The following is a 54,932-nucleotide window of genomic DNA, read 5'->3' as shown; positions in this document are numbered from 1 at the left end:
CCTGCTGCCGGCCTGACGGGCGGCGGGTCCCCCAGAAAGTGCGGCCTGGTGGGACGACGGGTCAGGGCCGCGGCGGCGGGTCCGCCGGGAGCCGGTCGGCGCCCAGCGGGGAGTGGTGGGCGAGGACCTTGCGGTGGGTGATGCGCCAGTCGTCCGGCGTACGGGCGACGGTGTCGTCGTAGGTGACGGTGCCGCTGGCTCCCGCCGTGGTGACGCCGATGCCCTTGGACAGGGCGCGGACGCGGCCGTCAGCGAGTTCGGTGAGGACGATGTTGGTGACGTGGTGGCCGAGCGGGTTGCGCTCGCCGAGCGCCAAGGCGGCGTCGCGGGTCGCGGCGAGGCCGTGCAGGGGCGGCTGGCCGAAGTCGCTGATGTCGTAGGTGACATCGGCGGTGAACAGTTCGCCCATGCGGTCGAAGCGGCCGCTGTCGACCAGGTGGCCGTGCATCGAGATCAGGTCGGTGACCGCGGTCCGGTCCTCGTAGGTCAGTGCCATCGGATCCCTCTCGCCGGACGTGATACGGGGAGGTCCCCGTTTGCCCTCGCTAGAGTAGTGGGGACATCCCCACTTCACAACGGCCGGAGAAACCAGTGGCACATGGCAGCGGACCGGCGCCCGTACCGCAGCGGGCACGAAGGGCGGATGCCGCGCGCAACGCGGAACTCCTGCTCTCGGCCGCGAAGGAGCTCTTCGAACGGGACGGCCCCGACGCCGCGCTCGACGAGGTGGCCCGGCGGGCGGGCCTCGGCAATGCGACGCTCTACCGGCACTTCCCCACCCGGGGTGACCTGCTGGTGGCCGTCTACGCCGACGAGGTCGCCGAGTTGTGCCGGGGAGGCGGCGCCCTGGCGGAACGGCACGAGCCCGGCGACGCCCTCTTCGGCTGGCTGGACGACTTCGTCGTGCACGTGGCGACCAAGCGCGCGCTGGCGCTCGCGGTCACGGAGGGCCCGGACGAGCGGCGTACGGAACTGTTCGCGCGCTGGCACGAGTCGATGAGGTCGACCGCCGAAGGGCTGCTCGTGCGGGCACGCGCGGCCGGGGCGGTACGCGGCGACCTCGCGGTCGGCGACCTGCTGGCGCTGGTCAGCGGTGCCGCCATGACCGCGGCCGACGTTGGGCACGCGCGGCGGCTGCTGGGAATCATGCGGCACGGCTTCGAGTCGTCGGCCTGACGGCCGGTGCGGTGCCGGCTGCGCGGCCCTCGCCGCGGAGCCGGCCCACCGGCGGTGTCAGGCGAGTTGCGCGACCGCGGTGGCGATGTCGGTGTCCCCGGAGACCAGCTCCAGGGTCAGGCCCGCGGTCGCCGGGGCGTCCAGCAGGGCGACCAGCACAGCGGCGACATCGTCACGCGGGATGCTGCCGCGGTCCACGTGGCCCGCCGAGAGCCGCACCCGGCCGGTACCCGGGTCGTTCGTCAGGCCGCCCGGGCGCAGGACCGTCCAGTCCAGCGACGTACGCGCCCGGATCGCGTCGTCGGCCGCGCCCTTGGCGCGCAGATACGCGGCGAAGCCCGGCTCCTTGAACGTCGAATGTGCGTCCGCGCCCATGGACGAGACGATCAGATAGCGCCGTACGCCGGCCCGTTCCGCGGCGTCCGCGAGCAGTACGGCCGCGTCGCGGTCGACGGTCTGCTTGCGGTCAGGACCGCTGCCCGCGCCCGCACCCGCGGCGAAGACGGCCGCGTCCGCGCCGGCCAGGACGGCGGCGACGTCGTCGACGGTCGCCGACTCCAGGTCGAGCACGACCGGTTCCGCGCCGGCTCCGCGTAGGTCGTCGGCCTGCGCCGGATTCCTGATCAGGCCCGCGACCGAGTCGCCCCGGGCGGAGAGGAGGCGCTCCAGGCGCAGGGCGATCTGGCCGTGGCCGCCGGCAATGACAGTGCGCATGCTCCGACGTTACGTCGTCACGGCCGGGCGCGCGCGGGGGCGCGCCGCGTCCGAACAGGGCGCCGCCCCGCGGGCTGGGCCGACGACCGGCAAGGCTGGGCGTACCTCCCGCCGAAGGCAGCGGGAGAGCGGGCGTACCAGGCGCCGCGGCCCAGGCGGGATTTGTCAGACGCGGCCTACGCCTCGCGGTGCGCCTGGCGCGGCAGGTCGAGGGCGGGGTCGGCGGAGGTGTCGCAGTATTCGCGGACCGCGCTGGTGCGGGAGACGACGCGGCCGTTGTGGATGACGATGCGGCTGTAGGCCAGGGCGAGGACGCCCTCGATGGTGTCGCCGCGTACCGCGAGGAGTTCGGCCGGGAAGCCGGCCTCGACGCGCACCTCGGGCAGGCCCAGGACGGCACGGGCCTGAGTGCTGATCAGCTCGTAGGACCGCAGGGGCTCGCACTCGCCGTAGGAGGCGAGCAGGAAGGCGGCCTCCAGGGGGTCGCCGCGGCCCACCGGGTTGGCGAGGTCGGCGAGGGCGCCGCTGCCGGCCGCGACCGGCACCCCGGCGCGGCGCAGCAGGCGTACCGGGGTGTGCAGGCCCGCGGCCCCGCGGCGGACCGACTCCAGGCCGCCGCAGCCGCCCTGCGGGAGGGTGACGACGGAGATCCCGGCGGCGGCGAGCCGTTCCGCGGCGTAGATCGCCGCGTCCGGCGGCAACGTGCCGAGCCCGTGGCAGGGGCCGAGGGTGACCCCGGGGCGCAGGCCGCCGGCCATGGCGGCGAGCCGGGACAGCCGGGCGGGGTCGTCGGCGGCGGTGTGCAGGTCGACGGGAACGCCGAACTCGGCGGCGAGCGAGATGACGGCCTCGGCGTGCCCGCTGGGGTCGGGGTCCAGGTCGGGGCAGCCGCCGACCGCGGAGGCGCCCATCTTGAGTGCGTCCCGCAGCACGTCGAGCCCGTCGGCGCCCGCGGCGCCGGTCAGCAGCCGCGGTACGGCCACGGCGTGGACGTCGACCAGGCCGCGCAGCGCCCGCCGGGCCTGGAGCACCGCTTCGAGGGCGCGCAGCCCGTGGACGTCGCCGACCCGTACGTGGCTGCGTACGGCCGTCGCGCCGTGGCCGAGCTGGAGCAGGGCGGCCTCGGTGGCCCGGCGCTGGACGTCGGCGATGTCGCCGGCCGGCGGCCCGTCGGCGGCCGCGGTCAGGGCGAGGTCGAGGTGCGCGTGCGGCTCGGCGGGCGCGGGCAGCAGCAGATAGCCGCGCAGGTCGATCCGCGCCCCGGCGCCCGGCCGGCTCGCGGCCCCCGTCGCGGTGAGGCTGCCCCCGGTGCCGACCGCCTCGATCCGCGGTCCGCTCAGCCGGACGTCGACGGTCCGCCCGTCGGTGAGGCGGGCGCCGCACAGCAGCAGCGTGGCGGTCTCGGCGGCGGTGCCGCGCGGGCTGTCGGTCATCGCGCTCCTCCGGTGCTGGGGTGCCTCCCGCCCGGGGACGGGAGCGGGACGGGCGTGGAGGCAGTGGAGGGTGGGGCTGGCGGGCGGGAAAGGCTGGAACGGGAAGGCGGGGCTCAGGGGGGAGTGACGGGGGGCGGGACGGCCCGGGAATCACGGGACGGTCACGCATGGTCGAGCCTAGGGGTCGGCCGCGCGCAGGTCCGGTAGGCGGCCGCAGGACACCCGGGACGAGTGCATTAGTCGTACTGATGTACCGGTCGCTGAGGTGTCCGCTGAGCCCGATGTGCCCTGCCGGATACGGATTTCACGTATCGCAGCGGACCGTGTAATGTCTTCCTCGCTCGCCCCAATAGCTCAGTCGGTAGAGCGTCTCCATGGTAAGGAGAAGGTCTACGGTTCGATTCCGTATTGGGGCTCTGATGGATCGGGTCCCCGCCTTGTCGGCGGGGTTCGGTTCGTCGCAGCGGCGTAGCTCAGTCGGTAGAGCAAGCGGCTCATAATCGCTGTGTCACCGGTTCAAGTCCGGTCGCCGCTACTCTGCGTAGCCGATTGCGGGATCGGTCCCTCGATCGGCTACTCTTTCTGTGTTCATCTACCCGTTCGTCAAGGAGCACTCACGTGGCCGCCACCGACGTCCGCCCGAAGATCACGCTGGCCTGCGTGGAGTGCAAGGAGCGGAACTACATCACCAAGAAGAACCGGCGTAACGACCCGGACCGCCTTGAGATGAAGAAGCACTGCCCGCGTTGCAACGCGCACACCGCGCACCGCGAGACGCGCTGACGCCCCTTCGCAACAACAGCAGCAGCACCAGGCCGTAACCGCGAGGCCGTCCCCGTCGCACACTGGGGGCGGCCTCGCGGTGCTTTTCCCGTCCGGTGCCGGGTGATCATCACCCGATGTCACTTTCCCACCCGCCGCACATCCGAGGTGCCGATGGCTCTGGACCAGTCCTTCGTCGGGCGGAGTTATCCGCCCACCCCTGCCTACGAGGTGGGCCGGGAGAAGATCCGCGAGTTCGCCGAGGCGATCGGCGATCCGAATCCGGCATACAGGGATCCGGAGGCGGCGAAGGCCCTCGGCCACCCCGATGTGATCGCGCCGCCGACTTTCGCGTTCGCGATCACCTACAAGGCGGCGGGGATCGTGATCTCCGATCCCGAACTCGGACTCGATTACAGCCGGGTGGTGCACGGCGACCAGAAGTTCGCCTATACGCGCCCCGTGCGGGCCGGCGACCGGCTCACGGTCACCTCCACGATCGAGACGGTCAAGTCGCTGGCCGGCAACGACATCCTCGACATCCGCGGCGAGGTCAACGACGAGTCGGGCGAGCACGTGGTGACCGCCTGGACCAAGCTGGTGGCCCGCGCGGCCGACCCGGCGCAGGACGGAGACGCGCGATGACGGCGACCGTGGCGTACGACGAGGTCGAGGTCGGCACCGAGCTGCCCGCGCAGAGCTTCCCGGTCACCCGGGCGACGCTGGTGCAGTACGCGGGCGCGTCCGGCGACTTCAACCCGATCCACTGGAACGAGAAGTTCGCCCGCGCGGTCGGGCTGCCCGACGTGATCGCGCACGGCATGTTCACCATGGCGTCCGCGGCCCGGGTGGTCACCGACTGGGCCGGCGACCCGGGTGCGGTCGTCGACTACGGCGTGCGCTTCACCAAGCCGGTCGTGGTGCCGAACGACGACGAGGGCGCCCTGGTCGAGGTCACCGCCAAGGTCGCGGCCAAGCTGGAGGACAACCAGGTCCGCGTGGACCTGGTCGCGATGTCCGCCGGCCAGAAGGTGCTCGGGATGTCCCGCGCGGTGGTCCGGCTCGCCTGAGCGGTCACCGCCACCGGTAAGGACCGCGCACCCCTGTGGGCGGTCCTTACCGCTTCCCACCTGCGCGGTTGACAAGGTAGTGATTGGCCACTAACTTACTGCCCATGGTCAGGATGAGCGCAGACGAGAGACGCGAGAGCGTCGTCCGTGCGGCGATGAGCGAGTTCGCCCACGGGGGGTACGAGGGGACGTCCACCGAGGCGATCGCCCGCCGGGTGGGTGTCTCGCAGCCGTATCTCTTCCGGCTCTTCCCGAACAAGCAGGCGATGTTCCTCGCCGCGGCGGTGTACTGCATCGACGGCACCCGCGAGCTCTTCACCGAGGCCGCCGCCGGTGTGGCGCAGGACGAGAAGCTCAAGGCGATGGCGGCCGCGTATCAGCGGATGATCCACGACGACCCCGAGCGGCTGCTGATGCAGATGCAGACGTACGTCGCCGTGGCCGCCGCGCAGGCGGCCGGGGACGACGCCTTCGGTGCGGCGGTGCGGGCGACCTGGCAGGAGCTGTGGGACTCCATCCACGTCGAGCTGGGTGCGGACGTCAACGAGACCACGACCTTCCTGGCCTACGGGATGCTCGTCAACACCCTGGTGTCGCTGGGTTTCCCCGCAGGCCACCGGATCTGGGAGGGCTTCTACGAAGCCGGCCGGCCGGAGTGAACGAGTGCCGGCCGTTCCTGGTGGCCGGCCGTTTTTTTGCCCGGAGAAGTTAGTCATCAATAACTAACCCGAAGGTACCCGACAGGGGAGTAAGGAGAGCTTGGCAATGGACAAGACCACCGCAGACAAGGCCACCGCGGGTCGCAGGCCTGCCACCGCCGCCTGGGCGCTGGTGATCACCAGCGTCGCCGGATTCATGGCGGCCCTGGACAACCTCGTCGTCACCACCGCGTTGCCGTCCATCAGGAAGGACCTCGGCGGCGCGCTGAGCGACCTGGAATGGACGGTGAACGCCTACACGCTCACCTTCGCCGTGCTCCTGATGTTCGGCGCCTCGCTCGGCGACCGCTTCGGGCGGCGCAAGCTCTTCATCACCGGGCTGTCGATCTTCACCGGGGCCTCCGCGGCCGCGGCCCTCGCGCCCGGCATCAACGAACTCATCGCCTTCCGGGCCGTCCAGGGCGTCGGCGCGGCCATCATGATGCCGCTCACCCTCACCCTGCTCAGCGCGGCCGTGCCGCCGGAACGCCGCGGTGCCGCCTTCGGCATCTGGGGCGCGGTCAACGGCCTGGCCGTCGCGTCCGGCCCGCTCATCGGCGGCAGCCTCACCGAGCACATCTCCTGGCAGTGGATCTTCTGGCTGAACGTCCCGCTCGGCCTGGCATTGATCCCCCTCGCCCGCCTCCGGCTCGCCGAGTCCACCGCGCCCAACGCCCGCATCGACGGTCGCGGCACCGCACTGATCAGCCTCGGGCTCTTCGGGATCGTCTTCGCCCTGGTCAACGCGACCTCCCACGGCTGGACCAGCGCCCGCGTCCTCGGCGGGCTGATCGGCGGCGCCATCCTCGTCATGGCCTTCGTCCGGCACGGCATGACCGCCCGCAACCCGATACTCCCGATGCGGCTCTTCCGCGGCCGGGCCTTCACCGCCATCAACGTCTCCAGCGCGCTGATGTTCGCCGGGATGTTCGGCTCGATCTTCCTGCTCAGCCAGTTCCTGCAGACCGTGCTCGGCTACACCCCGACCCAGGCGGGGCTGCGCATGCTGCCCTGGACGGGCATGCCGATGATCGTCGCGCCGATCGCCGGCTTCCTCTCCGACCGCATCGGCGGCCGGCCCGTGGTCGCCGCCGGGCTCGCCCTCCAGGCCATCGGGTTGGGCTGGTTCGCGATGATCCTCTCGCCCGACGTCTCCTACGCCGCGCAGCTGCCCGCGCTCATCATCTCCGGGGCCGGCATGGCACTCTTCATCGCTCCCGCGACCAGCCTGGTCATGTCCAGCGTCGTCCCCGCCGAGCAGGGGATCGCCTCCGGGGCGAACAACGCGCTGCGCGAGGTGGGTGGGGCGCTCGGGATCGCCGTCCTCGGCTCCATCTTCGCGGCGCAGGGCGGTTACGGATCCGGCTCGCAGTTCGTCTCCGGGCTGACCCCGGCGCTGTGGGTCGGGGCGGCGGTGCTCGCCGTCGCCCTTGCGGTCGCCCTTCTCCTGCCGGGCCGGCGGTCCGGCGGTCGGCCCGCCGACCAGGCCACGACGGACGCGCCGTCCCTCCAGCCGGTGGCCTGAACCTCGCCCCTCCGGGGCGGGTGGCCGGGGTTCTTCCCCCGCCCGCCCGCCCCTTTTCCTCGCCCGCGCCTGCGGCGCGGGGTGTTTCCCACCCGCATCACCCGTGCAGGTAGTTGTTCGGCGAACGGTTTCCCCGTGGGCCTGCACCACCATCGGCGGATAACAGGCCCGTGGACCCAGGGCGGCAGGCAGGACCGCCCCACCGGCACGGGACAGGCAGGACGGCCCCACCGCCAGGCGACGGGCAGGACGGCCCCACCGCCAGGCGACAGGCGGGATGGAGACACCGGCAGGGGACGGGCGGGAAGACACCGGCAGGCGACAGGCGGGATGGAGACACCGGCAGGGGACAGGCAGGACGGCCCCACCGACAGGGGACAGGCGGGATGGAGACACCGACAGGCGACAGGCAGGATGGGGCGCCCTGACGGAGGGGGGTGGGGGTGGAGGGGGAGGGGGGTGAAATTGTTCGTATATTTGTGGCGCTGGGAAGTGGGTGCCGTTGACGCAGGAGGGTGCCGCGCCGTAAATATGCTAATTTCGCCCCCCTCCACCGGAGCCCCCGCCCCCCGGCCCCCGAATAAGCTGGCCCCGTGCACCCTCTCGCCCCGTACACCACCTTCCGCCTCGGCGGCCCCGCCACCCGCCTGGTCACAGCCCGCACGGACGACGAGATCGTCGCCGCCGTCCGCGCCGCCGACTCCCGCGGCGAGCCCGTCCTCCTCATCGGCGGCGGCAGCAACCTCCTCATCGCCGACAAGGGCTTCGACGGCACCGCCGTCCGCATCGTCACCCAGGGCGTCACCCTGCACGGCACCACCCTCGAACTCGCCGCCGGCGAGCCCTGGAGCGACGCCGTCGCCGCGACCGTCCGCGCCGGCCTGGCCGGCATCGAGTGCCTGGCCGGCATCCCCGGCTCCGCCGGCGCCACCCCGATCCAGAACGTCGGCGCCTACGGCCAGGAGGTCTCCAGCACCATCACCGACGTCGTCGCCTACGACCGGCGGACCGCCGAGACGGTCACCCTCCCCAACGAGGCCTGCGCCTTCTCCTACCGCAGCAGCCGCTTCAAGGAGGACCCGGCCCGCTACGTCGTCCTGCGCGTCCGCTTCGCCCTGGAGGACGCCGGGGGCCTGTCCGCGCCGCTCAAATACGCCGAGACCGCCCGCGCCCTCGGCGTCGAGGCCGGCGAGCGGGTGCCGCTGGAGAAGGCCAGCGCGACGGTGCTGGGGCTGCGCGCGAGCAAGGGCATGGTGCTGGACGAGGCCGACCACGACACCTGGTCGGCCGGCTCCTTCTTCACCAACCCCGTGCTGACCGCCGACGAGTTCACCGCCTTCCTGGCCCGCGTCCACGACCGCCTGGGTCCCGACGTGGCACCGCCGGCGTTCGAGGCGGACGGCGAGCGGACGAAGACGTCCGCGGCCTGGCTGATCGACAAGGCAGGCTTCACCAAGGGCTACGGCACGGGCCCGGCCCGGATCTCCGGCAAGCACACGCTCGCGCTGACCAACCGGGGCGCCGCCACCACCGAGGACCTGCTGGCTCTGGCCCGCGAGGTCCGCGACGGCGTCGAGGCGGCCTTCGGAGTGACGCTGGTCAACGAGCCGGTGATGGTCGGCGTGCGGCTCTGAGGGTGAATCCGGAGCTTGTCGCCGGGGTTTTCCTGATGTACTCGGCGCGACGACTCCCCGGCCTCAGACGGAAGACCCCGTGCTCACCCTCGACACGCTGATCAGCTCGGCGCCCGACCGGCTCCGCCGCACCGGCCAGGTGGCGGGCGAGGGCGACCGGCCGGTCGCGGGTGTCTGGCCGGCGGACCCGTCGAGCGTCCCGTCCCGCGAGCGCGGCTGGCGCGACGTGCTGGCCGTGGTGACGACGCCGTCGCTGGGGGAGGCGGACATCCGCGCCCTCGCGCTGGCGGGGGCCGCGGCGCTCGCGGTGCGCGAACCGGCCCCGCCGGGGTTGGTCGAGGCGGCCGGACGGCACCGGCTGCCGGTGGTGCTGGCGGACCCGGAGAGCTGTACGGTGCCGCGGCTCGCCCAGCTCCTCGCCGACCAGGCGGCGGCGGGCGCCCGCCGCCTGCAGGAGCTGCTGGAGTGCGCGAAGCAGCTGTCGTCGGCGCCCAGCACCGCGGCCGGGGTGTTGCGCTGGCTGGCGCGGATGGCCGGCGGCCAGGCCGTCCTGCTGGCACCGCACCGCCCGCCGCCCGCGCTCGCCGGCGGCCTGACGCTGCCGGCCGAACGGGTCGCGGCGCTGGCCGAGGGCACGACGCAGGCGGCGGCCGTGGACGTGGGGGAGTGGAACGTACGGCTGTACGCGCTCGGCCCGGTGCCGCCGTACGACGTGCTGGCGGTGGCCCGGGCGCGTACGGCCGGCTGGCCGCAGCCGGTGACCGAGGCGGTGAGCAGGGCGGAGGCGCTGCTGTCCGGGTGGCTGCGGATGCGGGCCGCCGCGGACGGCGAGCGGGCGCCGATACGGAGCTCGGTGCTGCAGATGCTGATGGCGGGCCAGGTGCTGGCCGCCAGGCGGGCCGCGCACCCGCTGGCGATGAGCCCCGGGGTGCTCACGGCCGACGAGGCGCGGGTGTACGTGATCGGCGGCCGGGCCGCGTACCGCGAGACGCTGGTGTCGGCGTGCCACTACCACCTGGGGGACGCGGGGCTCGTCGTCGGATGCCCGGTCGACGAGCGCCAGGTGATCATCGTGGCGACGCCCGACGCGCCCACCGAGGAGCTGCTGCGCGGGCTGGTGACCCGGCGGGAGGGCTTCAGGCTGGGCGCGAGCCGGGTGGTGCCGCTCGACGGGGTCGCCGTCGCGCACGGCGAGGCGACCAGGGCGCTGGCGGCGGCGACCTCCAGCCCCGACCGCTACGCGGTCTTCACGCCGGACATCGAGCTCGTACGGCTGCTGCCCGCGGAGGGGGCGCGGCGGTGGGCGGCCGGGGTGCTGGCCCCGCTGGAGGACTGGCCGCCGGGGCGCCGGGCGGAATGGCTCGACGGGATGCGGCTGTGGCTGGCCTACGGCCCGATCGGCGCGGCGCGGCTGGCGGGCTTCCACCGCAACACGGTGCGGCAGCGGGCGGAGACGGTGGGTGCGGTGCTCGGGCTCGACCTGGGCCGGCTGGCCGACCGGATCCGGCTGGATCTGGCGCTGCGGATCGAGGAGCTGGCGCGCGGGCTCGGGCCCGCGCACGGACCCGCGCACGGTGCCGCGCCGCGGCTGGAAGAGCTGCTGGCGGACGCAGGGGTGCGGCGGTGGGCCGCGGAGTATCTCGGCAGGCTCGACAAGGAGCTGGTGCCGACGGTGATCGCGTGGATCGAGTCGGGTCTGCGGACGCCGGGGGCCGCGCTCCGTCTCGGGGTGCACCCCAAGACGGTGGCGGCCCGGCTGCGCCGGGCGGAGGGGCAGGTGCGGCAGCCGCTGGTCTCGCACCCGGCGGAGTCGGCCAACGGCCTGTGCGGGGTGCACGATCTCGCGCTGGCGGCGCACATAGGTCAGGCGCTCAGCCTGGAATGAGGGCGCGCCTTCTCTGCCCGCTGAGGGGGTGGGCGGTACCGCGCCGCGTGCCTCCCGCGCCCGCGGCCGGGTGTGCAGGGGGAGTGGGCGCGAGGGCCGGGGTGTGCAGGGGAGCAGGTGCGGGGGAGGGGCCGGGCGTGGTTGCTTGATGTGCGGAGGTCTCGCCCGGCCGACGGGGGGCGGGCGAGGCCCGGGGCTTGCGGCGTCACTCGGCCCAGTCGTCGATACCGCTGAGCATCCGTGCGCGTACGTCGTCCGGCGCCCGGGAGGCGCGGACCGACTGCCGGGCCAGTTCGGCCAGCTCCTGGTCGGTGAAGTTGTGGACGTCGCGGGCGAGTTCGTACTGGGCGGCGAGGCGGGAGCCGAAGAGCAGCGGGTCGTCGGCGCCCAGGGCCATCGGGACGCCGGCGTCGTGGAGGAGCCGCAGCGGTACGTCCTCGGGCTTGTCGTAGACGCCCAGGGCGACGTTGGACGCCGGGCAGACCTCGCAGGTGACGCCGGAGTCGGCGAGCCGGCGGACCAGGTGCGGGTCCTCGGCGGCGCGTACGCCGTGCCCGATGCGCTGCGCGTGCAGGTCGTCGAGGCAGTCGCGGACGCTGGCCGGGCCCGCGAGTTCGCCGCCGTGCGGGGCGGCGAGCAGGCCGCCCTCCCGGGCGATGGCGAAGGCGCGGTCGAAGTCCCTGGCCAGGCCCCGGCGTTCGTCGTTGGACAGGCCGAAGCCGACGACGCCCTGGTCGGCGTAGCGGACCGCGAGCCTGGCCAGCGTGCGGGCGTCCAGCGGGTGCTTCATGCGGTTGGCGGCGACCACCACGGCCATGCCGACGCCGGTGTCGCGGGAGGCGGTGTGGACGGCGTCGAGGATGATCTCCAGGGTGGGGATGAGCCCGCCGAGCCGGGGGGCGTACGAGGTCGGGTCGACCTGGATCTCCAGCCAGCCGGAGCCGTCCGCGGCGTCCTCCTGCGCGGCCTCGCGCACCAGCCGGTGGATGTCGTCCGCGGTGCGCAGGCACGAGCGGGCGGCGTCGTAGAGCCGCTGGAAGCGGAACCAGCCGCGTTCGTCGGTGGCCCGCAGCTTCGGGGGCTCGCCCGAGGTGAGGGCTTCCGGCAGGTGGACGCCGTGCTTGTCGGCCAGTTCCATGAGGGTGGACGGCCGCATGGAGCCGGTGAAGTGCAGATGCAGGTGTGCTTTGGGAAGGCGCCGGATGTCCCGGCCCGGCCCCGTACGTACTTCGCGTGCCATTCCAAGATCCTGCTATACGCGAGCCCCCGCCCGGAACCACTTTCTCCGAACGGGGGCTTGCCCGAATGCGTAATCGGCGTGAACACCCGGGCCGGCCGGCCGAGCCGGCGGACGCGGGGCCGAGTGCCGCGCGGATCGCGAGGTCAGTCCGTGGCCTCGCCCAGCAGCTTCTGCAGCCGCGAGACGCCCTCGACCAGGTCCTCGTCACCCAGCGCGTAGCTGAGCCGCAGGTAGCCGGGGGTGCCGAAGGCCTCGCCGGGGACGACCGCGACCTCGGCCTCGTCGAGGATGAGGGCGGCCAGCTCCACGGAGTCGGCCGGGCGCCTGCCGCGGATCTCCTTGCCGAGCAGCGCCTTCACCGACGGGTAGGCGTAGAAGGCGCCCTCGGGTGTCGGGCAGATCACACCGTCGATCTCGTTGAGCATCCGCACGATGGTCTGGCGGCGGCGGTCGAAGGCGGCGCGCATCTCGGCGACCGCCTCCAGGTCGCCGGTGACGGCGGCCAGCGCGGCGGCCTGGGCCACGTTGTTGACGTTCGAGGTGGCGTGCGACTGCAGGTTGGTCGCGGCCTTGACGACGTCCTTGGGGCCGACGATCCAGCCGACCCGCCAGCCGGTCATGGCGTAGGTCTTGGCCACCCCGTTGACGACGATGCACCGGTCGCGCAGCTCGGGGACGAGCGCGGGCAGCGAGCTGAAGGTGGCGTCGCCGTAGACCAGGTGCTCGTAGATCTCGTCGGTGAGCACCCACAGCCCGTGCTCGACGGCCCAGCGGCCGACGGCCTCGGTGTCCTCCCGGCTGTAGACGGCGCCGGTGGGGTTGGAGGGCGAGACGAAGAGCAGCACCTTCGTCCGCTCGGTGCGGGCCGCCTCCAGCTGCTCGACCGAGACGCGGTAGCCGGTGGTCTCGTCGGCGACCACCTCGACCGGGACGCCGCCCGCGAGCCTGATCGACTCCGGGTAGGTGGTCCAGTACGGAGCGGGCACGATGACCTCGTCGCCCGGGTCGAGCACCGCGGCGAAGGCCTCGTAGATGGCCTGCTTGCCGCCGTTGGTGACCAGCACCTGCGAGGCGTCTACCTCGTAGCCCGAGTCGCGGAGCGTCTTGGCGGCGATGGCCGCCTTGAGCTCCGGCAGCCCGCCGGCCGGGGTGTAGCGGTGGTACTTCGGGTTGCGGCAGGCCTCGACGGCGGCGTCGACGATGTAGTCGGGCGTCGGGAAGTCGGGCTCGCCGGCGCCGAAGCCGATCACCGGGCGCCCGGCGGCCTTGAGGGCCTTGGCCTTGGCGTCCACGGCGAGGGTGGCGGACTCGGAGATCGAGCCGATACGGGCCGACACCCGCCGGTCGCTTGCAGGTGGTACAGAGGGAGTGGCTGCGGTCATGCCTGCATGGTCCCAGACCGCGGGGCCGCACGGCACCGGGGTTTGACGCCGTACGGGAGTTCGGCGCCACGGCGGGGTTTGAAGCCGGCGGGGTGCCGACGGAGGGCTGGTCGGGTGCTGGTCGGCTGCTGGTCGGGCGCCAACAGCGCGCGGCAGGAACGTCTTCGGAGGCAACTCAGGTGCAAGGCGTTCGACGGGGAGCGTCAGAGCACGTACACTCAACCGTCGATGGCCCTCCCGGCGATGTCGCCTGCGGTACGTTGGGGGTGTCTGTCGAAGGGTCGTAGCTCAATTGGTAGAGCACTGGTCTCCAAAACCAGCGGTTGGGGGTTCAAGTCCCTCCGGCCCTGCTCCACACGTCCGACCTGGACGTGGGCAGGCAGATAAGCACTCGCCGTACCGCGCGACGGGCGCGGCACGGCCACGACCCGGAGTCAGGTGAGGACGAGTGACTGAGATCACGGACTCCATCGAGGTCCCGGAGCCTGACGCGACTCAGGACGACAAGGACACCGACCGGAAGCCCCGCCGCGGAGGCAAGCGCGGCAAGAAGGGCCCGCTGGGTCGCCTCGCGCTTTTCTACCGCCAGATCATTGCGGAGCTCCGCAAGGTCGTCTGGCCCAGCCGCAACGACCTCACCACGTACACCACTGTGGTGATTGTCTTCGTTGTGGTCGTCATCGGGTTCGTGGCCGTGGTTGACTGGGGCTTCGGGAAGCTTATTTCCGCCGTTTTCGGCTGAGTCGCGCTCCGACTGGGTCGTTTTCGGCTGGGTCCCGCCAGATCCGCGCGGAGGGCGCAGGCCGCTGGCCGCCCCGCCCGCAGCGCCACCTTTGAAGTCAGGAAGAAGCAGTCACCGTGTCTGACCCGAACGTGTACGACGCCGACGAGTCCGTCGAGAGCGCCGACCGCGCGCTCGACACCGTCGAGGCCGCCGACGGCGACGTCGACCAGGCGGTTGCCGCCGACCTGGCCGAGGGCGAAACCGCCGAGCAGGCCGCCGTCCACGCCGGGTCCGGCGACGCGGAGGAGTCCTCCGAGGACGCCGACGCCGAGGCGAAGTCCGAGGACGCGGACGAGGACGCCGAGGACAAGAACGACGACGGGGAAGAGGACGAGGACGCCCCCGCGGCGGCCCTCACCCCGGTCGACGCGGTGGCCGCCTTCCGCGAGGAGCTTCGTACCCTGCCCGGCGAGTGGTATGTGATCCACACGTACGCGGGCTACGAGAACCGGGTGAAGTCCAACCTGGAGCAGCGTGCCGTCTCGCTGAACGTCGAGGAATACATCTACCAGGCCGAGGTCCCGCAGGAGGAAGTCGTTCAGATCAAGAACGGCGACCGCAAGACCATCCGGCAGAACAAGCTCCCCGGCTACGTGCTGGTCCGCATGGACCTGACGAACGAGTCCTGGGGCGTCGTCCGCAACACCCCCGGTGTCACCGGCTTCGTCGGCAACGCGTACGACCCGTACCCGCTGACCCTCGACGAGATCGTCAAGATGCTGGCCCCCGAGGTCGAGGCCGCCGCCGAGGCGGCCGCCATCGCCGAGGGCACCGCCCAGCCCCGCAAGGTCGAGGTCCAGGTGCTGGACTTCGAGGTCGGCGACTCGGTCACCGTCACCGACGGCCCCTTCGCCACCCTGCAGGCGACGATCAACGAGATCAACCCGGACTCGAAGAAGGTCAAGGGCCTGGTCGAGATCTTCGGCCGGGAGACCCCGGTCGAGCTCAGCTTCGACCAGATCCAGAAGAACTAGCCGTCGGCTCACCGGCACACTGGCGCACAGCCGGGCCCCCGCTTCCGTCATGGGAGCGGGGGCCCGGCTTTTCGCGTCAGGCGTTGGCGTTCAGGACCGGGAGGTAGCCGGCCGAGTGGCCGGAAGCGGTGGGGTGGTAGGACTCCCAACTGGGGGAGATGACCAGGGAGTGCAGGTAGGCGTCGCCCGAGCAGAGTTCGTGGCCGTGGAAGGTGGGGCGGACGTCGCCGAAGACGAAGCCGTGGGCGGCCGCGACGGAGGCGGTGGTGGTGTCGAGTACGTCGGCGGCCTCGTCGATCTTCTGGTGCTTGGTGGAGCTGAGACCGACGCAGAACCAGGCCGACAGGTCGTACATGTCCGGGTAGCCGAGGACGACGACCCTGGCGTTGGGGGCCTTGGCGCGGATGGCGTTGTAGACGGTGTCGAGCCGGCCGGGCAGCGTGGTGCGGACGAAGGTCTCCGCCTGGCTGACCCGGTTGACGCACGTGCTGTCGGAGCCGGTCACGCAGGTGGTCATGACGTCGGAGAATCCCGCGTCATTGCCGCCGATGGTGACGGTGACCAGGCCGGTGGAGGAGTTGAGCCCGCCGAGCTGGCTGCCGGTCACGTCGCTGGTCACCGCGCCCGAGCAGGCGGCGAAGGTGAACGAGGACGGGCTGTGCGCGCCGGCCCACAGCGCCGGGTAGGCGCTGTTGCTGCGGTGGCAGTCGCCGCTGGAGCTGATGTAGTTGCCGGCACCGTTCCCGGCCGAGTACGAGTCCCCGAGGGCGACGTACGCCGGCCCTGCGGCGTGTGCGGGACCGGACAGCACCAGCGCGGCAAGCAGGGCGAGCGCGAGTGCGGCGAGAGCGGCTAATGGCCTGGTCAGTCTCACGGAACCTCCAAGTGGGGGAACGCTGCACCCACTTGGTACCAGCCGGTAGGCAGCCCCGGGAAGTGTCCATGCCAAGAATTCTTCCCGCGTAGACCGGAATTTCAGCTACCGCCGGGCGTGGTGCGGGTGCACTGGGTGAGATTTCCAACGACTCGTGGGGCCGAAAGCCACGCTTCCGCGGGGGCCGCGGGCCGGGGACGGGGCGCCAGGGGGGCGGTGAGGCCCGCGGATTTCAGGGCCGGGCGCCGTACCCGCTATCGTGGTGCGGTATGCCTGCTCGCAGGCACGGAAAAACTCTCAACAGGACCCGGAGAGAGCAATGCCTCCCAAGAAGAAGAAGATCACGGGGCTGATCAAGCTCCAGATCAACGCCGGTGCGGCCAACCCGGCACCGCCGGTCGGACCCGCGCTGGGTCAGCACGGCGTGAACATCATGGAATTCTGCAAGGCCTACAACGCGGCGACCGAGTCGCAGCGCGGCATGGTGATCCCGGTGGAGATCACGGTCTACGACGACCGTTCCTTCACCTTCATCACCAAGACGCCGCCGGCGGCCAAGCTGATCCTCAAGGCCGCGGGTGTCGACAAGGGATCCGGCGAGCCGCACGTCAAGAAGGTCGCCAAGCTCAGCCGCGCCCAGGTGCGGGAGATCGCCACGACGAAGCTCCCCGACCTGAACGCGAACGACCTCGACGCCGCCGAGAAGATCATCGCGGGTACGGCCCGCTCGATGGGCATCACCGTCGAGGGCTGACGCCCGAGCTCGCGCAGTGGCCGGCCGAGGAACGAGGCCGTCCGCGGAGCGAGTGAGCAGGAAGCCCGAGCGAAAAATCGAGGGCTGACGCCCGAGCTCGCGCAGTGGCCGGCCGAGGAACGAGGCCGTCCGCGGAGCGAGTGAGCAGGAAGCCCGAGTGAAAAGGCGAGGGCTGACGCCCGAGCGAAAAGGCGAGGCCTGAACAGCCCGCCAGGTACCGCACCCCCTTGTGGAAGGGCCGGCTCGGCCCGCACCACGACTCCGTCACGACAACAGGAGCACGCACGTGAGCAAGCGCAGCAAGTCTCTCCGCGCTGCGGACGCCAAGATCGACCAGGAGCGCCTGTACGCGCCCCTGGAGGCTGTCCGTCTCGCCCGGGAGACCGCGACCACCAAGTTCGACTCGACCGTCGAGGTCGCCTTCCGCCTGGGTGTGGACCCGCGCAAGGCCGACCAGATGGTCCGTGGCACCGTGAACCTTCCGCACGGCACCGGCAAGACCGCCCGGGTCCTGGTCTTCGCGACCGGTGACCGTGCTGCGGCCGCGGAAGCCGCGGGAGCCGACATCGTCGGCTCCGACGAACTCATCGACGAGGTGGCGAAGGGCCGGCTGGACTTCGACGCCGTCGTCGCCACCCCGGACCTCATGGGCAAGGTCGGCCGCCTCGGCCGCGTCCTCGGCCCGCGTGGTCTGATGCCGAACCCGAAGACCGGCACCGTGACGCCCGACGTGGCGAAGGCGGTCACCGAGATCAAGGGCGGCAAGATCGAGTTCCGCGTCGACAAGCACTCCAACCTGCACTTCATCATCGGCAAGGTCTCCTTCGATGAGACCCGCCTGGTGGAGAACTACGCGGCGGCGCTGGACGAGATCCTGCGGCTCAAGCCGTCCGCCGCCAAGGGGCGTTACGTCAAGAAGGCTGCCGTGTCCACCACCATGGGCCCCGGCATCCAGATCGACCCCAACCGCACCCGCAACCTGCTGGTCGAGGAGGACCCGGCGTCGGTCTGACGCCCGGGCGAACGTACGCCCCGCACCACCCGGTCCACCGGGTGGTGCGGGGCGTTTCGCGTTCCCCGGACCACCGTCCGCCTGCCCCCGGGGGGCCGGACGACCTGGCGCACGGGCTTGTCAGCGGCGTGCGTTAGTGTTCCGCTGGTTTCACGGGGACGACTGTTCCCCGCGAGGGGGGATGAAAGATGCGTGGGATCAAGGGTGCGGCGACCGGTGTCGTCGCCGCCACGTCGGTGCTGGCGCTCGCGGCCTGCGGGCCGCTGGGATCCTCGGCGTCCGGGGGCGACAAGGCGTCGACGCCGGCGGGGACCGCCACCACCACGGCGAAGTCGCCGCTGTCAGGGGTGGCGCACGCGGTCGACGCGCTGGACCTGGTGAAGAAGGCCGCCTCCGGCGTGCACTCGGCGAAGGTCGAGTCGACCATCTCGCTCGGCACGACGATGACGATGACCAGCAAGGGCGCGCTGGACTGGGGGCATGGCCTGACCGGCACCATGAAGCTCGCCTACAGCGGCGGCTCGGTGGCCGAGTCGCTGCGTCAGGCGGGGGCGCCGACCACCATGGACGCCCGCTACCTGCCGGACGCGTACTACGTGAACATGGGGCCCACCATGGCCACGCAGCTCGGCGGCAGGCACTGGATCAAGTACAGCTACGACGACCTGGCCAAGCTCACCGGTGGCGCGGGCTCGTACCTGAAGGACACGATCCAGAACAACAACCCGGTCAAGAGTGTCGACGCGGCCCTGGCCTCGCCGGACAGCAAGGCCGTCGGCACGCAGACGGTCAGGGGCGTGCAGACCACCCACTACACCAGCACCGTCGACGTCGAGGACTTCACCGGGAAGCAGGTGCCGAATCTGACCGCCGCCGAGCTGTCGGAGCTGCGGGACACCCTCGCCAAGGCCGGCGTCACCTCGGAGACGATCGACCTGTGGGTGTCGAAGGACAACCTGCCGGTGGAGGCACTCGTCACGGCGAACACCAAGTCCGGCACGATGAAGACGACGACCTACTACTCGGACTTCGGCACCTCGGTGACCACCGAGGCGCCGGCCGCGTCCGACTCCAAGGACTTCGGCGACCTGATGAAAGAGCAGCAGCAGGACAACTGAGGCCCAGCACGAGCCGCGGCCCCGCGGGCGATTTGCCCCGCGGGGCCGCGGTCCCGTACGCTTCCCGGGAAGCCAAAGACCGCTGGTCGTCGTCGTGCCCCGAAAAGGGCGGGACGACCGAAGGATCCGCTGGATGCGGACGGCCCGCGCAGGTGATTCGTGGATGGACTCCGAAGGTTGCTTCGTGGAGTCACGCCCCGTGCGCCTGCGCCGGGGCGTTTGTTTTTTGCCGGGTCACCTCCTTCAATTCCGTGCGGTCCGTAATCACCCCGGAAGGAGGCCGAGACTCATGGCGAGGCCTGACAAGGCTGCCGCGGTTGCCGAGTTGACGGATCAGTTCCGCTCCTCGAACGCCGCCGTGCTGACCGAGTACCGCGGTCTCACCGTGGCGCAGCTCAAGACGCTGCGCCGTTCGCTCGGTGAGAACGCCACGTACGCCGTGGTGAAGAACACGCTGACCAAGATCGCGGCCAACGAGGCCGGGATCAACCAGCTCGACGACCTGTTCGCGGGTCCGTCTGCTGTCGCCTTCGTGACCGGTGACCCGGTCGAGGCGGCGAAGGGTCTGCGCGACTTCGCCAAGGACAACCCCGCTCTCGTCATCAAGGGCGGTGTCCTTGACGGCAAGGCGCTGTCCGCCGACGAGATCAAGAAGCTTGCGGACCTCGAGTCCCGCGAGGTTCTGCTCGCCAAGCTGGCGGGTGCCATGAAGGGCAAGCAGTCGCAGGCTGCCGCGCTCTTCCAGGCGCTCCCCTCGAAGTTCGTCCGCACCGCGGAGGCGCTTCGTGCCAAGAAGGCCGAGGCCGAGCAGGGCGGTGCCGAGTAATTCGGCTCGCACGATGACCGGCGCCGCAAGGCACCGGTCGCAGGTCGGTGCCGCAGGGCACCGGCCGACGCGGGCCGACCGTACGCCCGCCGACTTGTACATCCGGCACCTGCCGAATTAGTGGAAGGACCGCCATCATGGCGACCAAGCTCAGCCAGGACGACCTGCTCGCGCAGTTCGAGAACCTCACCCTCATCGAGCTCGCCGAGTTCGTGAAGGCGTTCGAGGACAAGTTCGACGTCACCGCCGCCGCCCCCGTCGCGGCCGGCGTCGCGGGCCCGGGTGCCCCGGTGGCCGAGGCCGTCGAGGAGCAGGACGAGTTCGACGTCATCCTCACCGCCGCCGGTGACAAGAAGATCCAGGTCATCAAGGTCGTGCGTGAGCTGACCTCGCTCGGCCTGAAGGAAGCCAAGGACCTCGTGGACGGCGCCCCCAAGCCCGTCCTGGAGAAGGTCGCCAAGGAGGCCGCGGACAAGGGTGCCGAGGCGCTCAAGGCCGCCGGCGCCTCGGTCGAGGTCAAGTAACACCGCGTGACACCTCGTTGCCCGGTGTGGCCGTCGGCCGCACCGGGTGACACGGTATGACCGCGGAGCCTGTGCTCCACCCGCCGCAGGGCGGCCACCCGAAAGGGTGGCCGCCCTCGGTCGTTCGTGCCCTTCCGGCGGGCCGTGCCGGCGTTGTCGTACCCGCCGGGTAGGGTGATCCCTCCTGCTGAGAGCACGTCCTCGAACAGGTCCGCGGGGCTGGGGCCTTGACGTATGGCACGCGGCGCGCAATTCTCAGGACGCGCCGCGCGAGCGGTCGGCCATCGGCTCCGACTTCGGTCGAGGTCCGATGCATGGATCGGCGGCGATGCGGGAATGCATGGCTATGCAGCAGGACGCGGCACGACGGCAGCGTTGACGGATGCGGTTCCAGGTTCCGAGGCTGGGACCCGTAGACAGGCAGAGGGGGCGACGATTCGGTACTCCGAATCTCAGCTCTGGACATCAGTGTGCCAAGTGGCTACACTGACCCTTTGCGCTGCCTGTTAGCTGCTGCCTGGCCCGTCACCAGGAGCATGCCCACGTCTGAGAGCTGCTGAAGAGGCCCGTCATCAGGGTTTTCTTCTGGTCCTCAGGGGCGGACCGGTACGCGCGTAGTGAGTCCGAGCCCTCGGAAGGACCCCCTCTTGGCCGCCTCGCGCAACGCCTCGACCACCAATTCGAACAACGGCGCAAGCACCGCTCCGCTGCGCATCTCTTTCGCGAAGATCCGTGAACCGCTCGAAGTTCCGAACCTCCTCGCGCTCCAGACCGAGAGCTTTGACTGGCTGCTCGGCAATGCCGCGTGGAAGGCTCGGGTCGAGGCGGCCCTGGACAGTGGGCAGGACGTCCCCAGGAAGTCCGGTCTTGAGGAGATCTTCGAGGAGATCTCCCCGATCGAGGACTTCTCCGGGTCGATGTCGCTCACGTTCCGTGACCACCGGTTCGAGCCCCCGAAGAACTCGCTGGACGAGTGCAAGGAGCGCGACTTCACCTACGGTGCGCCGCTCTTCGTCACCGCCGAGTTCACCAACAACGAGACCGGCGAGATCAAGTCCCAGACGGTCTTCATGGGCGACTTCCCGCTGATGACCAACAAGGGCACCTTCTGCATCAACGGCACCGAGCGTGTCGTCGTCTCGCAGCTGGTCCGCTCGCCGGGCGTCTACTTCGACAGCTCGATCGACAAGACGTCCGACAAGGACATCTTCTCCGCCAAGATCATCCCCTCCCGGGGTGCCTGGCTGGAGATGGAGATCGACAAGCGCGACATGGTCGGTGTCCGCATCGACCGCAAGCGCAAGCAGTCGGTCACGGTGCTGCTCAAGGCGCTGGGCTGGAGCACCGAGCAGATCCTGGAGGAGTTCGGCGAGTACGAGTCGATGCGCGCCACCCTGGAGAAGGACCACACCCAGGGCCAGGACGACGCGCTGCTCGACATCTACCGCAAGCTGCGCCCGGGCGAGCCGCCGACCAAGGAGGCCGCCCAGACCCTGCTGGAGAACCTCTACTTCAACCCCAAGCGCTACGACCTGGCGAAGGTCGGCCGCTACAAGGTCAACAAGAAGCTCGGCGCCGACGAGCCGCTGGACGCCGGCGTGCTCACCACCGACGACATCCTCGCCACGATCAAGTACCTGGTGAAGCTGCACGCCGGTGAGACCGAGACGGTCGGCGAGTCCGGCCGCTCGATCATGGTCGAGACCGACGACATCGACCACTTCGGCAACCGCCGTATCCGCAACGTGGGCGAGCTGATCCAGAACCAGGTCCGTACGGGCCTGGCCCGGATGGAACGCGTTGTGCGCGAGCGCATGACCACTCAGGACGTCGAGGCCATCACGCCGCAGACCCTGATCAACATCCGGCCGGTCGTCGCCTCCATCAAGGAGTTCTTCGGCACCAGCCAGCTGTCCCAGTTCATGGACCAGACGAACCCGCTGTCGGGCCTGACGCACAAGCGCCGTCTCAACGCGCTCGGCCCCGGTGGTCTGTCCCGTGAGCGGGCCGGCTTCGAGGTCCGTGACGTGCACCCGTCCCACTACGGCCGGATGTGCCCGATCGAGACGCCGGAAGGCCCGAACATCGGCCTGATCGGCTCGCTGGCCTCCTACGGGCGGGTCAACGCGTTCGGCTTCATCGAGACGCCGTACCGCAAGGTCGTCGAGGGCGTCGTCACCGACGACGTGGACTACCTGACCGCCGACGAGGAGGACCGCTTCGTCATCGCGCAGGCCAACGCGCCGCTGACCGAGGACATGCGGTACGCCGAGTCCCGCGTGCTGGTCCGCCGCCGTGGCGGCGAGATCGACTACATCCCCGGTGACGACGTCGACTACATGGACGTCTCGCCGCGCCAGATGGTGTCGGTCGCGACCGCGATGATCCCGTTCCTTGAGCACGACGACGCCAACCGTGCCCTGATGGGCGCGAACATGATGCGCCAGGCCGTGCCGCTGATCAAGGCCGAGGCGCCGCTGGTCGGCACCGGCATGGAGTACCGCTGCGCGGTCGACGCCGGCGACGTGATCAAGGCCGACAAGGACGGTGTGGTCCAGGAGGTCTCCGCCGACTACGTCACGGTGACCAACGACGACGGCACGTACACCACCTACCGGGTGGCCAAGTTCTCCCGCTCCAACCAGGGCACCTCCTTCAACCAGAAGGTCGTCGTCAACGAGGGCGACCGGGTGGTCGTGGGCCAGGTGCTGGTCGACGGTCCGTCGACCGAGGCCGGCGAGATGGCGCTCGGCAAGAACCTGCTGGTCGCGTTCATGCCGTGGGAGGGCCACAACTACGAGGACGCGATCATCCTGTCGCAGCGCCTCGTGCAGGACGACGTCCTGTCCTCGATCCACATCGAGGAGCACGAGGTCGACGCCCGTGACACCAAGCTCGGCCCGGAGGAGATCACCCGGGACATCCCGAACGTCTCCGAGGAGGTCCTCGCGGACCTCGACGAGCGCGGCATCATCCGGATCGGCGCCGACGTGGTCGCCGGCGACATCCTGGTCGGCAAGGTCACGCCCAAGGGCGAGACCGAGCTGACCCCGGAGGAGCGGCTGCTGCGGGCGATCTTCGGCGAGAAGGCCCGTGAGGTCCGTGACACCTCGCTCAAGGTCCCGCACGGCGAGGTCGGCAAGATCATCGGCGTCCGGGTCTTCGACCGCGAGGAGGGCGACGAGCTGCCGCCCGGTGTGAACCAGCTGGTGCGCGTGTACGTGGCGCAGAAGCGCAAGATCACCGACGGCGACAAGCTGGCCGGACGCCACGGCAACAAGGGCGTCATCTCCAAGATCCTGCCGGTCGAGGACATGCCGTTCCTGGAGGACGGCTCGCCCGTCGACATCATCCTCAACCCGCTCGGCGTCCCGTCCCGGATGAACCCGGGACAGGTGCTGGAGATCCACCTCGGCTGGCTCGCCAAGCAGGGCTGGGACGTCTCCGGTGTGGCCGACGAATGGGCCCGCCGCCTGGAGGCGATCGACGCCCACCGGGTCGAGCCCGGCACCAACGTGGCGACGCCGGTCTTCGACGGCGCCCGGGAGGACGAGATCCGCGGACTCTTCGAGTCCACGGTGCCGAACCGCGACGGCGACCGCATGGTCCTGCCGTCCGGCAAGGCCCGGCTCTTCGACGGCCGCTCCGGCGAGCCGTTCCCGGAGCCGATCTCCATCGGCTACATGTACATCCTCAAGCTGCACCACCTGGTGGACGACAAGCTGCACGCCCGGTCCACCGGTCCGTACTCGATGATCACCCAGCAGCCGCTGGGCGGTAAGGCGCAGTTCGGCGGGCAGCGATTCGGCGAGATGGAGGTGTGGGCGCTGGAGGCGTACGGCGCCGCATACGCCCTCCAGGAGCTGCTGACCATCAAGTCCGACGACGTACTCGGCCGCGTGAAGGTCTACGAGGCCATCGTCAAGGGCGAGAACATCCCCGAGCCCGGCATTCCCGAGTCCTTCAAGGTGCTCATCAAGGAGATGCAGTCGCTCTGCCTCAACGTGGAGGTGCTGTCCTCGGACGGCATGTCCATCGAGATGCGCGACACCGACGAGGACGTGTTCCGCGCCGCGGAAGAGCTCGGAATCGACCTGTCCCGGCGCGAGCCGAGCAGCGTCGAAGAGGTCTGACGGGTTGCCGCCCGGGACCCCGTTGGAAGGGGAGCCCGGGCGGCCCCCACGACCCGTTCAGACCATTTGAGAATCAACCCTGAGAGGGATTGACGACACAGTGCTCGACGTCAACTTCTTCGACGAGCTGCGGATCGGCCTCGCCACCGCGGACGACATCCGGACCTGGTCGCACGGCGAAGTGAAGAAGCCGGAGACCATCAACTACCGCACCCTCAAGCCGGAAAAGGACGGGCTCTTCTGCGAGAAGATCTTCGGCCCCACCCGGGACTGGGAGTGCTACTGCGGCAAGTACAAGCGGGTTCGCTTCAAGGGCATCATCTGCGAGCGCTGCGGCGTCGAGGTCACTCGCGCCAAGGTGCGCCGTGAGCGGATGGGCCACATCGAGCTTGCCGCTCCCGTCACCCACATCTGGTACTTCAAGGGTGTCCCGTCCCGGCTGGGATACCTGCTCGACCTCGCCCCGAAGGACCTGGAGAAGGTCATCTACTTCGCGGCGTACATGATCACCTGGGTCGACGACGAGCGCCGCACCCGTGACCTGCCCTCCCTGGAGGCCCAGGTCTCGGTGGAGCGCCAGCAGGTCGAGCAGCGCAGGGACGCCGACGTCGAGGGCCGGCAGAAGAAGCTGGAAGCCGACCTCGGCGAGCTGGAGAACGAGGGCGCCAAGGCCGACGTCCGCCGCAAGGTCCGCGAGGGCGCCGAGCGCGAGATGAAGCAGCTGCGCGACCGTGCGCAGCGCGAGATCGACCGGCTCGACGAGGTGTGGGCCCGGTTCAAGAACCTCAAGGTCCAGGACCTGGAGGGCGACGAGCTGCTCTACCGTGAGCTGCGCGACCGCTTCGGCACGTACTTCCAGGGCTCGATGGGTGCCGCGGCGCTGCAGAAGCGCCTGGAGTCCTTCGACCTGGAGCAGGAGGCCGAGCGCCTCCGCGAGATCATCCGCACCGGCAAGGGCCAGAAGAAGACCCGGGCGCTCAAGCGCCTCAAGGTCGTCTCGGCGTTCCTGCAGACCACCAACAAGCCCAACGGCATGGTGCTGGACTGCGTCCCGGTGATCCCGCCGGACCTGCGTCCGATGGTGCAGCTGGACGGTGGCCGCTTCGCGACCTCCGACCTGAACGACCTGTACCGCCGCGTGATCAACCGCAACAACCGCCTGAAGCGGCTTCTCGACCTCGGCGCGCCCGAGATCATCGTCAACAACGAGAAGCGCATGCTCCAGGAGGCCGTGGACGCGCTCTTCGACAACGGCCGCCGCGGCCGCCCGGTCACCGGACCGGGCAACCGCCCGCTGAAGTCGCTGTCCGACATGCTCAAGGGCAAGCAGGGCCGCTTCCGGCAGAACCTGCTCGGCAAGCGCGTCGACTACTCCGCCCGTTCGGTGATCGTCGTCGGCCCGCAGCTCAAGCTGCACCAGTGCGGCCTGCCCAAGGCCATGGCGCTGGAGCTCTTCAAGCCGTTCGTGATGAAGCGCCTGGTGGACCTGAACCACGCGCAGAACATCAAGTCGGCCAAGCGCATGGTCGAGCGCGGCCGCACGGTCGTCTACGACGTGCTGGAAGAGGTCATCGCCGAGCACCCGGTGCTGCTGAACCGCGCACCGACCCTGCACCGCCTGGGCATCCAGGCCTTCGAGCCGCAGCTGGTCGAGGGCAAGGCCATCCAGATCCACCCGCTGGTCTGCACCGCCTTCAACGCGGACTTCGACGGCGACCAGATGGCCGTGCACCTGCCGCTGTCCGCGGAGGCGCAGGCCGAGGCCCGCATCCTGATGCTGTCCTCGAACAACATCCTCAAGCCGGCCGACGGCCGCCCGGTCACCATGCCGACCCAGGACATGGTGCTCGGACTGTTCTTCCTGACCACGGACTCCGAGGAGCGCGAGGTCACGGGTGAGGGCCGGGCGTTCGGCGCCACCGCCGAGGCGATCATGGCGTTCGACAACCGTGAGCTGTCGATGCAGGCACAGGTCGACATCCGCTTCCCGGTCGGCACCGTCCCGCCGCGCGGCTGGCTGCCGCCGGAGCCCGGTGAGGGCGAGCAGCCCTACCAGCTCGGCGACAGCTTCCGGCTGCGGACGACCCTGGGCCGCGCGCTCTTCAACGAGCTGCTGCCCGAGGACTACCCGTTCGTGGACTACGCGGTCGGCAAGAAGCAGCTCTCCGAGATCGTCAACGACCTCGCCGAGCGCTACCCCAAGGTGATCGTGGCGGCGACGCTCGACAACCTGAAGGCGGCGGGCTTCCACTGGGCGACGCGTTCCGGTGTCACCGTGTCGGTCACCGACATCGTGGTGCCGGAGGCGAAGAAGGCCATCATCGCGTCCTACGAGGCACAGGACGAGAAGGTCCAGAAGCAGTACGAGCGCGGCCTGATCACCAAGCAGGAGCGCTCGGACGAGCTGATCAACATCTGGACCAAGGCGACCAACGAGGTCGCCGCGGCGATGAACGCCAACTTCCCGAAGACCAACCCGATCTTCATGATGGTCGACTCGGGCGCCCGCGGAAACATGATGCAGATGCGTCAGATCGCGGGTATGCGCGGTCTGGTCTCGAACGCCAAGAACGAGACCATCCCGCGGCCCATCAAGGCGTCCTTCCGTGAGGGCCTGTCCGTGCTGGAGTACTTCATCTCCACCCACGGTGCCCGTAAGGGTCTGGCCGACACCGCGCTGCGTACCGCCGACTCGGGTTACCTGACCCGTCGTCTGGTGGACGTCTCGCAGGACGTGATCATCCGTGAGGAGGACTGCGGCACCGAGCGCGGTCTCAAGCTGCGGATCGCCGAGCGTGGCCAGGACGGCACGCTCCGCAAGGCGGACGACGTCGAGACCAGCGTGTACGCGCGGATGCTCGCCGAGGACGTCGTGGTGGACGGCAAGGTCATCGCGCCGGCCAACGTCGACCTGGGCGACGTGCTGATCGACCAGCTCGTGCGGCACGGTGTCGAGGAGGTCAAGACCCGCTCGATCCTCACCTGCGAGTCGGCCGTCGGTACCTGCGCGTACTGCTACGGGCGTTCGCTGGCCACCGGCAAGCTGGTGGACATCGGCGAGGCGGTCGGCATCATCGCCGCCCAGTCGATCGGTGAGCCCGGCACCCAGCTGACGATGCGTACCTTCCACACCGGTGGTGTGGCCGGTGACGACATCACGCAGGGTCTGCCGCGTGTGGTCGAGCTGTTCGAGGCCCGTGTCCCGAAGGGTGTCGCCCCGATCTCCGAGGCGGCCGGCCGGGTGCGGATCGAGGAGACCGAGAAGACCAAGAAGCTCGTCGTCACCCCCGACGACGGCTCCGAGGAGCTGGCCTACCCGATCTCCAAGCGCGTCAAGCTGCAGGTGGGCGAGGGCGACCACGTCGAGGTCGGCCAGAAGCTCACCTACGGTGCGACCAACCCGCACGACGTGCTGCGGATCCTGGGCCAGCGCCAGGTGCAGATCCACCTGGTCGCCGAGGTGCAGAAGGTCTACAACTCGCAGGGTGTGTCGATCCACGACAAGCACATCGAGATCATCATCCGGCAGATGCTGCGCCGGGTGACGATCATCGAGTCCGGCGACGCCGAGCTGCTGCCCGGCGAGCTGGTCGAGCGCGGCCGGTTCGAGACCGAGAACCGGCGGGTCGTCTCCGAGGGCGGTCACCCGGCCTCGGGTCGTCCGCAGCTGATGGGTATCACCAAGGCGTCGCTGGCCACCGAGTCGTGGCTGTCGGCGGCGTCCTTCCAGGAGACCACCCGGGTGCTGACCGACGCGGCGATCCACGCCAAGTCGGACTCGCTGCTGGGCCTGAAGGAGAACGTCATCATCGGCAAGCTCATCCCGGCCGGTACGGGCCTGTCCCGCTACCGCAACATCCGGGTGGAGCCGACCGAGGAGGCCAAGGCCGCGATGTACTCGGCCGTCGGCTACGACGACATCGACTACAGCCCGTTCGGCACCGGCTCCGGCCAGGCCGTCCCGCTGGAGGACTACGACTACGGCCCCTACAACGGCTGAATCAGTTCGTAGCAAGCGCGTCACAGAGCGGTCGCTCCCTTCCGGAGCGGCCGCTCTGCGGCATCATGGAGACATGCTTGCCGGGGATGCGGATCGGGAGAGAGCGGTGAGCGTCCTCAAGGACGCCTTCACCGAGGGGCGGCTCACGCAGCCCGAGTACGAGGACCGGATCGGGCGGGCGTACCAGGCCCGCACGTACGGCGAGCTCGACCAGGTCACCGTGGACATCCCGGCGCGGGTGATGCCGCCGGGCATGGTGGCCGGCGCGCCGCCCTACGGTCTGCTGCCGCCCCAGGTCCAGGGGACCAGCGGGCAGGCGATCGCGTCGCTGGTCTGCGGGATATGCGCTCCGATCACCGGGGGCCTGAGCTCGCTTCCGGCGGTGGTCCTCGGCCACATGGCCAGGAGCAGCATCCGGCGGACCGGGCAGCAGGGCGACGGGCTGGCCATCGCCGGGCTGATCCTGGGCTATCTGACCATCGCCGGGTTCGTGGGGTTGTTCGTGGTGTACGGGCTGCTGGTCACCGGACCGTGACCGGCTGGTGACCGGCAGTCGACGGCCAGGGGGCTGTGCGGGGCCGGAATCCGGCCCGTATGCAGGTGTTTTGACCGCAGCCGATGCGGTAGGTAGGCTCTGACCTTGTGCCTGGGGTGTGCCCGGGTTCTCGCGCGTGCCATGTGACCGCGTGGGGGCACCGAGGCCGCGACACCCAAACATACGCACGGCTCCGTTTGTGGACGGGGATGTGCGGGGTCCGCGACACACCCGACCGCGTGGGTCGGTCCCCAGGTTAGATTTATCGAGATCGGCACACAGAAACCGGAGAAACGGTGCCTACGATCCAGCAGCTGGTCCGGAAGGGCCGGCAGGACAAGGTCGAGAAGAACAAGACGCCCGCGCTGAAGGGTTCCCCGCAGCGACGTGGCGTTTGCACGCGTGTGTACACGACCACCCCGAAGAAGCCGAACTCGGCCCTGCGCAAGGTCGCCCGTGTGCGCCTTACCAGTGGCATCGAGGTCACCGCTTACATCCCGGGCGAGGGCCACAACCTGCAGGAGCACTCGATCGTGCTCGTGCGTGGCGGTCGTGTGAAGGACCTGCCGGGTGTCCGCTACAAGATCATCCGTGGCTCTCTCGACACGCAGGGCGTCAAGAACCGTAAGCAGGCGCGCAGCCGCTACGGCGCCAAGAAGGAGAAGTAAGAATGCCTCGTAAGGGCCCCGCCCCGAAGCGCCCGGTCATCATCGACCCGGTTTACGGCTCCCCGCTGGTGACGTCGCTGGTCAACAAGATCCTCCTGCACGGGAAGCGCTCCACTGCCGAGCGCATCGTGTACGGCGCTCTGGAGGGCGTGCGCGAGAAGGCCGGCGCCGACCCGGTCATCACGCTCAAGCGCGCTCTGGAGAACATCAAGCCGACCCTTGAGGTCAAGTCCCGCCGCGTCGGCGGCGCGACCTACCAGGTGCCGGTCGAGGTCCGTCCGGGCCGCCAGAACACCCTGGCGCTGCGCTGGATGGTCGGGTACTCCCGCGCCCGTCGCGAGAAGACCATGACCGAGCGGCTGATGAACGAGATCCTCGACGCCAGCAATGGCCTCGGCGCCTCCGTGAAGCGCCGCGAGGACACGCACAAGATGGCCGAGTCCAACAAGGCCTTCGCGCACTACCGCTGGTAGTCACCACCCCCATCGAGACCGAGAGAAGACTGAGCCACATGGCCACCACTTCGCTTGACCTGGCCAGGGTCCGCAACATCGGGATCATGGCCCACATCGACGCGGGCAAGACGACGACCACCGAGCGGATCCTGTTCTACACCGGTGTCTCCTACAAGATCGGCGAAGTCCACGACGGCGCCGCCACCATGGACTGGATGGAGCAGGAGCAGGAGCGCGGTATCACCATCACGTCCGCCGCGACGACCTGTCACTGGCCGCTCGACGATGTCGACCACACCATCAACATCATCGACACCCCGGGCCACGTGGACTTCACCGTCGAGGTGGAGCGTTCGCTCCGCGTGCTCGACGGTGCCGTCACCGTGTTCGACGGTGTCGCCGGTGTGGAGCCCCAGTCCGAGACGGTGTGGCGGCAGGCCGACCGCTACGGCGTGCCCCGTATCTGCTTCGTGAACAAGCTGGACCGTACCGGCGCGGAGTTCCACCGCTGCGTCGACATGATCGTGGACCGCCTCGGTGCGGTGCCGCTGGTCATGCAGCTGCCGATCGGTGCCGAGGCCGACTTCAAGGGAGTCGTCGACCTCGTCCAGATGAAGGCGCTGGTCTGGTCCCTCGAAGCGACCAAGGGCGAGATGTACGACGTCGTCGACATCCCGGCCACGCACACCGAGGCGGCCGACGAGTGGCGCGGCAAGCTGCTCGAAGCCGTCGCGGAGAACGACGACGAGATGATGGAGCTGTACCTGGAGGGCCAGGAGCCCAGCCAGGAGCAGCTGATCGCGGCCATCCGCCGCATCACCCTGGCGTCCAAGGGCACCAAGGACTCCGTCACCGTGACCCCGGTGTTCTGCGGCACCGCGTTCAAGAACAAGGGCGTCCAGCCCCTGCTCGACGCGGTGGTGCGCTACCTCCCCTCGCCGCTGGACGTCGAGGCCATCGAAGGCCACGCCGTCGGCAACCCCGAGGAGATCATCAAGCGCCGCCCGTCGGACGACGAGCCGTTCTCCGGCCTGGCGTTCAAGATCATGAGCGACCCGCACCTGGGCAAGCTCACCTTCGTCCGGGTCTACTCGGGCCGCCTGGAGGCCGGTTCAGCGGTGCTGAACTCGGTGAAGGGCAAGAAGGAGCGCATCGGCAAGATCTACCGCATGCACGCGAACAAGCGTGAGGAGATCGACTCGGTGGGCGCCGGCGACATCATCGCCGTCATGGGCCTGAAGCAGACCACCACCGGTGAGACGCTGTGCGACGACAAGAACCCGGTGATCCTGGAGTCCATGGACTTCCCGGCGCCGGTGATCCAGGTCGCCATCGAGCCCAAGTCCAAGGGTGACCAGGAGAAGCTGGGTGTCGCCATCCAGCGTCTCTCGGAGGAGGACCCCTCCTTCCAGGTCCACTCGGACGAGGAGACCGGCCAGACCATCATCGGCGGCATGGGCGAACTGCACCTTGAGGTGCTGGTCGACCGGATGCGCCGGGAGTTCCGGGTCGAGGCCAACGTCGGCAAGCCGCAGGTCGCGTACCGCGAGACCATCCGCAAGACGGTCGAGCGCATCGACTACACCCACAAGAAGCAGACCGGTGGTACCGGTCAGTTCGCCAAGGTGCAGATCATGATGGAGCCGCTGGAAGGCGGCGACGCGACCTACGAGTTCGTCAACAAGGTCACCGGTGGCCGCATCCCCCGTGAGTACATCCCCTCGGTGGACGCGGGTGCGCAGGAAGCCATGAAGTTCGGCATCCTGGCCGGCTACGAGATGGTGGGTGTCCGCATCACCCTTCTCGACGGCGGCTACCACGAGGTCGACTCCTCCGAGCTGGCGTTCAAGATCGCCGGTTCGCAGGCGTTCAAGGAAGGTGCCCGCAAGGCGAGCCCCGTGCTCCTCGAACCGATGATGGCCGTCGAGGTCACCACGCCCGAGGACTACATGGGTGACGTCATCGGCGACCTCAACTCCCGCCGTGGCCAGATCCAGGCCATGGAGGAGCGCAGCGGTGCCCGGGTCGTCAAGGGCCTGGTTCCGCTGTCGGAGATGTTCGGCTACGTCGGTGACCTGCGGTCCAAGACCTCGGGCCGGGCCAGCTACTCCATGCAGTTCGACTCCTACGCCGAGGTTCCGCGGAACGTCGCCGAGGAGATCATCGCGAAGGCCAAGGGCGAATAAGCCGCCGTAGGCTTGCGTTCCAGCAAAGATCACCTGGCGCCGATGAAGCAAGGCGTACAGATCCACCCCCAGGAGGAACCCAGTGGCGAAGGCGAAGTTCGAGCGGACTAAGCCGCACGTCAACATCGGCACCATCGGTCACATCGACCACGGTAAGACGACCCTTACCGCGGCGATCACCAAGGTGCTGCACGACGCGTACCCGGACCTGAACGAGGCCTCGGCCTTCGACCAGATCGACAAGGCTCCCGAAGAGCGCCAGCGCGGTATCACCATCTCCATCGCGCACGTCGAGTACCAGACCGAGTCGCGTCACTACGCCCACGTCGACTGCCCCGGTCACGCGGACTACATCAAGAACATGATCACCGGTGCCGCCCAGATGGACGGCGCGATCCTGGTGGTCGCCGCGACCGACGGCCCGATGCCGCAGACCAAGGAGCACGTGCTCCTGGCCCGCCAGGTCGGTGTCCCGTACATCGTCGTCGCCCTGAACAAGGCCGACATGGTGGACGACGAGGAGATCCTCGAGCTGGTCGAGCTCGAGGTCCGCGAGCTGCTCTCGGAGTACGAGTTCCCGGGTGACGACCTTCCGGTCGTCCGGGTCTCGGCGCTCAAGGCGCTCGAGGGCGACAAGGAGTGGGGCGAGAAGCTGCTCGGCCTCATGTCGGCCGTCGACGAGGCGATCCCGACCCCCGCGCGTGACGTCGAGAAGCCGTTCCTGATGCCCATCGAGGACGTCTTCACGATCACCGGTCGTGGCACCGTCGTCACCGGCCGTATCGAGCGCGGTATCCTCAAGGTCAACGAGACCGTCGACATCATCGGCATCAAGACCGAGAAGACCACCACCACGGTCACCGGTATCGAGATGTTCCGCAAGCTGCTCGACGAGGGCCAGGCCGGCGAGAACGTCGGTCTGCTCCTCCGTGGCATCAAGCGCGAGGATGTCGAGCGCGGCCAGGTCATCATCAAGCCGGGTTCGGTCACGCCGCACACCGACTTCGAGGCCCAGGCCTACATCCTGTCGAAGGACGAGGGTGGTCGTCACACCCCCTTCTTCAACAACTACCGTCCGCAGTTCTACTTCCGGACCACCGACGTGACCGGCGTCGTGACCCTCCCCGAGGGCACCGAGATGGTCATGCCGGGCGACAACACCGCCATGACGGTCGCGCTGATCCAGCCGATCGCCATGGAGGAGGGCCTGAAGTTCGCCATCCGCGAGGGTGGCCGGACGGTCGGCGCCGGCCAGGTTACGAAGATCAACAAGTAACGCTGCGCTGAGCTCTGCACGGAAGGTCCCGCACCACTTCGGGTGGTGCGGGACCTTTCCGCGTTTCCCGCGCCCTACGGGCGGACGCTCACCCGCAGGGACGTCGCGGAGGCCGGGCGGCGGTAGGTCAGGGTGATCGTGCCGTCGGCGGTCAGGGCGGCGGAGGGGCAGTCGCCCGGGCGGGGGAGGCCGGTCGCGGGGCGGGCGGCGACCGGGGCGGACGCGGCCGGCTGGGCCCAGTGGTGGACGGTGTCGCGGCCGGCCGCGAAGACGTGCGCCCGGCCCAGGCCGTCGACGACCGTCGCCAGCCCCTCCTGCACCTCGCCGCCGCCGAGATCGGTCCACGCCCCCCAGGCGCCGCCGGGCTCCCGCACCCGGGTGCTGAGGCCCTTGTCGGCGTTGCGCACGAAGAGGTGCACCCGCCCGTCCGGCGTCCGCAGCGCGGCCGGCGGGCCGACCCGCCGGCCGCGGTTCTCCGAGTGCTCGGGGCTGCCGAGCGAGGTCCAGCGCCCTGCCTCCCGCAGCACCACGTCCCGTCCGTTGCCGCCGCCCTTCCCCTGGAGCGCGGCGAACCGCAGCCCGAAGACGAGCGTCCCGGCGCCCGGCACGGCCACGCACGCCAGCCGGGGCGCGAGCGGCCCGCCGCCCAGGCCGGCTGCCGGGCCGTAGCGGCCGCTGCCTGGCGCGGTCTCGGTGCGGACCACCGCCCGCAGGCCGCGCACCTCGTACGCGGTCCGCCGCGCCCCCGGGGCCGCCACCACCACCGGGCCGGCGCCCGGGTAGCGCGGGTGGGTCGAGCGGATCCAGCCCTTGCGGTTGGCCAGCGGCTGGTCGCGGCCCTGCCCGTAGTCCCCGCAGCCGCCGGGGCTGCCGCACTGCCAGCCGGGGTCGCCGCCGTACTCGACCATGAAGCGGCCCTTGAGCGCCACGGTCGCCGGCGGCAGGTTGAACGGCCAGCGCTGGTTGTAGTAGCCGCGGTAGGCCGCCGCCGTGAAGTCCCGGCCGCCGCCGCCGGGCGCCGCCCACCGGGCGAGCGCCTTCCACGTGAAGAGCGCCACCGCGGTGTGGTCGCGGTGGTCGGAGTAGCCGAACTGGTCGCTGTCCCTGGGGTGCCGCCGGTCGTGCAACTGGATGTCCGGGTCCGGGTCGAGGGTGCGGACGTGCGTCGGCCCGTACCGGTCGAGCAGCGCGACCAGGACGTCGACCAGCCGGTCGTGGGTGTAGGTGCCGGGCGCGTCCGCCGGCGCCGGGCTGCCCTCGGCGGGCACGTAGGGCAGCGTCACGCCGGGCGTCGACCACAGCGTCGGCACGCTGGCGCTCGGGCTCAGCTCGTGCATCGACACCTGGAGGAAGACCAGGCTCGCCCGGCGGCCGCCGCGGGCGAGGGAGTCGATCTGCGCGTGCAGGCCGCCCGGCAGGGCCAGCACCTCGCTGTGCCAGGTGGTGAAGTGCGGCAGCCCGAGCATGGCCGCGTACGCCTGCCGCAGGCCCTGGTGCCGGGCGGCCGAATACGCCGCCTGGTCCGCGTGATGGTGCTTGTGCGACCCGTGCGGCGGGGTGTTCCACCCCCGGGACTCACCCGCCGTCACGTACACCGACACCACCGGGGTGGCTGCCTGGAGGTCGTGCAGGGTGTCGGGGTTCATGAAGTACAGGTCGTCGTCCGGGTGCGCGAGCACCTGCATCACCAGCGCCCCCGCGCCCCTGCGGTACGCCCCCGCCGAGGGGGCCGCGGGCGGCCGCGTGCTCAGCTCGTGCGGTGCGCCCTTGCAGCCCGTCCCCGTCACCGCCAGCGCCGCCACGGTGGCGGCCAGCGCGGCCCGGCGGGAGGGGTGCCGAATGTCGTTCACGCTCACACCCGGCTTGAGCCGCGCCCCGCCGGACGGGTTCCTTCCCCGCGGTGTGATCTGACCGACGAGGCGGTGTGATCTAACCGACGAGCGACCGCGAGAGCCACACCAGTTCGCCCCGGGCGTCCCGGGTCACGCGGTCCCGCTCGAAGCCGAGCTTGTCCAGCACCCGGAAGGAAGCGGCGTTCCACGTCCGCACCGTCGACCACAGCCGCTCCCGGCCGGTGGCCGCCGCGGCCGCCACCACCGCTCGCGCCGCCTCGGTGGCGTACCCCGACCCGTGCGCCCGCTTCAGCAGTTCGTAGGCGATCTCCGGCTCCTGCACGGTGGCCCGACCCACCGTCAGGCCGCAGTAGCCGATGAAGTCACCCTCCCGCCGGCGCTCCACCGGCAGCAGCGCCACCCCGGACTCCGCCGCCTTGGCGAGCAGCACGCCGATGTCCCTGCGGGCCTCCTCCACCGTGCAGACCCCGGCCCCGCGCTCGCCGTAGAGCTGCCGCAACTCCTCGGCGTCCCCCTCGTGCCACGGCCGCAGCCGCAGCCGTTCGGTCTGCAAGTGCACCGCCATCGGTTCGTACGCCGCCATGCGCCCACTCTGCCGCACCGGCCGTCGCCGCCAGGGGGGCGCCATGCCGGGCGGCACGGGTCTGGAATGCTGTATGCGTGCATGCTGATGATCAGGTTGGCGCGGGCGTAGCCGCGGAGCTCGCGGACGTCCTCAGGGACGCCGTCGACGACCATCCGGTGAAGATCGTTCCCTCTGTGTGCGAGGAGTGCGACGGGCGCGTGTTCTCGGTGCTCGTCGACGACCTCGAAGGCGCCGCCGTGCGCGTCTGCGCCGACTGCGGCGACCGGGCCTACCTCGCGGACAGCGAGGAGTTCTGGGAGGACGCCGACCCGTCGGAGGCCGTCTGCCCGTGCGGCGGCGAGGAGTTCGAGTCGGCGCTCGCCTTCTCCCTCACCCCCGACGGCTCGGTCCGCTGGGTGACGCTGGGCCTGCGGTGCGTGAAGGACCGCGTCCCGGGCGTCTACGCCGACTGGAAGATCGACCACAAGCCCTCCGACCACCTGCTGAACCTCGCCTGAGGTCAGCTCAGGGTCAGCCGGACCTCGGGGACCTCGGCGGCGCGGGACTCGGCGAAGACCTTGTCGTGGGCGGTGATCACGAAGCCGCACTTCTGCAGGACGCGGATCGACCCGGTGTTGTCGCTCACCGCGTGGGCGTAGACCGGGCGGATGGGTTCGAGGTCGAGCAGCGCGCTGAGGGCCGCGGTGGCTATGCCCCGGCCCCAGTGGGCGCGGTCGATCCAGTAGGTGACCTCGCGCTCCTCGGGCGGGCCGTAGACCGACACGCTGCCGACCACCTCCCCGTCGGCGAGCACGGTGCGGATCAGGACGCCCGGGAGGGCGCGGATCCGCGCCCAGTGGGCGTCGAACTGCTCCCGGTCGTGGTGGTACGGCCTGGTGACCGCCGCCATGTGCTGGGCCGCCGGGTCCGACTGGTGCTCCCAGAAGAACGCCAGGTCGCTGTCGTGCACGTCGCGGAGAGAGATCATGGCGGGCCTCCCGTGGCCGGTTCCTGGGGCGCCGAGCGTACCGGCCTCCCCGCCGGGCCGGACAACGGGGTGACGCCGGCCGGGCCGCCCGGGGTCAGTGGCGCATCAGGCGGTCCGACATCCGGGTCGTCAGGAGCAGCAGCAGAGCCGTCAGCAGGACCGAGACGGTGGCAGCGTGGGTCACCGCCGAGGAGGTGGCGTCCCGCAGCACCGGGGCCAGGGCCAGGGTCAGCGCGGTGAGCGCCAGCAGGGGGCCGGCGGCGTACCAGGCGAGGTAGATCAGCGGGCCGGGGCCGCCGACCGGGGAGCCGCCGCCGAGGAAGAGCAGCTGGGTGCGGGCCGGGCCGCGGCTGGCGGAGACCAGGGCGGCGGCGGTGAAGGGCGGTGCGCACAGCGGGAGCAGCAGCAGCGCCCAGGTCTGGCCGGCGACCGCGTAGGGGACGGCGGCGAGCAGCCCGAGGACGGCGCCCAGCACGGCGGGGACGATGCCGTGATGAAGCATCAGCGTACGGAAGCGGTACGGCGCCCAGGCCGCCCTGCGCACGTCGTCGGTCTCCAGCCGGGCGGGCTCGGCCAGCGCGCCGACCGCGAGGTAGCCGAGGACCAGGCCGATGATCAGCCCGACCCAGCGGCGCTCGCCGCCGAGGTCCGTGCCCAGGCCCGCGACGGCCGCGCCGCTCGCCGTCCACAGCGCCGCCTTGCCGAGCCGGCCCGGTGTGCGCAGCAGCGTCAGCAGGTCGCGCCAGGCGACCACCAGGTGCCGCCCCGTCCGGCCGCGCGGCGGCCGCAGGCGTATCTGCCGGACCGGGGTGCCGCCGCCCGCGTCCATGATCGCCAGCTTGGCGGCCCGCAGTTCGAGGGACCAGGCCACCGAGGAGACGGTGGTCGCGGTCGCGGCGCGTTCGCGCAGCCGGGCAGTGGGGACGAGGGCGGCGTCGCGGTACGCGGCGAGCAGCGAGGCGGCGGTGGCCGCCACCAGCAGGGCGACGGCGGCGGGCCAGCCGGGCGCGGTGCCGCCGATCGCGGACACCACGGGCTGCCCGGCCCAGCCCCACGGGCCGCTCCACAACTCGACCTGTTCCACGGCGGGGGAACGGTGGCCGTTCGCGGCCAGTACGGTCTGGGCGACCAGCGCGGCCAGCACCAGCACGGCCGGCGCGGTCCACCGCCGTACCGCACGGGCGGCTCCCGGCCGGCGCTCCACCGCCATGCCGAGCGCGACCGCGAGCAGCGGCAGGCACAGGGCCGCGGGCAGCGCGGCGAGCACCGCCGTACCGAGCGGGGCCAGCCCGGTCACCCGCAGCACGGACGCGCCGCCGACCCCGGCGAGCACGCCGGGGATCAGCGCCAGCCCGGCCGACAGGCGGAACCACGGCCGCAGCACCCTGCCGCGGCGCACCGGCTGCGCCAGCAGCCACCCCACGGCCGGCCCCGGCACCACCACCGGCCCCCGCCACAGCGCGTCCCGCGCGGCCAGCACGGCGACGCCCACGGTGAGCAGGGCGAACAGCGCGGGCATCGCGGCCCGCAGGTCGCGCGCGGCGTCGGCGTATCCGGAACCGTCCTCCAGGCCGCGCAGGAAGCTGACGGCGAAGCTGCTGCCGTAGCCGGCGACGGCGATCAGGACGGTGTAGACCAGGACCGCCAGCTCCCGCCCCTTCGCCCGGCGGTGCGCGCGGCGCTTGCGCCGCAGCCAGGCCAGCGCCTCGTCGGTCCGGTCGTCGTCCTCCTCGGACCAGGGGACGTCCTCTTCGTCGTCCTCGCCCTCGGGGGCGGCGGCGTCGTCGGTGGCGTGGCCGGTGGCCGCGGCGTTCGCGGTGCCGGTGCGGGCGGCGTGCGGGTCCGCGCCGGGGCTGCCCGGTGGGGTGTCGGTGAGGCCGGGGTCCTCCCGGGGCGCGCCCGGGGCCGCGGCGGCGGGCTCGTCGTGCGGCGCGGGCCGCAGGCTGTCCGTCATCCGCGGACGCCCAGCTCGCGCAGCACCGCCGCAGGCGACCCGTCGGCTATGACCTCGCCGTCGTCCAGCGCGATCATCCGGTCGGCGACCGCCTCGGCCAGGTCGGGCTGGTGGGTGGCCAGCAGCACCGCGACGCCGTCGCCCTTCTCGGCGACGAGCAGTTCGGCCAGCCGCCGCCTGGCGGCCGGGTCGAGGCGCTGCTCGGGCTCGTCCAGGATGAGCAGGTCGCGCGGCCGCACCAGGGCCGCCGCCAGCAGCAGCGACTGGAGCTGCCCGGAGGAGAGCGAGCCGGGCAGGGCGCGGGCGTGGTCGGAGAGCCGCCGGTCGGCGAGCACCTGGTCGATCCAGGCGTCGGCGTCGTCCACGGCGTGCGCGACGGTCACCAGCTCCAGGTGCTCGCGGACGGTGAGATCCGGGTAGCAGGCCACGGTGTCCCCGACGACGGCCACCCTCGCCCGCACCTCCGGGTCGTCCTCGCTGACCGCCCGCCCGGCGAAGAGCGCGTCCCCGCTGGTCGGAGCGTCCCGTCCGGCGGCTATCCGCAGCAGCGTCGACTTCCCCGAGCCGTTCTGCCCGTAGAGGGCGACACACTGCCCGGCCACCAGGTCCAGGTCGAGCGGGTGCAGCGCGCGCCGCGAGCCGTACGTACGGCTCACCTTCCGCAGCCGCAGCAGCGCGCTGCCGTTGGTCGTCGCGCGCATGGCGCCTCCGTGAACATGTGCAGGGGTGTGTCCGGCCGACCCTATGCTTTGCCGCCCACAAACCACGACCGCCCTGACAGGCCAGCGGCCTGTCCGACGGACGCCGGGACGGCCACGGGACCTCGGCCCGGTGGGGGATAGCGTTGGGCGGCGTGAGGGATTCCGGAGTCGAGATCACGGCGGGGCTGGTGCGGGAGCTTCTGCGGGAGCAGCATCCGGACCTTGCCGGGCGGGACGTGCGGCTCGGGGCGCGGGGGTGGGACAACCAGCTGTGGCGGGTCGGGGGCGGGCTGGCGGTGCGGATGCCGTGGGCCACGGAGCGGGCGGACGCGCTGTTGCGCAAGGAGTACGCCTGGCTGCCCGGGCTGGCCCCGGGGCTGCCGCTGGCGGTTCCCGTTCCACAGCGGCTGGGGGAGCCGTCGGAGCGGTTCCCGCGGCCGTGGATCGTCACGACCTGGGTGCCGGGGGAGCCCGCCGATCGCGTCCCGGTCACGCGGGGTGCGGCGGCGGCCGGGGCGCTGGGCGGCTTCCTTGCGGCGCTGCACCGGCCGGCCCCGGACGACGCGCCGCACGCCAGGGGGCGCGACGGGGGGCTGGCGGAGGGCGCCGAGGGATTCGCGCGGCAGCTGGCGGAGGCGACGGAGCGGGGTCTGGTCGCCGACCCGGACGCTGTCCGCGCGGTCTGGGAGGACGCGGTCTCGGCGCCCGCGTGGACGGGCCCGCGCCTGTGGCTGCACGCCGACCTGCACCCGGCCAACGCCCTCACCGCGGACGGCACCTTCTGCGGCGTCATCGACTTCGGCGACATGTGCGCGGGCGACCCGGCCTGCGACCTCGCCGCCACCTGGCTGCTGCTCCCGGACGGGACCGATGAGGCCTTCCACCGCGCCTACGGGCCGGCCGCCGACCCGGCGACGCTGCGCCGCGCCCGCGGCTGGGCGGTGGGGAAGGCCCTCTCCGGCATGCTCATCGGCGACGCGGGCGTCCACGGCCGCCCGGGGGGCAAGCCCAGCTGGGGGCCGCCGGCCCGTGCGGCGTTGGGGCGGCTGGTCGCGGTGGGCGGCGGGCGGTAGCGGGTCAGGCGGAGCGGTTCTCGGCGCTCACCATCCAGGCGTGCTTCTCCAGCGTGTCGATGATCGTGTGCAGCAGGTCGGCCGTCGAGGGGTCCTCGCGGTCGACCTGGTCGTGGACGGTGCGCAGGGTGCCGACGGTGGCCCGCAGGCGGGCGGTGACCAGGTCGACCACGGCGGCCACGCTCTGCTCGCCCGACGGGTAGCCGGGGAGCGTGGTGGTCGCGGTCACCGTGTCGGAGCGGCCGTCGGGCACCGACCCGAGCGCCCGCATGCGCTCGGCGATGGTGTCGGTCGCCTCGCGGGCGTCGTCGACGATCTCGTCGAGTTGCAGGTGCAGGTCCCGGAAGTTGTGGCCGACCACGTTCCAGTGGGCCTGCTTGCCCTGGAGGTTCAGCTCGATCAGGTCCACCACGATCTGCTGGAGCGCCTCGGCGAACTCCGGGGACGCCCGGAAACCGGCGAGATCCCCGTCCGATCGCCGGGTGGACCCGGGGGTGGCGGAAGCGGTCATGGCGGCTCTCCTTCGGGACGGGCGGCAGCGGGGCCGGGCGCGCGGCGGCCTGCTCCTAAGAGCCGGCGGCCGACTCCCACGAGCCTATGAAGCGCCCGCCGGTCCGCCACCCGGCCGCCGTCCGCGACGGCCGCGGGCCGCCGGGCCGGCAGGGGCGGGGAGTGGGACGAGGGGGCCGCCGGGGGTCACACGATCGGGCGCGTCCATCCAGATCACGGCTGTCACAGGCCGGTGGCAGGATGCGGCCATGACCGCAGCCACCGCCGCCGACCACGGGGCGGCCGTCCTCGCGCCGGCCGAGCGGCTGACCGGGGTGCGGATCGACCCGGAGCTGCTGGCGGCGGCCGAATACCAGGTGGGGGAGGTGCCGCAGGAGCCGGCCGAGGAGTGGGAGAGCGTCACCGTCGACATCACCGACGCGCACGGCGTGCGGACGTATGTGCGCGTCCGCCGCGATCAGCTCTGAGCGTCCGGGGCCGGGGCCGGAGCCGACCCGGCCTGCTGGTCCGACGCTGCGGCCGCCTCCGCCTCCCGCCGCGCGAGGACCGTGGCGAAGACGGTCCAGCCGTCCAGGGTCTCGCCGTTCGGGCTGCCGGGGTCCCAGCCCCGGGCCAGGGCCTCGTCCAGCAGGGCGCGTACGGTGCCGGGCTTGTGCAGGTTGAGGACGCCGTCGCCGGTGCTGACCGCGCCGGACGGGAGGAAGCCGTCGGGGACGTAGCGGCCCGGGCCGGGGACGAAGGCGATCCGCAGCGAGCCGTGGTCGCCGTCCCGGCGCAGGACGACGGACTCGACGCAGTGCGTGCCGTTGGCGTTCACGACGTGGTGCGCGTGCCGCACCGACCACAGGTAGGTGGAGTCGCCGACGACGAGGCGGCGGGCGGCGCTCTCTTTGCGAGGCATGCGTACGACCCCCTACGGCCGGCCGGCGGCGACGTGTCCGGCGATCGTGTGGGCGCAGTCCGCCCACCCGGTGTGCGTGGTGTCGACCTCCAGGTCGTACGTCACGCCCCGGTGCACCAGCTCCGCCTGGAGCGCGGCCATGCCTGCCGTACGGTCGCCGCGGGCGGCCTCGCGGGTGGCCGCGGTCACGGGGTCGCAGCGCACGCCCACCCACAGCACCGGCAGGTCGCCCAGCGCCTGCCGCCAGCGCCCCTGGGACTCGGGGCCGCCGAGGAAGACCTCGTCGACGATGACGCGGGCGCCCGCCCTGGCCATCGCGGCGATGCCGGTGATCCAGGCCGCCTCCAGGTCGCGGAAGGCGGGGCCCACCGACACGGCGCCCTCCGGGGAGAAGGCGATGCCGGTGTCCGAGGCCTGGAGGGCGGCGGGCAGCGCCTCCACGAAGTCGTCCACGCCGAAGGTCAGCCACGGGTCGGGCAGCACCGCCTGCAGGCCGCGGGCGAGCGAGGACTTGCCCGAGCTGGACCCGCCGTTGAGCACGATCACCTGAGTCGTCACCCGGCCACGCTACGGCCTCGCGCGGGTCGGGGGCGCGGCAATATGCCGGGCCTGGCAGGCTTGGATGATGCGAATTGCCAGGCAGGCGGCCAGAGTTGCCGTGCTTGACCCCAGCGGGTCGGTCTACATGTTCCGCTACGACAACGAGGAGGCCGGCATCCACTGGTCCATGCCCGGCGGCGGTATGGACCCGGGGGAGACCCCGGAGCAGGCGGCGCTGCGGGAGCTGCGCGAGGAGACCGGTTGGGCGGATCTCGACCTGGGCCCGCTGCTGTGGCTGTGGGAGCACGACTTCACCCGGGTCGGGGTGCGGGTACGCCAGCACGAGCACATCTACCTGGCGCACGGCCCGCGCCGCGACCTGCTCGGCGACCTCGGCGACGCCCACGCGGCGGACCGCATCCAGCACGGCCGCTGGTGGTCCCCGGACGAGCTCGCCGCCGCCACCGAGGCGATGTGGCCCCCGCAGCTCTCGTCCCTCCTCGCGACCCTCCGCACCGAGGGCCCGCCCGCGACCCCGATCGACCTCGGCTTCGTCCCGAACTGACGCCTGACGCGCCCTGGCCGCTACCGATACCGCGGCAGGTCCACCGTGGAGATCGTCCACTCCCCGATGGCGACGTCCTCCCCGTAGACGAAGTCCGTCCGGCTCGCGTACCGGGGGCCGTTCGGCGTCGGGTGGATGTCGGAGAGGACGGCGCCCTCGCCGGTGCGCGGGTCGAAGAGGACGTAGAGCGGGATGCCCAGCAGCGGGTAGTCCCGCATCTTGCCCACCCAGTCGTTGTCCGGGTTCGAGCGCGAGACCACTTCGATGGCGGCCAGCAGCGTGGCGGGGTCGAAGGACCCCTCGACCTCCATGTCCGCCTCGGCGATCACCATGACGTCCGGGTGCCGCATCACGCCCTCGTGGACATCCTCCACGTCGGGGGTTCCGGTGTGGGCGAGCAGGCCTTCCGGCATGACCTTCTCCAGCCGGCGGCTGACACGGGCGGCGGTCAGCTCGTGCGGTCCGAGCGGGGAGCGCGCGTCGTGGACGATGCCTTCCCTGGTGATCTCCAGCTTGCCGGGCACGGCGGACCGCAGCCGCTCGACGATCGCCCGCAGGGCCGGATAGTGCGGCGGGCCGCTCGGGGCGGGCATCACGGCACGTTCCCCTTCCGGTGCGCGGAGTCCGGTGCGCATGCTAACGCTGCCGGGCTGGTCACTCCGTGCTGACGTCCACCTCGGCCCACACCGTCTTCGACGGGTACGGGCCCGAGGTCACGCCCCAGCGGACGGCGAGGGCGGTGACGAGGAGGAGGCCGCGGCCCGACTCGGCGTCGCCGTCGGTCGGGCGGGGGACGGCGGGGAGGCGTTCGCCGCGGGGGTCGGTGACCTCGACGCGCAGGAGGGTGCCGGTGACGGACAGGGCGAGGCGGAAGTCCCGGCCGGGTACGCGGCCGTGCAGGGCGGCGTTCGCGGCGAGTTCGGCGACGATGTGGGCCGCGGCCCCGGACGGCAGCCGCCAGTCGGCGAGTTGGCTCACCGCCAGCACGCGGGCGCGCTGGGCGCCCCTGCGGGTGGCGGACAACTGGACGCTGAACCGGCGTGCGGGCGGGGCGAGTTCGGGGGTGGAGGTGTCGTTCACCTCACCGAGGGTGGCCGCGCCCCGCCCCCTACGACCAGCGCCGCAGCCCGTACGGCGGTCGGCTGTCCGGCCGCCCGGGCGGTGTGTACGGACCGGTCCGCCGTGGCGTCACGCGGCGCGCGGCTCGCGGGACGAGCTGCGGCAGTCCCCGCACCGGCCGCCCGGCGCGGGGGCGCGGTACGCCCGCTCGCAGCCGTCGCAGTTCTGCAGCGGGTCGCGCGGCGGTGGCGCGGGCGGCCGGGGCGGCGGGAGGGCGGCGAGACGGTGCGCCAGCAGGCCCGCGGGATGCCGGGGTGTGGGCGGTAACCCGCTGGTCAGCGCCCTGCGTACGGCGTCGGCGTCCACTCCCCGGGCCAGCCACTCCGTCACCGCGGGCGCCAGCCGCCGTACGTCCCGCTCGCTGAGCCGCAGCCGGTCGTCGAGCCGTCCGAGGTCGGTGAGCAGCGAGGCGGCGGCGGGCTCCGGCTCCGGTGCGGGCTCCGGTACGGGTTCTGGTACGCGCCGGGGCTCGCGCTGTACGGGCGGTACGGGTGCCGCCTCCGGCCGCGCGCCCGGCCGGTCGTACGCCACCGTGCGCGTGACCACCCGCCTGCTCGGCAGCCGTTCCCGCGTCCGCGACAGGTAGCCGTGCGCCTCCAGCTCCCGCAGAGCCGAGGCGATCCGCGTCTCGCCCTCAGGGAAACGCGCTGCCAGCGTCTTGATGTCCACCCGTGCGCCCTCGGGCAGCGACTGGATGTGCACGGCGAGCCCTATCGCGGCCAGCGTCAACTCGCCGTGCTGGGCCAGGTGGTGGCCGACGACGGTGAAACGGTCGGTGTGCCGGACCCGTACGTGGACGACTCCGCGGGCGCGCGTGGGCGCGCTAATCTGTGGTTCAGCCATCGGGAAGAGGTCTGCTTCCTTGGTGGTGAGGCCCTCGTTCGGGATGCCAGTCCCGGCCGGGGGCCGTTGCTTGCCGTGAGCGTATGCCGCCGGTCTGGTCCGCTGTCCAGCCCGTTCGAACCGGATCACCCGTTCGGACTAACGGCCGCCGCATCGCCCCTGGTTGGGGGTTCTTTCCCCCGGTTTCTTTAAAAGCACCTACAGGCCGCGTGCCCCACCGGAGCCCGGCCCCACCGGGTCGTGGAACTCCACGTTCCGGCGCATCGGGGGCCGGGTAATCCTGAACGGGTGACATTCCGTCACTTCCCCTGACATGCGTAGACGTACGCGTCTACGGTGCGTAGTACGCACCGAACTCACATGCGGGGGCCCCGATGGCGATAGACGAAGGCAGGACGTACACGACCGACGGCGCGGACGGGCCGGACTGGGACTCCGGCCTGGAGGACGACTCCACCGGCGTCATGAAAACGGTCGGCCGCCAGATCAAGGCGTGGCGCGAAGCCGCGAGCCTCACCCAGGCGGAACTCGGCGCCGCCATCGGCTACGGCGAGGAGATGGTCTCCAAGGTCGAGCGCGGCGCCCGCGTCCCCAAACCGGCCTTCCTCGACAACGCGGACCGCGTCCTGGACGCGGGCGGCATCCTCGCGGCGATGAAACCGGACGTTGCGGAGGCCCGCTACCCGAAGAAGGTCCGCGACCTCGCCAAGCTGGAGGCTGACGCCGTCGAGTTGGGGGCGTACGGCAACACCGTCGTGCACGGCCTGCTCCAGACCGAGGAATACGCCGCCGCCAACTTCTACCAGCGCCAGCCGGCGTATTCGGAGGATGAGATCGACCGCCTGGTCTCGGCGCGGATGGCCCGGCAGGCGATCTTCGACCGGCGGCCCGCGCCGCTCCTGACATTCGTCCAGGAAGAGGCGGTCCTTCGCCGGCCGGTCGGAGGCAAGATGGTTCTGCGACGGCAGCTGGAACGCTTGCTGGACCTCGGAAAGTTGCGGCACGTGGAGATCCAGGTGATGCCCACCGATACCGAGGAGCATGCCGGGTTGGGAGGCTCCCTCCAGGTGCTGAAGCTCAATGAGGGCATGGCAGTTGGTCACAACGAAGTCCAGCTCACCAGTCGTCTGGTCTCCGATCCGAAGGAGGTCCAGGTTCTGGAGATGCGGTATGGCATGATCCGAGCGCAGGCCCTCACGCCACGCCAGTCGCTGGCCTTCATCGAGAAACTGCGGGGAGAGATATGACCCTCAAGCCCTCTGCCAGAGCCGCTGACGCACAGGTCTGGACGAAGAGCAGCCACAGCAGCCCTAACTGCGTCGAGGTCGCCTGGGTCAAGAGCAGTTACAGCACGAACGACGGCCCGGAGTGCATCGAGGTCGCCGCCGCCACCGGCGCGATACTCGTCCGGGACTCCAAGGACCCGCAGGGCCCCCGGTTCGCCTTCACCCCGGAGGCCTGGGCCTCCTTCCTCGCGTACGCCGCATCCCACGACGTCTGAGCGGCGGCACCGTCCCCGGCCGTGTACCGCCACGGTGGTTCCCGGCTCGAAACAGCCAGATCGCGGGTAGCGTCCACGTACGCGGTATCCGACCCAGGGAGCCACCCGTGGCCACCGAACCGACGATCGGCGAGAACCTTGCCCGTTTGCGTAGCCAGACGGGTCTGACCCAGCGCGAGTTGAGTGTGAAGTCCGGGGTCGGTCTTCCGACGATCCGAGGTCTGGAGCGGGGTGCGCGGACCACCGCACTGATGGCGACGATCTCCAAGCTGGCGAGCGCACTTGACGTGAAGCCGTCCGTGCTGCTCGGCGCACGTCAGACCCTGCACCAGGACGATGGCAGTAGGGACGAGAGCATCACGAGGTTGCGGCGGGCGATCCACCCGCTCGACGGCTTGGCTGGTGTGTCGGTCCAGGCTGACACTGGGGAGGTTCCTTCAGTCGAAGATCTGCACCGCTCGGTCGAGCAGGCGTGGCGGACCTATCACCGTGGTGAGTTCTCCGAACTGATCGCCGGGTTGCCGGCACTGTTGGTCGGCGCCCGAGTGGCCGCCGGTGAATTGCGGGGCGGCCCGCGTAGAGCGGCGCACGCGGCTCTCAGCCGGGCCTACCAGGCTGCCGCACAGGCAGCCGGTCACCTAGGCCAGGACGACCTTGCCCGCTCGGCCGTAGAACGCTCGATGCCCGCTGCGGACACCGCCGATGACGGACTGCTGGTGGCAAGCGGCTGCAACGCACTCGCATGGGTGCTGTTGCGCCAGAACGAGAGCGAGCTCGCCGGCCAGATCGCGTCAGCCGCTGCTGACCGGCTCAATCCCCGCTTCTCCCGTGGCCAGTACCGGGAGGTTCGGATGTGGGGGAGGCTCCGGCTGACCGGCGTCACTGCGGCCTCCCGGCAGGAGGACTTTCCCACGGCCGAAGAATTGCTCGCCGACGCGCGGCGCTGCACCACTGTCGTGGATGTCGACGCCATGGACTACGTCAACGGCGGGCACCAGTCCGCATTCGGGCCGTCACGGGTGACGATGATCGCGGTCGAGGTGGCGATGGCGCGACAAGAGCCCGCTGTCGCGCTGCGGCTCGCTCGGAGTGTCTCCCCGACGCCCCGGATCCCGCCGATGACGCGCGGTCGGCATCTGCTGGATGTCGCCCAGGCCCAGACCTGGCTGGGCCAGTACAGCGAGGCCGTGCAGACCCTCACCCGTGTCCATGGCATGGCGCCGGAATGGATCCGATACCAGGTTCTCGCGCGCGAAGTCGTACGCCAGGTGCAGGAGAACAGGGGCCGTCGGCGGCTGGACGGCCTGGTGCCTCTCGCCAAGCACTTGAACCTCGTCACGGTCTAGGGATCACGCGAGGTGATGCGCCACGCGTCACCTCGCGCGGAGTGATCTCCAGGATGCTGAGAGCGGCGTTCCCTGACGGCCCGTCACGCGGTTTGCTCGAAAGTGCAGCGGTGCTGTAGCGCAGACCGATCGACGACCGACTTGGGAGGAATCCGATGCAGGAGACCGCACGCCGTCCGTGGGGCGTCAACCGCATGCGACCGTACCCGACGACGGACGCTCAGCCGTTCGTCAGCGTCACCATCGACCCCGCAAATCAGACCGGAGTGTTCCGCGACAGTGACGGGCTGGTGGTGGAGATGGGTAAGCACGGCACCAGCAAAGGCACCGAGACCAGCCCTCAGAGCACCAATCTGGACAGTCGGAACGATTCCGACCACGACCAGGACAGCACCCAGGACTGATGGCCATGACAGAGGCGGGCCCCGTGGCGGTGGCCACCGAGGCGGACGACCAGACCGCGGACATGGTGATCACCGAACTCAACCGTCGAGGCGTGCCCGTGGTCAGGTTCAACCCGGCGGATTTCGGCGCGGACCTCGGCCTCTCGGCCCATTTCGGCACCCGCCCCGCTCCCGTGGCCGGGCAGCTCGTTACGCCGTCGAGGACCGCGGGCTTGGCGCGCATCCGCTCGCTCTACTGGCGGCGCCCCACCTGGCCTGCCTTCGAAGGCCTGGAAGAGGCGGACGCCCGATTCGCAGCCGCCCAGGTACGGCACGGGCTCGGAGGGGTGCTGTACGCGCTGCCGGGTTGCCGTTACGTCAACCATCCGCTGCGGAATTTCGCGGCCGAGCACAAGCCGTTACAGCTCGCCGTGGCCCAGGGCTTCGGACTCAGCGTTCCGGCCACCCTGGTGTCCAACGACCGCGATGACGTGAGGGCGTTCATCACCGCCCACCGGGACGTCGTGCACAAGGTGCTCCGCTGGACGCCGTATCGGCAGGGCGGCGTCGGGCTCACCACGTGGACCGAGGCGGTCACGGCCGACGAACTCGATGAGTCGGTCGAGGTGGTGCCGCATCTGTTCCAGGCCCGCGTGGACAAGGTGGCCGACGTGCGGGTGGTGGTCGTGGGCCGCCACGTTTTCGCGGTGCGTATCGACTCAGGACTGCTCGACTGGCGCCGGGACTACAGCGCGCTCACTTACAGCGTCATCGACCTGCCCGGGCGACTGGAAAAGGCGCTGATCGCGTACCTGGAGCACTTCGGCCTTGTCTCGGGCAGCTTTGATCTCGCGGTTGACCGTGCCGGGGAATTCCATTGGCTGGAACTGAATCCGAACGGCCAGTGGGGTTGGTTGGAGGACGAGACGCAACTGCCGCTTACTGAAGCCTTCGCCGACCTTCTCGAAGAAGGAGCGTCATGACCATCCGCGACAGTGCCTCTGAGCGCAGGGCGCTTGCCGACCGTCTGGCCGCGAGCGGGGAACTGACCAGTCGGTCGTGGCGGGCGGCGGTCGAGGCGGTGCCGCGGGAATTGTTCGTGCAGCCGGGTGTGTTCCTGCCCACCGGCGACGGTCGGTGGCGGCCGGTCACGGCGCGTGCGGTCGGCCCGAGCGAATGGGCGCAGATCGTGTACAGCGACCAGTCGCTCGTCACCCAGCTCGACGGCCATCTGACGGCTGACCGGACCACGGGGCCGGTCGCGGGATTCCCGACGTCCTCTTCGACCCTCCCGGCCACGGTTGTCGGAATGGCCGAGGTGCTGGGCGTGGAGGATGGCCAGTCTGTGCTGGAGATCGGCACCGGGACGGGGTATTCCACCGCGCTGATGTGCCACCGTCTCGGCGAGGACAGCGTCACCAGCGTGGAGGTCGACCCCGAGGTGGCGGCGCGGGCAGACGCCGCGCTGGAGGCGGCAGGGTACTCGACCTGGACAGTCGTCGGGGACGGCCTGCTCGGGCACCCCCGCCGGGCGCCGTACGACAAGGTGATCGCCACCCTCGCCGTGCGCCGTATTCCATACGCCTGGGTCCGCCAGACCAGACCCGGCGGGACGATTCTTGCCACCGTCGGCTCCTGGTCGTACGGCACCGGGCTGGCCAAGGTCACCGTGCGGGACGACGGGACCGCCGAGGGCGGCATCGTAGGCCGCTCCTCCTTCATGCCGGCCCGTTCCCAGGCCGCGCTCCCGATTGCCGGCGACCTGTCCGCACGCACCGCCTACGCGGACACCGAACGTCGAACGCTCCTCGGGCCGCACCTCCTGGACGAGTGGATGCCGGCCTTCCTCGCTCAGCTGGCGGCCCCCGGGGCCCAGTTGCTCCACGCGATGGCGGACGGCAACCGGACGACGTACCTCTTCGACCCGGGAAGGGAGTCCTTCGCGGAGATCCGCGACGACGGCACGGGCTGGACGGTCTGCCAGGGCGGCCCGGTAGCCCTCTGGGACGCCGTCGAAGGGTCACTCGCCGCCTGGCAGGACGCCGGACGCCCGGACATCACCACGGTCCGCCTGCGGATCACGGACCGCTCGCACATCTACTGGATGGGAGGCCAGGCGATCGCCTCCGGCCCGCGCGCGGACCCGGCAGGCGAGACATCCGCCCTCCGGTGGGAACACCGCATCGCCTGATCGGGGCCCTGCACCCTCCACACCGCCCCGGGACGGGATCAGCGGGCGAGGTCCGCGGGGGCGAGGTCGAGGGGGAAGGGGACGGTGGTGGCCAGGCGGGCGCGGTGGACGCCGGTCGCCACGTAGGCGCGGGCGGTGTCGTCCAGCCCGTACGTGTGGATGACCGGCAGGCCCTGCTCGTCCTCGATCCGCCACAGGTGGCGGATGCCGGCCTCGGCGTAGAGGCCGGGCTTGTAGCGGCGGTCCCGGTCCTGGGACTCGGCCGACACGACCTCGACCACCAGTGCCACATCCCCGGGCAGGAAGCTGGTCCGCTCGGGGGTGTAGGGCACCGACGCCGCGATGACGTCCGGCTCCGGACGGCTGCGGCGGTTGAGCATGACCGTCATCTGCGCCTCCACGGTCCACCCGAGGGGTGCGACGGCTTCCAGCGCTGCGGTCAGGCGGCGTATCACCCGGCCGTGCCGGCTTGGCTGTGGGGACGTGGGGAAGACCAGCGCTCCGTCGAGCAGCTCGGTGTGGCGCGGGGCGTGCGGGGGAAGCTGGTCGAGGCCGGCTGACTCCCAGCCGGTGGCGCGGGGCGGGTGCGTCCACCGTGGCAGGGCACTGCTCATCGCAACGGTCTCCTCGACGTCGGGTGGTGGAGTGGTGGGCCGCACCGCACCGGGCCCCCGGCGCCGGGGGCCCCGGGGGGCCGGGTCAGTCGAACATGCCCGGGTGGTAGGCGCCCGCAGGCTGCTGGATCATCACGTTCAGGCGGTTGAAGGCGTTGATCACCGCGATCATGCCGACCAGCGCCGCGAGCTCGTGCTCGTCGTAGTGCTTCGCCGCGTTCTCCCACGCCTCCGGCGTGACGCCGCCGGACGTGTCGGCGATGCGGGTGCCCTGTTCGGCGAGCTCCAGCGCGGCGCGCTCGGCGTCGGTGAAGACGGTGGCCTCGCGCCAGGCGGCGACCATGTGCAGGCGCTCCGGGGTCTCGCCGGCCGCCGTGGCGTCCTTGACGTGCATGTCGAGGCAGAAGCCGCAGCCGTTGATCTGGCTGGCGCGGATCCGGACCAGTTCCTGGGTGGCGGCCGGGACGGTGGAGTCCTTCAGGCCGTGGCCCGCGGCACTGATGTGCTTGAGGGACTTGGCGACGGCGGGGGTGTCGAGGAGGTTCAGGCGAGCGCTCATGGCGGTGTCCTTCCGTCGTGCGGTGGTGACACCTCTATGACCGCCGGGCCCGGCCGGATGTGACGTTAATGGGCGGATGTACCCCTTTCGAGTGCATCTCGCCGCGCTGGTGGCGCCGGCACAGGGCCGAACGCCGCCCGCGTTTGCGGCCCTGGGGGGGAGGGGTAAGCTACCCGGCTCGATTGGCGTCGGGCGCCGCCCGTATGGCAGACTACCCAAGTTGCTCGGTCGAGCGCCGATGCTGCGCGCCTCCCGTCGGGAGGACCGGAAGCGAGTCCCACGGTACTCGTCGCCCTAACTGCCCTCACGGGCAGCGCTGGGGCGGACGTACGGGAATCTTCCGGGAAGCGTCAGTGCGGTTCCGGCCAGGCATCCGGTGGGTGATATCTCCCACGCAACCCCCTGGTCAGGGAATTCCGCATGCGGAAAATCATGGCGAGGGGCGCGACACGCCCGACCGCGTGGGTCGGAGCAAGCGGATGCCGGAGCTGAATAGAGACAAGGACTACGGAGTAGCCATGGCGGGACAGAAGATCCGCATCCGGCTCAAGGCCTACGACCACGAAGTCATCGACTCCTCGGCGAAGAAGATCGTCGAGACGGTGACGCGTACTGGTGCGCAGGTCGCGGGCCCGGTGCCGCTGCCCACTGAGAAGAACGTGTACTGCGTCATCAAGTCGCCGCACAAGTACAAGGACTCGCGCGAGCACTTCGAGATGCGCACGCACAAGCGCCTGATCGACATCCTCGACCCGACGCCCAAGACCGTTGACTCGCTGATGCGCCTGGACCTTCCGGCCGGCGTCGACATCGAGATCAAGCTCTGAGAGGCGCGGACAGATGACCAAGCAGATCAAGGGCATCCTGGGCGAGAAGCTCGGCATGACCCAGGTCTGGGACGAGAACAACCGTGTCGTCCCTGTGACCGTGGTCAAGGCCGGCCCGAACGTCGTGACCCAGGTCCGTACGAATGACGCCGACGGCTACGAGTCGGTCCAGATCGCCTTCGGCGAGATCGACCCGCGCAAGGTGAACAAGCCCCTCAAGGGCCACTTCGCCAAGGCCGACGTCACCCCGCGCCGCCACCTGGTGGAGCTGCGTACCGCCGACGCGGCCGAGTACACGCTCGGCCAGGAGATCACCGCTGAGGTGTTCGAGGCCGGTATCAAGGTCGACGTGACCGGCAAGAGCAAGGGCAAGGGCTTCGCCGGTGTCATGAAGCGTCACAACTTCAAGGGCCTCGGCGCCGGCCACGGCGTCCAGCGCAAGCACCGCTCGCCGGGTTCCATCGGCGGCTGCGCCACCCCTGGGCGTGTCTTCAAGGGCATGCGCATGGCGGGCCGTATGGGCAACGAGCGGGTCACCACTCAGAACCTGACCGTCCACGCCGTTGACGCGGAGAAGGGACTGCTGCTCATCAAGGGCGCGATCCCGGGCCCGAACGGCGGCCTCGTCCTGGTCCGCACTGCGGCCAAGGGGGCTTGAGGATATGAGCACCATTGACATCCTGTCGCCCGCGGGCGACACGACCGGGACCGTAGAGCTCCCGGCAGAGATCTTCGACGCCAAGGTCAGCATCCCGCTGATCCACCAGGTCGTCGTCGCGCAGCTGGCCGCGGCCCGTCAGGGCACGCACAAGGTCAAGACGCGTGGCGAGGTCCGCGGTGGTGGCCGCAAGCCGTACCGCCAGAAGGGCACCGGCCGCGCCCGCCAGGGCTCGACCCGCGCGCCGCAGTTCGCCGGCGGTGGCGTCGTGCACGGTCCGACCCCGCGCGACTACTCGCAGCGCACCCCGAAGAAGATGGTCAAGGCCGCCCTGCGCGGTGCCCTGACCGACCGGGCGCGCCACAACCGCATTCACGTCGTCACCGGCGTGATCGAGGGCGAGTCGCCGTCCACCAAGGCCGCCAGGACGCTGCTCGGCAAGATCAGTGAGCGCAAGAACGTGCTCCTGGTCCTCGAGCGGGCCGACGAGGCCGCCTGGCTGTCCGCACGCAACCTGCCCCAGGTGCACGTCCTGGAGGCCGGTCAGCTGAACACGTACGACGTGCTCGTCTCCGACGACGTGGTCTTCACCAAGGCCGCGTTCGACCGCTTCACCGGCGCCGGTGACGAGGACGTCGAAATCGTCGACGCGGCCGAGCTGGAAGGGAGCGACGCCTGATGGCCGAGCAGACCGAGATCACCAGCAAGACCTTCACGGACCCCCGTGACCTGCTGATCAAGCCCGTGGTCTCCGAGAAGAGCTACGCGCTGCTGGACGAGAACAAGTACACGTTCGTCGTCGACCCGCGCGCCAACAAGACCCAGATCAAGCAGGCCGTCGAGACGGTCTTCCAGGTCAAGGTCACCGGGGTCAACACGATCAACCGGCAGGGCAAGCGCAAGCGCACCCGCACCGGTTTCGGCAAGCGGGCCAACACCAAGCGCGCCATCGTGACCCTCGCCGAGGGCGACCGAATCGACATCTTCGGCGGCCCGGTCTCCTAACGGGGACTGGCCGTTCAGAAGTCCGGAATCTTCCGAGGACTGAGAAATGGGTATCCGCAAGTACAAGCCGACGACTCCGGGCCGTCGTGGCTCCAGCGTCGCCGACTTTGTCGAGATCACGCGGTCCACGCCGGAGAAGTCGCTGGTCCGCCCGCTGCACAGCAAGGGCGGCCGTAACAACGCCGGTCGTGTGACCGTTCGCCACCAGGGTGGTGGCCACAAGCGCGCCTACCGTGTCATCGACTTCCGTCGGCACGACAAGGACGGCGTGCCCGCCAAGGTCGCGCACATCGAGTACGACCCCAACCGCACCGCGCGCATCGCGCTGCTGCACTACGCGGACGGCGAGAAGCGCTACATCCTCGCCCCCGCACGGCTGCAGCAGGGCGACCGGATCGAGAACGGCGCCAACGCCGACATCAAGCCGGGCAACAACCTGCCGCTGCGCAACATCCCGGTCGGCACCACGATCCACGCGATCGAGCTGCGGCCCGGTGGCGGCGCGAAGATCTCCCGCTCCGCGGGCGCTTCGGTCCAGCTGCTGGCGAAGGAGGGCACCATGGCCACCCTTCGTATGCCGTCCGGCGAGGTCCGGATG

57 protein-coding genes and 3 tRNA genes (2 of these 60 running past the window's edge) are annotated in these 54,932 nt (G+C 70.9%); 41 read left to right on the top strand and 19 right to left on the bottom strand.

All coding sequences use genetic code 11. The features are described 5' to 3' along the window. On the top strand, positions 1 to 16 hold the 3' portion of the coding sequence (locus tag OG702_RS14315) for a hypothetical protein (RefSeq protein WP_327289258.1). The gene continues 728 nt to the left of window position 1, outside the view; the window shows 16 of its 744 coding nt (coding positions 729–744); the start codon falls outside the window, past its left edge; the stop codon is at positions 14 to 16. 45 nt (positions 17 to 61) lie between these two features. Here OG702_RS14315 and OG702_RS14310 read toward each other — a convergent pair whose 3' ends face one another. Beyond that, a complete protein-coding gene (locus tag OG702_RS14310) occupies positions 62 to 496 on the bottom strand; it encodes a nuclear transport factor 2 family protein (RefSeq protein WP_327289257.1) in 435 nt (144 codons plus the stop codon). A gap of 95 nt (positions 497 to 591) precedes the next feature. On the opposite strand from OG702_RS14310, the gene OG702_RS14305 reads away from it, so the two are divergent. Beyond that, complete coding sequence (locus tag OG702_RS14305) at positions 592 to 1,176, top strand: TetR/AcrR family transcriptional regulator (protein ID WP_327289256.1); 585 nt, start codon at positions 592 to 594, stop codon at positions 1,174 to 1,176. A 57-nt stretch (positions 1,177 to 1,233) separates the two neighbouring features. On the opposite strand, the gene OG702_RS14300 is transcribed toward OG702_RS14305, so the two are convergent. Both OG702_RS14300 and OG702_RS14295 read right to left on the bottom strand, forming a co-directional pair. Further along, positions 1,234 to 1,890 (bottom strand): NAD(P)H-binding protein, encoded by a 657-nt coding sequence (locus OG702_RS14300; RefSeq protein ID WP_327289255.1) that lies wholly within the window; start codon positions 1,888 to 1,890, stop codon positions 1,234 to 1,236. A gap of 176 nt (positions 1,891 to 2,066) precedes the next feature. Continuing rightward, positions 2,067 to 3,323, bottom strand: coding sequence for an amidohydrolase family protein (locus tag OG702_RS14295; protein WP_327289254.1), 1,257 nt, complete (start codon positions 3,321 to 3,323; stop codon positions 2,067 to 2,069). A 343-nt stretch (positions 3,324 to 3,666) separates the two neighbouring features. On the opposite strand from OG702_RS14295, the gene OG702_RS14290 reads away from it, so the two are divergent. The 9 genes from OG702_RS14290 (at position 3,667) to OG702_RS14250 (ending at position 10,897) form a co-directional block, all read left to right on the top strand. Next, positions 3,667 to 3,739: transfer RNA gene (locus OG702_RS14290), tRNA-Thr, on the top strand. 46 nt (positions 3,740 to 3,785) lie between these two features. Continuing rightward, positions 3,786 to 3,858, top strand: a tRNA-Met gene (locus tag OG702_RS14285). A gap of 83 nt (positions 3,859 to 3,941) precedes the next feature. After that, entirely contained in the window at positions 3,942 to 4,106 is a 165-nt protein-coding gene (gene rpmG, locus OG702_RS14280) for a 50S ribosomal protein L33 (protein ID WP_004571794.1), read from the top strand. Between the two features lie 153 nt (positions 4,107 to 4,259). Further along, positions 4,260 to 4,730, top strand: coding sequence for a MaoC family dehydratase N-terminal domain-containing protein (locus OG702_RS14275; protein ID WP_327289253.1), 471 nt, complete (start codon positions 4,260 to 4,262; stop codon positions 4,728 to 4,730). Beyond that, positions 4,727 to 5,155 carry a MaoC family dehydratase gene (locus tag OG702_RS14270; RefSeq protein WP_327289252.1) on the top strand — a complete coding sequence of 143 codons (429 nt, stop codon included), beginning with the start codon at positions 4,727 to 4,729 and terminating at the stop codon, positions 5,153 to 5,155. Before OG702_RS14275 ends, OG702_RS14270 begins: the two co-directional genes overlap by 4 nt. A 104-nt stretch (positions 5,156 to 5,259) precedes the next feature. Next, positions 5,260 to 5,814, top strand: a complete 555-nt coding sequence (locus OG702_RS14265; protein WP_327289251.1) for a TetR/AcrR family transcriptional regulator — start codon at positions 5,260 to 5,262, stop codon at positions 5,812 to 5,814. 106 nt (positions 5,815 to 5,920) lie between these two features. After that, entirely contained in the window at positions 5,921 to 7,378 is a 1,458-nt protein-coding gene (locus OG702_RS14260; protein ID WP_327289250.1) for a DHA2 family efflux MFS transporter permease subunit, read from the top strand. A 593-nt stretch (positions 7,379 to 7,971) separates the two neighbouring features. Beyond that, positions 7,972 to 9,012, top strand: coding sequence for a UDP-N-acetylmuramate dehydrogenase (locus OG702_RS14255; RefSeq protein ID WP_327289249.1), 1,041 nt, complete (start codon positions 7,972 to 7,974; stop codon positions 9,010 to 9,012). Between the two features lie 79 nt (positions 9,013 to 9,091). Continuing rightward, positions 9,092 to 10,897: a helix-turn-helix domain-containing protein gene (locus OG702_RS14250; protein ID WP_327289248.1), complete on the top strand. Its 1,806-nt coding sequence runs from the start codon at positions 9,092 to 9,094 to the stop codon at positions 10,895 to 10,897. Between the two features lie 205 nt (positions 10,898 to 11,102). Here OG702_RS14250 and OG702_RS14245 read toward each other — a convergent pair whose 3' ends face one another. Together OG702_RS14245 and OG702_RS14240 are read right to left on the bottom strand one after the other, a co-directional pair. Next, on the bottom strand, positions 11,103 to 12,137 hold the full coding sequence (locus OG702_RS14245; RefSeq protein WP_327289247.1) for an adenosine deaminase: 1,035 nt from the start codon (positions 12,135 to 12,137) through the stop codon (positions 11,103 to 11,105). Between the two features lie 143 nt (positions 12,138 to 12,280). Further along, complete coding sequence (locus OG702_RS14240; RefSeq protein ID WP_327289246.1) at positions 12,281 to 13,519, bottom strand: pyridoxal phosphate-dependent aminotransferase; 1,239 nt, start codon at positions 13,517 to 13,519, stop codon at positions 12,281 to 12,283. Between the two features lie 277 nt (positions 13,520 to 13,796). On the opposite strand from OG702_RS14240, the gene OG702_RS14235 reads away from it, so the two are divergent. The 3 genes from OG702_RS14235 (at position 13,797) to nusG (ending at position 15,277) form a co-directional block, all read left to right on the top strand. Further along, positions 13,797 to 13,869: transfer RNA gene (locus OG702_RS14235), tRNA-Trp, on the top strand. 107 nt (positions 13,870 to 13,976) lie between these two features. Next, positions 13,977 to 14,261, top strand: a complete 285-nt coding sequence (secE, locus tag OG702_RS14230; protein WP_327293225.1) for a preprotein translocase subunit SecE — start codon at positions 13,977 to 13,979, stop codon at positions 14,259 to 14,261. A gap of 116 nt (positions 14,262 to 14,377) precedes the next feature. Next, the gene (gene nusG / locus OG702_RS14225; protein WP_327289245.1) at positions 14,378 to 15,277 is read left to right on the top strand and encodes a transcription termination/antitermination protein NusG; all 900 of its coding nucleotides are present in this window, start codon (positions 14,378 to 14,380) and stop codon (positions 15,275 to 15,277) included. A 76-nt stretch (positions 15,278 to 15,353) separates the two neighbouring features. Here nusG and OG702_RS14220 read toward each other — a convergent pair whose 3' ends face one another. Continuing rightward, positions 15,354 to 16,151, bottom strand: coding sequence for an SGNH/GDSL hydrolase family protein (locus tag OG702_RS14220; protein ID WP_327289244.1), 798 nt, complete (start codon positions 16,149 to 16,151; stop codon positions 15,354 to 15,356). Positions 16,152 to 16,470: 319 nt separating this feature from the next. Here OG702_RS14220 and rplK point away from each other — a divergent pair, with 319 nt between their 5' ends. The 12 genes from rplK to tuf all read left to right on the top strand — a co-directional run bounded on the left by rplK (position 16,471) and on the right by tuf (position 33,638). Further along, positions 16,471 to 16,905, top strand: a complete 435-nt coding sequence (gene rplK / locus OG702_RS14215) for a 50S ribosomal protein L11 (protein ID WP_327289243.1) — start codon at positions 16,471 to 16,473, stop codon at positions 16,903 to 16,905. A gap of 286 nt (positions 16,906 to 17,191) precedes the next feature. Continuing rightward, a complete protein-coding gene (rplA, locus tag OG702_RS14210; protein WP_327289242.1) occupies positions 17,192 to 17,917 on the top strand; it encodes a 50S ribosomal protein L1 in 726 nt (241 codons plus the stop codon). A gap of 188 nt (positions 17,918 to 18,105) precedes the next feature. Then, positions 18,106 to 19,035 carry a hypothetical protein gene (locus tag OG702_RS14205; protein WP_327289241.1) on the top strand — a complete coding sequence of 310 codons (930 nt, stop codon included), beginning with the start codon at positions 18,106 to 18,108 and terminating at the stop codon, positions 19,033 to 19,035. A gap of 289 nt (positions 19,036 to 19,324) precedes the next feature. Next, positions 19,325 to 19,861 carry a 50S ribosomal protein L10 gene (rplJ, locus tag OG702_RS14200; RefSeq protein ID WP_327289240.1) on the top strand — a complete coding sequence of 179 codons (537 nt, stop codon included), beginning with the start codon at positions 19,325 to 19,327 and terminating at the stop codon, positions 19,859 to 19,861. A 137-nt stretch (positions 19,862 to 19,998) separates the two neighbouring features. After that, the gene (gene rplL / locus OG702_RS14195; protein ID WP_327289239.1) at positions 19,999 to 20,385 is read left to right on the top strand and encodes a 50S ribosomal protein L7/L12; all 387 of its coding nucleotides are present in this window, start codon (positions 19,999 to 20,001) and stop codon (positions 20,383 to 20,385) included. Between the two features lie 647 nt (positions 20,386 to 21,032). Continuing rightward, positions 21,033 to 24,518, top strand: a complete 3,486-nt coding sequence (rpoB, locus tag OG702_RS14190) for a DNA-directed RNA polymerase subunit beta (RefSeq protein ID WP_327289238.1) — start codon at positions 21,033 to 21,035, stop codon at positions 24,516 to 24,518. A gap of 100 nt (positions 24,519 to 24,618) precedes the next feature. Next, positions 24,619 to 28,518 carry a DNA-directed RNA polymerase subunit beta' gene (locus OG702_RS14185; protein WP_327289237.1) on the top strand — a complete coding sequence of 1,300 codons (3,900 nt, stop codon included), beginning with the start codon at positions 24,619 to 24,621 and terminating at the stop codon, positions 28,516 to 28,518. A gap of 73 nt (positions 28,519 to 28,591) precedes the next feature. Further along, positions 28,592 to 29,053 (top strand): DUF1707 and DUF4190 domain-containing protein, encoded by a 462-nt coding sequence (locus tag OG702_RS14180; protein WP_327289236.1) that lies wholly within the window; start codon positions 28,592 to 28,594, stop codon positions 29,051 to 29,053. A gap of 296 nt (positions 29,054 to 29,349) precedes the next feature. Continuing rightward, positions 29,350 to 29,721 (top strand): 30S ribosomal protein S12, encoded by a 372-nt coding sequence (gene rpsL / locus OG702_RS14175; protein WP_014144289.1) that lies wholly within the window; start codon positions 29,350 to 29,352, stop codon positions 29,719 to 29,721. A gap of 2 nt (positions 29,722 to 29,723) precedes the next feature. Next, positions 29,724 to 30,194 carry a 30S ribosomal protein S7 gene (gene rpsG, locus OG702_RS14170; RefSeq protein WP_073492360.1) on the top strand — a complete coding sequence of 157 codons (471 nt, stop codon included), beginning with the start codon at positions 29,724 to 29,726 and terminating at the stop codon, positions 30,192 to 30,194. A gap of 38 nt (positions 30,195 to 30,232) precedes the next feature. Further along, entirely contained in the window at positions 30,233 to 32,362 is a 2,130-nt protein-coding gene (gene fusA, locus OG702_RS14165) for an elongation factor G (protein ID WP_327289235.1), read from the top strand. Positions 32,363 to 32,444: 82 nt separating this feature from the next. Then, complete coding sequence (tuf, locus tag OG702_RS14160) at positions 32,445 to 33,638, top strand: elongation factor Tu (protein WP_073492364.1); 1,194 nt, start codon at positions 32,445 to 32,447, stop codon at positions 33,636 to 33,638. Between the two features lie 74 nt (positions 33,639 to 33,712). Here the strand turns inward: tuf and OG702_RS14155 are convergent, their stop codons facing one another. Next, the gene (locus tag OG702_RS14155; RefSeq protein ID WP_327289234.1) at positions 33,713 to 35,488 is read right to left on the bottom strand and encodes a PIG-L family deacetylase; all 1,776 of its coding nucleotides are present in this window, start codon (positions 35,486 to 35,488) and stop codon (positions 33,713 to 33,715) included. 79 nt (positions 35,489 to 35,567) lie between these two features. Continuing rightward, positions 35,568 to 36,074: a GNAT family N-acetyltransferase gene (locus OG702_RS14150; protein WP_327289233.1), complete on the bottom strand. Its 507-nt coding sequence runs from the start codon at positions 36,072 to 36,074 to the stop codon at positions 35,568 to 35,570. A 77-nt stretch (positions 36,075 to 36,151) separates the two neighbouring features. On the opposite strand from OG702_RS14150, the gene OG702_RS14145 reads away from it, so the two are divergent. Beyond that, the gene (locus tag OG702_RS14145; protein WP_327289232.1) at positions 36,152 to 36,574 is read left to right on the top strand and encodes a hypothetical protein; all 423 of its coding nucleotides are present in this window, start codon (positions 36,152 to 36,154) and stop codon (positions 36,572 to 36,574) included. 2 nt (positions 36,575 to 36,576) lie between these two features. On the opposite strand, the gene OG702_RS14140 is transcribed toward OG702_RS14145, so the two are convergent. The 3 genes from OG702_RS14140 to OG702_RS14130 all read right to left on the bottom strand — a co-directional run bounded on the left by OG702_RS14140 (position 36,577) and on the right by OG702_RS14130 (position 39,699). Further along, on the bottom strand, positions 36,577 to 37,044 hold the full coding sequence (locus OG702_RS14140) for a GNAT family N-acetyltransferase (protein ID WP_327289231.1): 468 nt from the start codon (positions 37,042 to 37,044) through the stop codon (positions 36,577 to 36,579). A gap of 94 nt (positions 37,045 to 37,138) precedes the next feature. Then, positions 37,139 to 38,998 (bottom strand): hypothetical protein, encoded by a 1,860-nt coding sequence (locus tag OG702_RS14135; RefSeq protein WP_327289230.1) that lies wholly within the window; start codon positions 38,996 to 38,998, stop codon positions 37,139 to 37,141. After that, entirely contained in the window at positions 38,995 to 39,699 is a 705-nt protein-coding gene (locus OG702_RS14130) for an ABC transporter ATP-binding protein (protein WP_327289229.1), read from the bottom strand. The genes OG702_RS14135 and OG702_RS14130 overlap by 4 nt, the downstream gene beginning before the upstream one ends. A 152-nt stretch (positions 39,700 to 39,851) precedes the next feature. Here OG702_RS14130 and OG702_RS14125 point away from each other — a divergent pair, with 152 nt between their 5' ends. Beyond that, positions 39,852 to 40,772, top strand: coding sequence for an aminoglycoside phosphotransferase family protein (locus OG702_RS14125; protein WP_327289228.1), 921 nt, complete (start codon positions 39,852 to 39,854; stop codon positions 40,770 to 40,772). Positions 40,773 to 40,776: 4 nt separating this feature from the next. On the opposite strand, the gene OG702_RS14120 is transcribed toward OG702_RS14125, so the two are convergent. Continuing rightward, positions 40,777 to 41,283 carry a Dps family protein gene (locus OG702_RS14120; protein ID WP_327289227.1) on the bottom strand — a complete coding sequence of 169 codons (507 nt, stop codon included), beginning with the start codon at positions 41,281 to 41,283 and terminating at the stop codon, positions 40,777 to 40,779. Positions 41,284 to 41,530: 247 nt separating this feature from the next. On the opposite strand from OG702_RS14120, the gene OG702_RS14115 reads away from it, so the two are divergent. Next, positions 41,531 to 41,749 carry a DUF6461 domain-containing protein gene (locus tag OG702_RS14115; protein ID WP_327289226.1) on the top strand — a complete coding sequence of 73 codons (219 nt, stop codon included), beginning with the start codon at positions 41,531 to 41,533 and terminating at the stop codon, positions 41,747 to 41,749. Here OG702_RS14115 and OG702_RS14110 read toward each other — a convergent pair. Beyond that, on the bottom strand, positions 41,740 to 42,183 hold the full coding sequence (locus OG702_RS14110) for a hypothetical protein (protein WP_327289225.1): 444 nt from the start codon (positions 42,181 to 42,183) through the stop codon (positions 41,740 to 41,742). The two genes, OG702_RS14115 and OG702_RS14110, sit on opposite strands and share 10 nt — an antisense overlap. 12 nt (positions 42,184 to 42,195) lie before the next feature. Beyond that, positions 42,196 to 42,741 carry a chloramphenicol phosphotransferase CPT gene (cpt, locus tag OG702_RS14105; RefSeq protein ID WP_327289224.1) on the bottom strand — a complete coding sequence of 182 codons (546 nt, stop codon included), beginning with the start codon at positions 42,739 to 42,741 and terminating at the stop codon, positions 42,196 to 42,198. 64 nt (positions 42,742 to 42,805) lie between these two features. Between cpt and OG702_RS14100 the strand changes: the two genes are divergently transcribed. Beyond that, positions 42,806 to 43,288 (top strand): NUDIX hydrolase, encoded by a 483-nt coding sequence (locus tag OG702_RS14100; protein WP_327289223.1) that lies wholly within the window; start codon positions 42,806 to 42,808, stop codon positions 43,286 to 43,288. A 20-nt stretch (positions 43,289 to 43,308) separates the two neighbouring features. Here OG702_RS14100 and OG702_RS14095 read toward each other — a convergent pair whose 3' ends face one another. The 3 genes from OG702_RS14095 to OG702_RS14085 form a co-directional block, all read right to left on the bottom strand. After that, positions 43,309 to 43,881: a Uma2 family endonuclease gene (locus tag OG702_RS14095; RefSeq protein WP_327289222.1), complete on the bottom strand. Its 573-nt coding sequence runs from the start codon at positions 43,879 to 43,881 to the stop codon at positions 43,309 to 43,311. Between the two features lie 61 nt (positions 43,882 to 43,942). Next, positions 43,943 to 44,368 carry an ATP-binding protein gene (locus tag OG702_RS14090; protein WP_327289221.1) on the bottom strand — a complete coding sequence of 142 codons (426 nt, stop codon included), beginning with the start codon at positions 44,366 to 44,368 and terminating at the stop codon, positions 43,943 to 43,945. Positions 44,369 to 44,476: 108 nt separating this feature from the next. Then, entirely contained in the window at positions 44,477 to 45,250 is a 774-nt protein-coding gene (locus OG702_RS14085; protein WP_327289220.1) for a helix-turn-helix domain-containing protein, read from the bottom strand. A gap of 374 nt (positions 45,251 to 45,624) precedes the next feature. Between OG702_RS14085 and OG702_RS14080 the strand changes: the two genes are divergently transcribed. From OG702_RS14080 to tgmC, 6 genes are all read left to right on the top strand, one after another. Continuing rightward, on the top strand, positions 45,625 to 46,497 hold the full coding sequence (locus OG702_RS14080; protein WP_327289219.1) for a helix-turn-helix domain-containing protein: 873 nt from the start codon (positions 45,625 to 45,627) through the stop codon (positions 46,495 to 46,497). Beyond that, positions 46,494 to 46,751: a DUF397 domain-containing protein gene (locus tag OG702_RS14075; RefSeq protein ID WP_327289218.1), complete on the top strand. Its 258-nt coding sequence runs from the start codon at positions 46,494 to 46,496 to the stop codon at positions 46,749 to 46,751. Before OG702_RS14080 ends, OG702_RS14075 begins: the two co-directional genes overlap by 4 nt. A 107-nt stretch (positions 46,752 to 46,858) precedes the next feature. Then, positions 46,859 to 48,097, top strand: coding sequence for a helix-turn-helix domain-containing protein (locus OG702_RS14070; RefSeq protein ID WP_327289217.1), 1,239 nt, complete (start codon positions 46,859 to 46,861; stop codon positions 48,095 to 48,097). Between the two features lie 155 nt (positions 48,098 to 48,252). Further along, positions 48,253 to 48,501, top strand: coding sequence for a putative ATP-grasp-modified RiPP (tgmA, locus tag OG702_RS14065; RefSeq protein WP_327289216.1), 249 nt, complete (start codon positions 48,253 to 48,255; stop codon positions 48,499 to 48,501). Between the two features lie 5 nt (positions 48,502 to 48,506). Further along, positions 48,507 to 49,463: an ATP-grasp ribosomal peptide maturase gene (gene tgmB, locus OG702_RS14060; protein WP_327293224.1), complete on the top strand. Its 957-nt coding sequence runs from the start codon at positions 48,507 to 48,509 to the stop codon at positions 49,461 to 49,463. Further along, on the top strand, positions 49,460 to 50,671 hold the full coding sequence (gene tgmC, locus OG702_RS14055) for an ATP-grasp peptide maturase system methyltransferase (RefSeq protein WP_327289215.1): 1,212 nt from the start codon (positions 49,460 to 49,462) through the stop codon (positions 50,669 to 50,671). Before tgmB ends, tgmC begins: the two co-directional genes overlap by 4 nt. A gap of 38 nt (positions 50,672 to 50,709) precedes the next feature. On the opposite strand, the gene OG702_RS14050 is transcribed toward tgmC, so the two are convergent. Further along, on the bottom strand, positions 50,710 to 51,285 hold the full coding sequence (locus OG702_RS14050) for a Uma2 family endonuclease (protein ID WP_327289214.1): 576 nt from the start codon (positions 51,283 to 51,285) through the stop codon (positions 50,710 to 50,712). An 85-nt stretch (positions 51,286 to 51,370) separates the two neighbouring features. Continuing rightward, entirely contained in the window at positions 51,371 to 51,844 is a 474-nt protein-coding gene (locus tag OG702_RS14045) for a carboxymuconolactone decarboxylase family protein (RefSeq protein WP_327289213.1), read from the bottom strand. A 518-nt stretch (positions 51,845 to 52,362) separates the two neighbouring features. Between OG702_RS14045 and rpsJ the strand changes: the two genes are divergently transcribed. The 5 genes in view from rpsJ to rplB are tightly spaced (at most 46 nt apart) and all read left to right on the top strand, a layout consistent with a single transcriptional unit that may run on beyond the window. Further along, positions 52,363 to 52,671: a 30S ribosomal protein S10 gene (gene rpsJ, locus OG702_RS14040; RefSeq protein ID WP_014144312.1), complete on the top strand. Its 309-nt coding sequence runs from the start codon at positions 52,363 to 52,365 to the stop codon at positions 52,669 to 52,671. A gap of 13 nt (positions 52,672 to 52,684) precedes the next feature. After that, complete coding sequence (gene rplC, locus OG702_RS14035; RefSeq protein ID WP_327289212.1) at positions 52,685 to 53,329, top strand: 50S ribosomal protein L3; 645 nt, start codon at positions 52,685 to 52,687, stop codon at positions 53,327 to 53,329. Positions 53,330 to 53,333: 4 nt separating this feature from the next. After that, positions 53,334 to 54,008 carry a 50S ribosomal protein L4 gene (gene rplD / locus OG702_RS14030; RefSeq protein WP_327289211.1) on the top strand — a complete coding sequence of 225 codons (675 nt, stop codon included), beginning with the start codon at positions 53,334 to 53,336 and terminating at the stop codon, positions 54,006 to 54,008. Next, entirely contained in the window at positions 54,008 to 54,334 is a 327-nt protein-coding gene (rplW, locus tag OG702_RS14025; protein WP_167986491.1) for a 50S ribosomal protein L23, read from the top strand. Before rplD ends, rplW begins: the two co-directional genes overlap by 1 nt. Positions 54,335 to 54,380: 46 nt before the next feature. After that, on the top strand, positions 54,381 to 54,932 hold the 5' portion of the coding sequence (rplB, locus tag OG702_RS14020) for a 50S ribosomal protein L2 (RefSeq protein ID WP_327289210.1). It continues 285 nt past the right edge of the window; 552 of the gene's 837 nt are visible here — the first part of the coding sequence; it begins with the start codon at positions 54,381 to 54,383; the stop codon falls past the right edge of the window.

This window comes from Streptomyces sp. NBC_01198, assembly GCF_036010485.1.
In the GTDB taxonomy this organism is placed as follows: Bacteria; Actinomycetota; Actinomycetes; order Streptomycetales; family Streptomycetaceae; genus Actinacidiphila.
This window is presented reverse-complemented; position numbering and strand designations above follow the sequence as displayed.

Coding starts and splice junctions, on each gene's coding strand:
- OG702_RS14310 (WP_327289257.1), bottom strand. CDS start 496: ATGGCACTGACCTACGAGGACCGGACCGCGGTCACCGACCTGATCTCG.
- OG702_RS14300 (WP_327289255.1), bottom strand. CDS start 1,890: ATGCGCACTGTCATTGCCGGCGGCCACGGCCAGATCGCCCTGCGCCTG.
- OG702_RS14295 (WP_327289254.1), bottom strand. CDS start 3,323: ATGACCGACAGCCCGCGCGGCACCGCCGCCGAGACCGCCACGCTGCTG.
- OG702_RS14275 (WP_327289253.1), top strand. CDS start 4,260: ATGGCTCTGGACCAGTCCTTCGTCGGGCGGAGTTATCCGCCCACCCCT.
- OG702_RS14270 (WP_327289252.1), top strand. CDS start 4,727: ATGACGGCGACCGTGGCGTACGACGAGGTCGAGGTCGGCACCGAGCTG.
- OG702_RS14265 (WP_327289251.1), top strand. CDS start 5,260: ATGGTCAGGATGAGCGCAGACGAGAGACGCGAGAGCGTCGTCCGTGCG.
- OG702_RS14260 (WP_327289250.1), top strand. CDS start 5,921: ATGGACAAGACCACCGCAGACAAGGCCACCGCGGGTCGCAGGCCTGCC.
- OG702_RS14245 (WP_327289247.1), bottom strand. CDS start 12,137: ATGGCACGCGAAGTACGTACGGGGCCGGGCCGGGACATCCGGCGCCTT.
- OG702_RS14240 (WP_327289246.1), bottom strand. CDS start 13,519: ATGACCGCAGCCACTCCCTCTGTACCACCTGCAAGCGACCGGCGGGTG.
- rplK (WP_327289243.1), top strand. CDS start 16,471: ATGCCTCCCAAGAAGAAGAAGATCACGGGGCTGATCAAGCTCCAGATC.
- OG702_RS14205 (WP_327289241.1), top strand. CDS start 18,106: ATGCGTGGGATCAAGGGTGCGGCGACCGGTGTCGTCGCCGCCACGTCG.
- rplJ (WP_327289240.1), top strand. CDS start 19,325: ATGGCGAGGCCTGACAAGGCTGCCGCGGTTGCCGAGTTGACGGATCAG.
- rplL (WP_327289239.1), top strand. CDS start 19,999: ATGGCGACCAAGCTCAGCCAGGACGACCTGCTCGCGCAGTTCGAGAAC.
- OG702_RS14180 (WP_327289236.1), top strand. CDS start 28,592: ATGCTTGCCGGGGATGCGGATCGGGAGAGAGCGGTGAGCGTCCTCAAG.
- rpsG (WP_073492360.1), top strand. CDS start 29,724: ATGCCTCGTAAGGGCCCCGCCCCGAAGCGCCCGGTCATCATCGACCCG.
- fusA (WP_327289235.1), top strand. CDS start 30,233: ATGGCCACCACTTCGCTTGACCTGGCCAGGGTCCGCAACATCGGGATC.
- OG702_RS14150 (WP_327289233.1), bottom strand. CDS start 36,074: ATGGCGGCGTACGAACCGATGGCGGTGCACTTGCAGACCGAACGGCTG.
- OG702_RS14140 (WP_327289231.1), bottom strand. CDS start 37,044: ATGATCTCTCTCCGCGACGTGCACGACAGCGACCTGGCGTTCTTCTGG.
- OG702_RS14135 (WP_327289230.1), bottom strand. CDS start 38,998: ATGACGGACAGCCTGCGGCCCGCGCCGCACGACGAGCCCGCCGCCGCG.
- OG702_RS14130 (WP_327289229.1), bottom strand. CDS start 39,699: ATGCGCGCGACGACCAACGGCAGCGCGCTGCTGCGGCTGCGGAAGGTG.
- OG702_RS14120 (WP_327289227.1), bottom strand. CDS start 41,283: ATGACCGCTTCCGCCACCCCCGGGTCCACCCGGCGATCGGACGGGGAT.
- OG702_RS14115 (WP_327289226.1), top strand. CDS start 41,531: ATGACCGCAGCCACCGCCGCCGACCACGGGGCGGCCGTCCTCGCGCCG.
- OG702_RS14110 (WP_327289225.1), bottom strand. CDS start 42,183: ATGCCTCGCAAAGAGAGCGCCGCCCGCCGCCTCGTCGTCGGCGACTCC.
- OG702_RS14100 (WP_327289223.1), top strand. CDS start 42,806: ATGATGCGAATTGCCAGGCAGGCGGCCAGAGTTGCCGTGCTTGACCCC.
- OG702_RS14095 (WP_327289222.1), bottom strand. CDS start 43,881: ATGCCCGCCCCGAGCGGCCCGCCGCACTATCCGGCCCTGCGGGCGATC.
- OG702_RS14085 (WP_327289220.1), bottom strand. CDS start 45,250: ATGGCTGAACCACAGATTAGCGCGCCCACGCGCGCCCGCGGAGTCGTC.
- OG702_RS14080 (WP_327289219.1), top strand. CDS start 45,625: ATGGCGATAGACGAAGGCAGGACGTACACGACCGACGGCGCGGACGGG.
- OG702_RS14075 (WP_327289218.1), top strand. CDS start 46,494: ATGACCCTCAAGCCCTCTGCCAGAGCCGCTGACGCACAGGTCTGGACG.
- tgmA (WP_327289216.1), top strand. CDS start 48,253: ATGCAGGAGACCGCACGCCGTCCGTGGGGCGTCAACCGCATGCGACCG.
- tgmB (WP_327293224.1), top strand. CDS start 48,507: ATGACAGAGGCGGGCCCCGTGGCGGTGGCCACCGAGGCGGACGACCAG.
- tgmC (WP_327289215.1), top strand. CDS start 49,460: ATGACCATCCGCGACAGTGCCTCTGAGCGCAGGGCGCTTGCCGACCGT.
- OG702_RS14050 (WP_327289214.1), bottom strand. CDS start 51,285: ATGAGCAGTGCCCTGCCACGGTGGACGCACCCGCCCCGCGCCACCGGC.
- OG702_RS14045 (WP_327289213.1), bottom strand. CDS start 51,844: ATGAGCGCTCGCCTGAACCTCCTCGACACCCCCGCCGTCGCCAAGTCC.
- rpsJ (WP_014144312.1), top strand. CDS start 52,363: ATGGCGGGACAGAAGATCCGCATCCGGCTCAAGGCCTACGACCACGAA.
- rplC (WP_327289212.1), top strand. CDS start 52,685: ATGACCAAGCAGATCAAGGGCATCCTGGGCGAGAAGCTCGGCATGACC.
- rplD (WP_327289211.1), top strand. CDS start 53,334: ATGAGCACCATTGACATCCTGTCGCCCGCGGGCGACACGACCGGGACC.
- rplW (WP_167986491.1), top strand. CDS start 54,008: ATGGCCGAGCAGACCGAGATCACCAGCAAGACCTTCACGGACCCCCGT.